The sequence below is a fragment of the Bacteroides xylanisolvens XB1A genome (assembly GCF_000210075.1).
Lineage (GTDB): Bacteria > Bacteroidota > Bacteroidia > Bacteroidales > Bacteroidaceae > Bacteroides > Bacteroides xylanisolvens.
In genome coordinates this window covers 5,468,708-5,516,074 of the sequence record NC_021017.1, presented here as the reverse complement: position 1 = coordinate 5,516,074, position 47,367 = coordinate 5,468,708, and the positions used below count along the sequence as shown (strand labels likewise).

The following is a 47,367-nucleotide window of genomic DNA, read 5'->3' as shown; positions in this document are numbered from 1 at the left end:
AAACAAATAAAACACGCGGATTCTTTGTATTAGGGCTTTGTTAACTTCTAAATTTTGCAAAAGGTCTCCCGCCCCTCTGCCGCTTCTAAGAAGCAGGGGTAAAAATGTAATTGCATATTGTTTCATTTTTCCGTATTGACTACTCCAAAAGAGCAGGAACAAAGGTTTCTCCGTTACCTACAAAGTAACGGGCGGTCTATTATTGAAACTTAGTGTTTAATAATATATTATTAATGTAATTTTTAAGTAGTTATGAAGAAAAATTTTGTTAGGGTAATGCTTTTCGGGGCATTGACGCTTGCTACTGTCACTTATGTAGGCTGTAAAGACTATGATGATGACATCGACAATCTGCAAACGCAGATTGATGCCAATGCGGCAGGTCTTGCTGAACTGCAAGCAAAAGTGAATGCAGGTAATTGGGTAACAGACATTAAAAGTATCACTGGTGGATTTGAAATTACTTTCAACAATGGAAATAAATATTCTATTGTGAATGGTAAAGATGGATCTGTCGTTGAAATTGGAGAAAATGGAAACTGGTTTATAGACGGTGTTGATACTGGGAAACCGGCACGAGGTGAAAAGGGTGAGACCGGTGCTACTGGTCCTGTCGGTCCTGTTGGCCCCGAAGGTCCTGTTGGTCCTGTTGGCCCCGAAGGTTCTGTTGGTCCTGTTGGTCCCGAAGGTCCTGTCGGTCCTGTTGGCCCCGAAGGTCCTATCGGTCCTGTTGGTCCCGAAGGTCCTGCTGGTCCTGCCGGAAAATCTCCTTTTATTGGTGATGGAACAGGTGAATTTGAAAAAGATTATTGGTATTTCTATGATGACGCTACAGATAAATGGGTGAAAGGTGATTATTCGTCAGCCACTGTTTATGCCGTACAGAATGAGGGATTACCTAGCTTTACTCTACATGTAAAAGATAAAACTACTGGAACAGAATTAACAACTATTCTGCCTACTGCAGCTTTGATTAGTAGCCTTGAAGGAGTGACTATTGAGAATGGTAAAATCACTGCAGGCGGAACAAAGGAACTTAAATTAAGTTATGCTCAATGCAAAGCTGATTTCACTTTTGGTATGGAGGATGAGAAAAAAGAATTTAAGAAAAATGACCTGTTAATAACTAATTCCGGCGTGTTGAATGCGTTGATTAATCCAGTAGGTCCTGACTTTACTGATAGCAAATATCAAATCTATTTGATGAATTCTCAAAATGAAGCTAATTTTGTTATCTCTAAGATTGAACAAAATAAAACTGCAAAACCATTGACACGTGCTACCGAAGCCAAAGTGAATCGTGGTGTTTACGACCTTACTGTTACACTAAAAGATGGCTTGAATTTGGAAACTGCCCTTCCTGCAGATGAAGCATACGCATTCTGTACAAAAGACGCATGGAACAATGAAATAATCTCTGCTTATGATGTTAAAATCAAACCGGAAGCAGTTACAAGTGCTACTAAACTGGTAGATGCAGCAGTGTCCGCAAAAGTTGGTGAGGTACAGGTTTTGGATGACTTGGCAGCTGCAGCTACCACCACTCCTATGGATTTGAGTACAGTCTATGCATATTATTATAAGTTGGCAGCCGATGCTCCTGAAGGTGTAACATTGGGGACGAACGAAGCCGGCAAACAAACCATCACTTCTACCAAAGGGCAAGAAGCAAAGGTTGAAGTCTGCTATATAACTACAAATGGTATTCCTTTTGATGGAGAAACTCATGAGGGCATTGATTATTCTAGCGTCGGTGGCTCCTCTGCTCCGGCTAAACTGACTGTCACCTTCAAGCAAATAGAAACAAAATCTTTGGCAGCACAGACGGTAGTTTGGAATAAATCAGAGAAATCCGACATTGCTGTGTCAGCAGCTAATATTAAGGCAATCAAAGACGCTATTACTACTGCTAAACTTGCTAGCTCAACTGCCACGGCTAACGATGGAGATAAAGTGAAGTTTAGTGGTATTGCTTCTGGTGATACTAAATATGATAACCTGAAACTGACAGTAACCGCTGCATACAAGGGTACTATGGAAGCCGTATTGACAGTTGACGTTGACGCAACGAAGCAAATTGTATTCAAATTACCGGTAACTGTTGATTATAAGACGCCTGTATTTACAAAAACTTCAGGTATGTGGACTGAAGATGGCAAGGTGTCTCTTCTGATTAATGAAACTAAGAATGCTGATAAGATTCAGAGCATCAGTCTCGAAAGAGAAATGGGCTCAATCTTTACTACATGGAACGCTATTACTGGCGGAGTTACTTCAGGTATATACAACAGCATTACGTATGATGTTGACAAGAATGGTGACGATCATGTAGGAAGTGTAGCTAACGATAAGTTCACAGTAGACATGGCTCACGCTAAAGACAATATGGCATTCTCTGTAGATGTAAATTGTCAGCCTAACGATGCTACTGAACCTGCTTCAATTGCTAACCAAAAGATTCAATTCATCTCATTATCAGAATTGCTTAAATCGGAATTTGGTGCAACGGACGCTAAAAAAGGTATCACAACAGCGTATACAGCTGAAACCATAGATTCAGAGATTGATGTATTAGGTGACATTGTATGGAAAGACAGAAAAGGCAAGGCAATGTGGCCGACTGCAGATAATAACACTTATGACACTGGTACTTTGACTACCGCTGACGCTGTTCTTGCTCTTTATGGATATTCTATTAAGGTAGAACTAAGTGACAAAACTAACTTCAAGTTTGATTCTACTGGACAGAAATTGATATTAACAGATGCTGGTAAGGCCTTGAAGGGTCTTGTGAAAGATTTGGTAGTGACAGTTACTATTACTCCTTCAATCAGCTGGAGCGCAACATCTCCTGCACCTGTGGTGAAGACAGTAACATTCCCTACTGCTCTCTTTGCGGATTAATTTGAAATCCTTTAATGTTCTATTAGATAGCTCCTCTATATTTGCCTCTGGCAGAGGTGGGAGCTATCTCTAGAATGATATAACATAATAGGAGAGCCCGTGCTTGTTGAAGTGCGTTCTCTCCATAAATATGAAACCCTTCTTCACCGAAGTGTGAAGATTATATGTTGAGAAGTGACAAAGCGAAGAGACACAGCTTGTGAAAGTCCATCCTTCCATCTTTGTTCTTCTATTAGAAAAGGGATGCCTCCCCACATTTCCTACTGGCATCCCTTTTATCTTTACTCTTGGGACGTCTTTTTTTGTTGTACTAGAATCAATTGCTAGTCGCCCATTTCCCTATAGGTAAAGGAGACGTCCTCAAGATACAGAAAGCCCGAGCTTGCGAAAGTCCGGGCTTTTCGTAATTTTGTGCAGTCATTATCCCCTTATTTTATCGTCCCTAAGTTTCCGGGGAAATGTGCAGAATGAATGATTGAAAAGAATCTTTTAACCTGCCATGACAAAGATTTCTATTAAAAATATATATCTTTGCAAGAAAGGCATTGATTAATAAAAGAAGAGAATATGAGCCATAAAATTTATCCGATCGGTATTCAGAATTTCGAAAAAATTCGTAATGACGGTTATTTCTATATTGATAAGACAGCACTGATGTATCAAATGGTAAAGACCGGAAGTTATTACTTCTTGAGTCGTCCGCGCCGTTTCGGAAAGAGTCTGCTCGTCTCCACCTTAGAGGCCTATTTTCAAGGAAAGAAAGAACTGTTTGAAGGGCTGGCTGTGGAAAAACTGGAAAAGGACTGGATCAAATATCCTATACTGCATCTGGACCTTAATATCGAGAAATATGATACATCCGAAAGTCTGGATAATATACTTGATAAATCGCTGACAGCATGGGAAAAACTATATGGTGCCGAGCCGTCCGAACGTTCGTTTTCCTTGCGTTTTGCCGGTATCATAGAGCGCGCTTGTAAGTTGGCGGGGCAACGTGTGGTTATTCTTGTCGATGAATATGACAAACCCATGTTGCAAGCCATCGGTAATGAAGAATTGCAAAAGCAATTTCGGAATACATTAAAGCCTTTTTATGGAGCGCTTAAAACAATGGACGGTTGCATCAAGTTTGCATTCCTTACCGGTGTGACAAAGTTTGGCAAAGTCAGTGTGTTTAGTGACTTGAACAACTTGGATGATATATCCATGTGGAATGAGTATGTCGAAATCTGTGGCATTAGCGAGCGTGAAATCCACAACAATTTGGAAACAGAGCTTCATGAATTTGCTGCTGCGCGCGGAATAACGTATGATAAACTTTGTGAAGAGTTGAGAGAGTGCTATGACGGTTACCATTTTACGCACAATTCTATTGGTATGTACAATCCGTTCAGTTTGCTTAATGCTTTCAAACGTAAGGATTTCGGCAGCTATTGGTTTGAAACGGGCACACCGACCTATCTGGTGAAATTGCTGCAAAAACATCATTATGACTTGGAGCGGATGACGCATGAAGAAACCGACGCCCAAGTATTGAATAGCATAGACTCTGAATCTACTAATCCCATTCCGGTGATTTATCAGAGTGGCTACCTCACCATTAAAGGGTATGATGAAGAATTTGGAATGTATCGGTTAGGTTTCCCGAATCGTGAAGTAGAAGAAGGATTTGTCCGTTTCCTGCTTCCTTATTATGCGAATGTAAATAAGGTAGAATCTCCGTTTGAAATTCAGAAATTTGTTCGTGAAGTACGTTCCGGCGATTACAGTTCTTTCTTCCGTCGCTTGCAAAGCTTCTTTGCAGATACCACCTACGAAGTGATTCGCGATCAGGAATTGCATTACGAGAACGTGCTTTTCATCGTTTTTAAACTGGTCGGCTTCTATGCCAAAGTGGAATATCATACAAGCGAAGGACGCATCGACCTTGTCTTGCAGACAGACAAATTCATCTATATCATGGAATTTAAACTGAACGGTACGGCAGAAGAAGCATTGCAGCAGATAAATGACAAGCATTACGCTCTTCCTTTCGAGATGGATGAACGGAAACTCTTTAAAATAGGAGTAAATTTCAGTGCGGAAACCCGTAATATTGAAAAATGGATAGTTGAAGAAAAATAGATAAAACAAAAAGGCGGCTCGTTTTGACCGGGCCGCCTTTTCTGTTTATTTGATTTCGATTTCTTCCTTCATATCGATTTCCTCTCCATGTGTATCATAGAACACATATTGCAGAAATGCGAGTTTTTGACTTGGAATAATCTTGATACCGAATCCGTATTTCATTTGCCACTTCCGTTTCAGGGAAACGAGTCCCTGATTGATATAAGCGGCAACATACGGATGGACGTGTAACGAGAATTTCTTAACCTTCAGTTTATTGACCAGGTAATCAATTTTACTCTCCAAAGTGTCCGTAAAAAGAATGGACGACTTGATAGTGCCTTTGCCGAAGCAAGTGGGGCAGGTTTCGGTCGTGTTGACGTCCATTGCCGGACGCACACGTTGGCGTGTAATCTGCATTAGCCCGAATTTGCTAAGCGGCAGAATATTATGCCGTGCCCTGTCTTTCTGCATATTGGCACACATTCGTTCATAAAGCTTCTGACGGTTTTCGGCTTCATTCATATCGATGAAGTCCACGACAATGATACCACCCATATCTCTTAATCGCAATTGGCGGGCCAGCTCGTCGGCGGCTCCCAGGTTTACTTCGAGTGCGTTACCTTCCTGCCCGTTGGCATTCTTGGTGCGGTTACCGCTGTTCACGTCTACTACGTGAAGCGCCTCAGTGTGCTCAATAATCAGATAGGCACCACTCTTGTAAGAGATTGTTTTACCAAACGATGATTTAATCTGCTTGGTGATACCGAAATTGTCGTAAATGGGAAGTTGACCTTTGTACAGTTTCACGATATTAGCCCGGTCGGGCGCAATCAGTGATACATAGTCTTTAATTTCATTGTACACAGCCTCGTCGTTGACGTGAATATTCTCAAAAGAAGGGTTGAAGAGGTCGCGCAACAAACCTACGGCGCGGCTGGTTTCTTCATAAATCAACGTCGGATACTTGGTGGCTTTTTGTACTTTTACCATCGCATCTTCCCAATGCTTAACCAGGACTTTAAGCTCTCCGTCGAGTTCGGCTACGCGTTTGCCTTCGGCTACCGTGCGGACGATGACACCGAAGTTTTTCGGCTTGATGCTCATCAGCAATTGTTTCAGGCGGGCGCGTTCTTCGCTCGATTTAATTTTTTGTGAAACAGAAACCTTGTCATTAAAAGGGATCAGTACGAGATAGCGTCCGGCAAACGAAATTTCGGACGTCAGTCGCGGTCCCTTAGTGGAGATCGGTTCCTTAACGATTTGCACCACTACTTCTTGTCCTACCTTGAGGGTGTTGGATACTGTTCCATCCTTGTCAAGATCGGGAAGCAGGGTTGCTTTGCTGATGGAGGTCAGCTTCTTTTTGTCGCTTAAAGTCTGCTTTACAAACTTTTCGAGTGAGTTAAATTGAGGACCCAAGTCCAGATAATGAAGGAAAGCGTCTTTCTCGTAACCAACGTCTACAAAGCATGCATTCAGTCCGGGCATCAATTTCTTGATACGTCCCAAATACATATTGCCCACAGAGAAAGAAATATTTCTTCCTTCGCTTTGAAGTTCCACCAGGCTCTTATCTTCGAGAAGGGCGATGGAGACCTCTTTGGGCTGTACGTCAACTACTAGTTCACTTGTCACTGTTTTGTTTCCTTATTATTGATTGAATCTCATTTATATGAACAACTTTTTTGACAAATTGTTCATTTTGGGTTAGCTACTTAAACAAAGAACAAACTTGAAAGACATTAGCTTCGCAAGTTTGTTCTTTATTTCTGTGTGATCCAGACTTAAAAATTATTTTTTGCTTTTATGTCTGTTCTTTCTTAGTCTTTTTTTACGCTTGTGCGTAGACATTTTATGTCTTTTTTTCTTTTTTCCGCTTGGCATAGCTTCACATTTTATGGGTTAATACTCTTGTTTATTATTTCTTTACTGAAATTGTAAATGTCTTAGCCGGTTTGAAAGCCGGAATGTTGTGCTCCGGAATAATGATCGTAGTATTTTTAGAAATGTTACGAGCAGTCTTTTGTGCTCTTTTCTTTACTACGAAACTACCAAACCCACGCAAGTATACGTTCTCATCGTTAGACAATGAATCCTTTACTGCATCCATAAATGCCTCAACTGTTGTAAGAACTGTCTGCTTATCAATTCCAGTTTTCTTTGTAATCTCGTTTACAATATCTGCTTTAGTCATTTTTCCTTAAAAAAAATATTATTACTATGTTATTGCTAATTTTTTGGACTGCAAATATATAGCTTTTTAAGCTCCTAAAAAAATATATTCTGCACATTTTTCTAAAAAAATAGTGGCATAGGGTTTTCTTAGAACCAAAAGAGTTACTTTTGTGTGCCTTTTGGATAGGATAGGCAAGATAAATGTTAGATAATACACTAGGAACGAGGATATGAACGAGTTTACTAAAACGATTGTAGAGTGGTATAAAGAGAATAAACGTGAACTGCCCTGGAGGGAGTCTGCCGATCCGTATCTGATCTGGATTTCGGAGATCATTCTTCAACAGACGCGGGTGGCGCAGGGGTATGATTATTTTCTTCGTTTTATCAAACGTTTTCCCGATGTGCGGACTTTAGCCGCTGCGGAGGAGGATGAAGTGATGAAATACTGGCAAGGACTGGGGTATTACTCACGTGCCCGCAATCTTCATGCCGCCGCCAAAAGCATGAATGGGGTTTTCCCGGAAACGTATCCGGAAGTGCTGGCTCTGAAAGGAGTGGGGGAGTATACAGCGGCAGCGATCTGTTCGTTTGCTTACGGTATGCCTTATGCGGTAGTGGACGGTAATGTGTACCGGGTGCTTTCCCGTTATTTCGGCATCGATACTCCGATTGATTCGACAGAAGGAAAAAAGCTCTTTGCAGCATTGGCGGATGAGATGCTGGATAAGAAGCATCCGGCTGTTTACAATCAGGGAATAATGGATTTCGGGGCGATTCAGTGCACTCCGCAGTCGCCTGATTGTTTGTTCTGTCCGTTGGTGGGCAGTTGCTCGGCACTTTCGAAAGGCTTGGTGGCAAAACTTCCGGTGAAGCAACACAAAACAAAGACAACGAACCGTTACTTTAATTATATTTATGTACGTGCGGGCGCGTATACCTTTATAAATAAACGGACGGGCAATGATATTTGGAAAAATCTGTTCGAACTGCCCTTGATAGAAACTCCGACGGCTCTTTCGGAAGAAGATTTTTTGACTTTACCGGAATTTCGTGCACTCTTTGCGCCGGGGGAAGTACCGGTGGTACGTTCGGTTTGCAGGGAGGTGAAGCATGTATTGTCTCACCGGGTTATCTATGCTAATCTATATGAAGTGACCTTGTCTGAAAATTTGACTTCTTTCAGTGATTTCCTGAAAATAAGGGTGGACGAACTGGAGCAATACGCTGTTTCTAAATTAGTACAAGACTTGCTACAAGCATTAGAATAAGCATTAGAATAAGTATTAAGTAATAAGTATTGAGTATTACCCATGCAGTTTATGGCGCAGCCTAATACTTAATACTTAAAACTTAATACTTGATTTTATACTTAAAATCTTGCATCCTATTGTTATTCTGTTTAATTTTGGCAGCAGATTTAATTTTAAGAATCATAAACTTGATACAGATATGTCAGTAAATAGAGTGATATTGATAGGAAACGTAGGACAAGATCCTCGGGTAAAATACTTCGATACAGGTTCGGCAGTAGCAACTTTCCCGTTGGCTACAACGGATCGTGGATATACGTTGGCTAATGGAACCCAGATTCCCGAAAGAACAGAGTGGCATAATATCGTTGCATCCAACCGTTTGGCGGAGATTGTGGATAAGTATGTGCACAAAGGTGACAAACTGTATCTGGAAGGAAAGATAAGAACACGTTCTTATAGCGACCAGTCGGGTGCTATGCGCTATATCACCGAAATTTATGTGGATAATATGGAAATGCTGTCTCCGAAAGGAGCCAATCCGGGTGCGGGAGCTTCTGCTACTGGACAACCGGCTACGGGGCAACAGCAACAACCGGTTGCCGGCCAGTCGCAACAAGCGCAGCAGTCGCAGGCACAACCCGCACAAGATAATCCGACAGATGATTTGCCGTTCTAGATAATGTGATAGTGTGCCAATAGGTTTTCGCGAGCTTCTTGGCACATTATCTTTTGTTTAATTAAAATATAGACTCTTTGGACTCAGATGGTTATTTAAGCCAATTGGCTGACATTTTCAACGGTATTACCGTAAACACTCCTTCTATCTCTGCTATTATTGCCATAGTATTGGCAGGTGTACTCCTGCTTGCTTCCGGCTTTGCTTCGGCTTCCGAAATAGCTTTTTTCTCACTTACTCCTTCCGACCGGAATGATATTGATGAACAGAATCATCCTTCCGACGAAAAAATAAGTGCCCTGTTGGGGGATTCAGAACGCCTCCTGGCAACGATATTGATTACGAACAACTTTGTGAATGTAACCATTATCATGCTCTGCAACTTCTTCTTTATGAATGTATTTGTTTTTCATTCTCCATTGGCAGAGTTCTTGATACTGACCGTCATCCTGACTTTCCTATTGTTGTTGTTCGGTGAAATCATGCCGAAAATCTATTCAGCACAGAAGACTTTGGCTTTTTGCCGTTTTTCGGCACCGGGGATTTACTTCCTGGAAAAACTGTTCCGTCCGATAGCTACTGTGCTTGTACGTTCAACCACTTTTCTGAATAAACATTTTGTAAAGAAGAGCCACAATATTTCTGTCGATGAATTGTCGCACGCATTGGAGCTGACAGATAAAGCGGAACTCTCTGAAGAGAATAATATCTTGGAGGGTATTATCCGTTTCGGCGGTGAAACTGTGAAGGAGGTGATGACATCACGTCTGGATATGGTCGATCTGGATATCCGTACCTCTTTCAAGGAGGTGATGCAATGTATCATTGAAAATGCTTATTCGCGTATTCCTATCTATTCCGGTTCGCGGGATAATATCAAGGGGGTATTGTATATTAAAGACTTGCTGCCTCATGTCAACAAGGGGGATAATTTCCGTTGGCAGTCATTGATCCGTCCGGCTTATTTTGTGCCGGAAACAAAGATGATTGATGATCTGTTACGTGACTTTCAGGCGAATAAAATTCATATTGCCATTGTTGTGGATGAGTTTGGAGGAACTTCCGGACTGGTGACGATGGAGGATATTATCGAAGAGATTGTAGGTGAGATTCATGATGAATATGATGATGAAGAACGTACATACGTTGTCTTGAATGACCATACTTGGATATTTGAAGCGAAGACGCAGTTGACGGATTTCTATAAGATTGCGAAAGTAGACGAAGACGAGTTTGAAAAGGTGGTGGGAGATGCGGATACATTGGCGGGTATGCTGCTCGAAATTAAAGGTGAATTCCCGGCATTGCATGAGAAAGTGACTTATCACCATTATGAGTTTGAAGTGCTCGAAATGGATAGTCGTCGTATCCTGAAAGTGAAGTTTACAATTCTGCCGAAGGATATGGAAGGCTCGGTAGAGAAGGAATAATCTTGGAATCATAATTTTGAAAGCATAATCAAGCAAACGTAAGATGGCGTTATTTCTGCAACATAAGACGGATGATATACAGTGGGCTGTCTGGAAGATGGAAGAGTCTTTGGATGCTCTGTTGGCTCTTTTGCCGGATGCGCGAAGAGTGTTCTGTGAACAGGAATTGAATCGTTTTGTCTCCGAACGGCGTAAGATGGAATGGTTGTCCGTTCGTGTTTTGTTGTATGCCATGTTGCAGGAGGATAAGGAAATCGGTTATTCTCCCGAGGGAAAACCTTATCTGACGGATCATTCTTTTTTCATCAGTATTTCTCATACGAAAGGTTATGTAGCTGTGATGCTTGCTTCTTTCACTCCGGCAGGTATTGATATTGAGCAATATGCTCAACGCGTTCACAAGGTATCTGATCGGTATATCCGTTCTGACGAACAAACGGAACCTTATCAGGACGATATGACTTGGGGACTGTTATTGCATTGGTCGGCAAAGGAAGCTGTTTTTAAGCGGATGGAAAACGCGGACGCTGATCTTCGTAAACTCCGTTTGACGCATTTTATTCCTCAAGAGCAAGGAACGTTTCAGGTTCAGGAGTTGGCGACGGAGCAGCAGGAACTTTACTCTGTCGGTTATCGTATTTGTCCGGACTTTGTATTGACGTGGACATTGAGTTGAATAGGAGAAGAGATGGAGTGCTTCTACCTGTTTTTCTTTTCTTTGTAATGTGTGATGTCTTGACATAATAAAATAAACCCCGAAAGTTTTTGTATGACTTTCGGGGTTCACTTTATATTCGGACGCCCTCATGATTTTATGAACTCACGGCTTTTCAGACGGGTTCTTTTATGGTTGGTTTACTTCTCTTTTTTGTTAAGTCGGTAGCTCAATGCTCCTGACGGACATTTGCTGATTTGTGCAATTAATTCTTCCGTAGTCGCATTTTCTATTTGCACCCAGGGTCTTTCTTTAGGATGATAGACATTGGGTAGCATCTTTACACATATTCCGGCATGCTGGCATAATTCCGGTTTCCATACAATGGTCAGTTCACCATTGGTGTATTCTATTTTCTTTTCCATATCTGTATTTATTTAATATGAATACCACGCATTACAATTCGCTTCCATTCCGGATGTTTGTGAATATATCCGGCTACAAACGGGCAAAGCGGTACCAGGCGTAAACCTTGTCGTTCAATGTCTGTCAGTGCTTTTTCTGCAAGTTGTGATCCTACTCCCTTGCCGCCTAATGAGGCGGGTACTTCTGTATGTACAAGGTATATTTCTCCATTGTTTGATTTGATATAGTCTATTTCGGCTATTTTGCCATCGATCTGAAATTCATATCGATGTTTTTCTTCGTTGTCTATTAATTTATAATCTTCTGCCATAATTTTACGTATTAAGTTCGATTATAATATAAACACTTGGGAAACACTTTTGTTTTATGCAAACAATTATTCTTGTTAATGGAGAAAGTATTGCCCGTTCATACTGGCACTGGTCTTTTCAATCCCTTTCTATTACTTCTTCAACTGATATTTGTTATTTTTTCTAAGTTTATAATCTTTCCAATTGAACTGTGAAATGTCTCATTAAAGGCGCTTCCCAGGCGATACGCACTCCGTGAGTGATGCTTTCTCTACGTTCATATACATTTTTGAGAGCAGCGGCTATTACATTCATATGATTGTCTGTATATACTCTGCGGGGAATGGCGAGGCGGAGTAAATCAAGACCGTTAAAACGATTTTCATGAGTTATCGGATCACGGTCGGCGAGGATATAACCGATCTCGCATCCACGGATACCGGCTTCCAAATAAAGTTCTATGGTCAGCGTCTGTGCCGGGAATTCTTCTTTGGGAACGTGCGTCAGTACTTTAGGTGCATCAATGAAGATGGCGTGGCCTCCGGCCGGTCGTTGGTAAGGAATTCCGTATTCATCCAGTTTCTTTGCCAGGTATTCCACTTGCTTGATACGTGTTTCGAGATTGTCGAATTCGGTGTTTTCATCCAAGCCGATGGCAAGAGCGTTCATATCCCGTCCGTTCATTCCCCCGTAGGTGAGATAGCCTTCGTATTGTACGCAGAAACCTTTTGCGCCTTCATACCAGTCTGAACGTCGTGTGGCGATAAATCCACCCATATTGACGATTCCGTCTTTCTTGGCACTCATTGTCATGCCATCGGCTAGAGAGAACATTTCCCGTGTGATTTCTTTGATGGTTTTGTCTTGATAACCTTCTTCGCGCATCTTGATGAAATAGGCGTTTTCGGCAAAGCGTGCAGAGTCGAAAAGTACGGGTTTGCCGTATTTGTCAGCAATGGCACGTACTTCATGCAGGTTTTGCATGGATACGGGTTGTCCTCCGGCTGTATTGTTGGTGATGGTTACGATGATAAAAGGAATTCGTTCTGCATATTCTGTCAGGGCTTTCTGCAATTTATCAGGGTCTACATTTCCTTTGAACGGGATTTCCAGTTGGGTATGTTTTGCTGCATCGATAGTGCAGTCTAATGCGGTGGCATGGCGTCCTTCGATGTGTCCTTTGGTGGTGTCAAAATGTGAGTTGCCGGGTACAATGTCTCCTTCATGCACGAGATAAGAGAAAAGCACATTTTCTGCGGCACGTCCTTGATGGGTAGGTATGATATATTCAAATCCTGTCAGTTTCGTAATCATCTCTTTCAACTTAAAGAAAGAGGTTGCTCCGGCGTAACTTTCATCGCCTAGCATCATTCCCGCCCATTGACGGTCGCTCATCGCTCCGGTTCCGGAATCGGTGATGAGATCGATATAAACTTGTTCTGATTTGAGTTGAAAGACATTATAATGTGCTTCTTTAATCCATTGCTCGCGTTCTTCACGTGTGCTTTTCCGGATGGGTTCTACCATCTTTATTTTCCATGATTCAGCAAAAGGTAATTCCATTGTCGTAGATTTAATAGTTTTGAACAACGAATGTAGCTAAAATTTGTGTGATTAACAAATATATAGTGTCTTTTTGTTAGTGAGGGTTATTGGATTTACTTCTCTATGGGCTGGTAATATATCAAAATGTAGTGAGTAGATAGAAAGAGAGCCGGATTTCTTAAAAGAATATCCGGCCCTTTAAAATTATGCGGTCGATTGATGTTTAATCTCAACCAATCAAACAAGTTGGTTATTTAGTCTTCAATAGTGATACCGTCAAGACAGAAATAGGTTGGGGTCATTGCACCCCATTGGTCTTCTTTGGTGGTCTTGATATTGAATTTCAATCCCTCTGTTTCGCCTAATGAAGTTAGGTCTACCCATTTCCATGTAGTTACAAATTGGGTTCCTTCACCTAAAGTGCACTCTACACTTTGAGTTTTATCCATATTATAGATGATGATTTTGAAAGAATCTGTATTTCCAAATTTATCTTTTCCTTCGAATATAGAACTACCTTCCTTCATACTATTGTAAGCATAGACACAGTTTGTTAAATATAGTCCTTTTACTCTATAGGATTCCAATTTGTTTGAATTGTCGTGGTCTCTGAAACGGATTGCAGCTTCTTTATCAGAATTCTTTCCAATTTTATATCCGGCAGCTCCCACGATAACGTATGTATTATTGATTACTCCTTTTTTAGTGATAGCGCGATAATCATAAGTTGCGAAGTCTGGGCAATCTTTTTCTGTACAATTTGTAAATGCAAAACTATCTGAATAGAAACCGTATGTTGAAGATACACAGTCAAATTCAAAGATACCACTAGCGTCAGTTAATAGATTATATTTGTAGTTAGTTGTCCCCCAGTCGCTACTAACAGACCATGAATCATCCGGATTTTCTTGATCGCCCATATCAAGTGTATGAGTTTCGTAATTGGGCAGGCTAAGCACGTATGTTTTTGTATCGTCATCATCGCTACAGCCACAAAATACAAATACTGATAACAGTAATAATAAAGATAATTTCTTCATGTTCTTTTCTGATTTTAGTTATTAATTAATTATTGATTATTTCTTGAAATGTAAGTTCTCAATGGTGGTAACTTCGGTTGATATTTCACCCATTTGTCCTGCATCCTGATTGACTGCGGTCATAATCTTCACGAAGTCGATTTGATCCAAGTCTACCGGACTGCCATTACTATCCACAGCCCAATCTATCTTGAAATTACTTCCTTCCTTGCTGTTAGGATGGTTGTCTGCATATCCCCACGGATAGCAATATCCTACCCATAATCCGTTTTCCGGGACGGCATTATCTTTTAGACGTGTTCCCTGGAATGTGATTTCATCACTTTCTATCCAAAGTGGATAATATGATTCTTGGTTATGGAAACTGTTGCGGAAGATATATCCTTCGTTGCCTTGATTGTCTTTCCAAAAAACTTTTAGGTTGGCTGGATTCGGGCGGTGATAGGTTATCTCATATCCGCGTGTTTCTGTGTCTTTCCCGTATTCGCTTCCTTTCAATTCATACCACTCATCGTCAGGCTTTCCATTGCCATTTACATCTTTAGATACAAATACGATTCCCGGTTCTGCACTTCCGCCCAATGCTCCTGTTCCGGTTTTGGAGTTGTAGTAGGCATTGCCTTTTATCTTGAAGTCATACTCTCCTGTTACATTCGGAATGGGGTGTGGGAATCCTAAAACAATGTAACCACCGAATCCTCCCAATGTAAGGAGTGATTTCTGCTGGATTCTGCGGGTTGCTTCTTCTAGTATATCATCATAAGTAAAGCCCTCCTTATATGCTGAAGTGGTAGTGTTGATAAACTGTCCGGGCGCAGGGCGATATTCCCATACTTTATTGGCGAAAGCCAGAGGATTTTCCTTATCATCATCGTTGTCATCAATATCGCTTTGTGAGGCTTTGTCACTGAATGCAATAGTATTCGGGTTAAGTCCGATGTTGTTCAGACGGAACATGAGTTGTCCTTGTTGGTTGAAACAAAGTAAGTCTCCATAGGTGGTGTAATCACGGGCTTCGGTGATATATACATTGTTGCTGTAAGGATTGATGTTGATGCCGTATGGTGTCTTTATCACTGTTCCGTCAGTTATGAAATTCTCACGGATTGTATCTTCTGTTTTCAGATTGAACATCTTGATAGAAGAGGTCTGCGTGTTATAATTGTAATTATATAGATAGGCAATCTCTCCATCAATGGCAAAGTTTTGTACTTTCTCGTTAGATTGAGTAACTTTGTTTGTCCGGCAGTCTATCTTGACGAAGTTATAATCGCCGGCTTCTACATCTTCGCCACGGGTGGCAACATAAACGGTTTCGTCCGGACCTGCTACTATTTTACCGGGATTCGGACCTACTGTTAGTTTGCTACTTTCTTTAAATGTGGCAATATCGACAACAGATACCGTGTTGTCTACCCCCAGTCCTGATGAATAGTCCAATCCGCCGGAATTGGAAATATATAACTTTTCGTTTTGTACACAAATACCGTCGGGATTGCGTCCCACTGATGTGATAGCTTCTATGGATAGGGAGGTTGTGTCTATACGTGCAACGGTTCCATCGTATGAACATACGTATGCCTTTTCTTTGTGAAAAGCGATGTAGCGTGGTTGACGGGAACTTCCGTTTTCTGCCAGCATTTGAATCTGTTTCAATGAGCTTCCCGTACGAAAGTCTATCACTTCTACCGTACTGGAGATATTGACTATCACATATATCTTGCTTCCGTAGATGGCCATGTCATTGGCAGTGTCTCCTAATCCCCGGCGGTTGACTGCTTTGAAATAGTCACGAACCATTTGCTGGTTGCCGAAAGAAAAACGTGCCAGCGAGCTATTGTTCTGATTGAACAGTCCTTCGCATAATACATATAATTCGGCGGTACCCGTTTCTGTCGGATCGCCTATAATGCCTGATGTGAAGGGTTTGTCCTCCATATCATCACATGCTACGAATAAGATTATGGATGACAGCCAGCACGAGAATATATATATTAGTTTCCTTTTCACGTCAATATCTTACTTTATAATAGTTAATATCTTATTTTTATTGTCGCCCTTACGGATCGTCCGGGCATTGGGAAATATTTCACAATCTCGTAATTCTTATCCATCAGGTTCAATACTTCCACGCTGAAAGAGGTAGTGATTTTTCTGATCTGAAAGTCACGGTTTGCAGAAATGCTGTGGTCGCTATAACTATCCAATCGGTTTTCGGCAATGTTTTGTCCTAATGCATAGCGTTTTCCGGAAAAAAGGAATGAATAAGACAGATTGATCCACGGTGTTTCGACGCCTGCCTGTCCCGAAGCGGAGACGCGGGGAGTGTAGGCTATTTGATGTTTGTATGTCGATTCATACGTGTTCGGATCGGGCGGGGTGACATCTAATGCTCGTTGGTATGTGTAGTTACCCGAGAGGTTGATGCGTATTTTATCCCAAGGTTGGAGGGACAGGCTTCCTGTGGCATCAATGCCTTTGATGTCAACTTCACCCAGATTCTTCATGCTCCATACGGCAAGGTTTTTGGTAGGGTAGGCGATAATTTTATCTGTCACTTTGTTATAATAGGCGTCAACGGTTACTGACAGATAGGGTAGGAACGGGCATACATTTTTATTGTATGTCAGTCCGATGTTGTATTGTTTGGCCTTTTCCGGCTTTAGTTGGGTGTTGCCTACTTCTTCGTAATATAAGTCGTTGAAACTTGCCAGACGGAAAATGTCTTTATAGAAGAAGCGGATGCGGAATTCTTCATGCTGGAAAGGTTTGAAAGCGGCACTTACATAAGGGGTTAGCTTACGGTGATTGCCGGCACTACCGCCTTTTTTCACATCTTCATTGATAACGGTTGCCAATGCGGATGCGGAGATTGTTAACCAGTCATTTACGTATTTTCCGGCGAATGCTGTCAGCCATGAGTAACGTGTGGGGTGTACAAAGTTGGCTAGATCGGCGTTCATGGTGTTGATGCTTCCGTCTGTGGAAAGTGAGAAAGAGAGGTTGCTCAACAGTCTGTATAATACAGAGGCGGAAAGGTAATATTCCTGCTGGTAATAGCTGTTTTCCGTTTTCTTTAAAGAGTTCTTGGTATCGGGGTCCAGATAACGTTGATAGCTCCAATTCCACTTGGCAGAGGTTTGGAACACCCATTGCCGGCTGAATTCTTTCTTGTATTGACTTTGTATGAATGTGTTTTTATCCCACAAGTGTTGTGTGGAATGGTCGTTATAGAAGGTTGTAGCTTTGGGTAGTCCCCGGGAGGACTGAAAGTAGTAGGCTTTCAACCGCCATTGTTCTTTATCGGAGAAGTTGCCGTAAAGTCCGGCTTCGGCACGGAATGTCTGTACGTCTGTATTCTTTCGTTTTTCACGTGAGGACAGGTCTTCTGCCGCATTTCCATAATGTAGTGTGTACGGATAATGTCCGTCGGAGGACATCCATTCGCCATTGGCTGACATGCTCCATGTCTTATTGAATTGTTGTTCCAGTAGCAGGGAGGGATTGATTAATCCCCAGGAGCCGGTTTTGAAAGCTCCAGCTATATTGGTCTTTTTGCCTTTGGTGAATAGCGGCGTGAGTGTCTGTATATTCAATATGCCTGCTGACGCGAAGAAGCGGGCAGGTTGGAAGATGTTATCGCTTTGTCCGTTGTTTAGAGAAAGGCGGTCTACGTTGTCGAGAGAGAAACGCCCGATATCTATTTGTCCGGTTTGGCAGTCGGTCAGGGTGATTCCGTCATAACCGACAGCGGTATGTTGGGCTCCCAGGCTTCGTATGGATACTGTTTTCAGTCCGCCGATACCTCCGTAATCTTTTACGGTCACTCCGGCAAAGTGTTTCACCGCGTCGGAGACTTGCAGGGCGTGCAGGTTTTTCAGGGCGTCTTTGGAGAAGACTTGCAGGGGAGCGGTTGAGCGTACTTCGCGGGTCTGATAGATATCTGATACTGTTATTTCGGGAATAGAATATGTATGTGTCGTATCTACCTTTTGCTGTTGTGCAAAAAGTGGTATGGATAAGAATTGGCAGCTGAATGCTGCAAAGATCACTTTATTAAATGTTCTTTTCTTCATTTATTCCTTTTTCAGTCTGTTACTGTTTAAAAGTGTCCGGGCGAAATCCCTTCGACCGGACACGCATAAATAAACTTGGCAGAGTTTATCCGTTTTAACACACTTTCTCTGAATCAGAGTGATGAATGAAATGATAGACGACTTGTCCGGTTCATTAGACTCAACGCTTTTTCCTCGAAAGCAGTGAAACTTATTTGCATGGTAGGTCTTCTGACTTATTCCTGTTACAAACGCCTTCCCGGATTGGTCTCCAGTGGCAATGAGTGAATTGCTTGTAACTTATATGGAACTTACAGCAGCGGGACTGTTCAGGACTTGCACCTGATTCCCTTTTAATTGCTTCCCCCGCATGGGAGTCGCAAACCAATGCGCGACAAAGATAGGGAGTTTATTTGTTTTTTCCAAAGGGATGTTCTTTTTCTTTCGTCTTGATACGAAAGAGAAAGAACCAAAAAGAAAGGATCAAGGCTGCGTTTTTTCAGCTACTCCGGTGCTTCCTTCGGCTAAAGGGCAGAAACTCGCTACGCTCAAACAGTCTGCCCTTTTTGACGCCGAAGAAAACACCTGCGCTTGACGCTGAAAAAACGAGGTCGGGAGACCATGCGGGGTGGGCGGTGTGGCGTGGCACGTGTGTGGGCGGCGTGGGGGCTTATTGTTCGCCTTTCATTAGCAGGTATTCTTCGATGGTTTGCGCGGGAGCATCTTTCAGAAGTACTGTCTTATCCTTGTTTAGGAGGTAGAGGGTAGGGATGGCTTTCAGGTCATACAGTTGTTGTTCCTTGATAGCGAAGGTTTTATCATATCCGTTAACCCATTCTTTGGGGAATTCATTTAGGTGTTTTCGCCATTCGTCCAACTCTTCGTCGGGATAAATGGAGAGGACTGTTAGTCTCTTTTGTTCCAGAAGTTGATTGATGATAGGGGCGTTTTTTAATGCTTCGATTGTCTCCGTGCAGGCATGGCATCCCGGGTTATTGATAAATAGTAAGGTATAGTCCGATTTTTGTTGATAAAGAGAACCCTGTGCGCCGGAAGCTAATGTATAGTTAAAATTCAGTGCTTTGGTTCCGATACGGTTTTTCTGAGCCAGTTCGCGACGGGCTTTGGGACGTACCTTTTCTATTTCTTCCAGTACGGGAGAAGCCAACATGGCATCCAGTACAGGGATATAAAACTCTTCGTTACGCATCGGGGAGTTAGGGTCGTACAGATATTTGTCTGCCAAATCAGTGATGTAAGTGAATACTTTCTTATTCACATTTGTCCGTTCGATTGTTTTCTGTATAGCTTGCTGTGCAGTTTCCAAAGGGACATGATTCAGTATATCACAATAGTCCGCCCAAGCTTGTTCGGTCACTTCGGGATGATGGACATAATTGGTATCGGCAAAGTTTACGTTATCCCAATAGTGCTTTACTAGGAAATCTGCCCGTAGCTCGGGTGCTGTCAGCATTGGCGGGATGGCAGGTAGCGTAAAGGAGGTAATGGTATCTTTGGGAGCTTCTTGGGAGTTTTGGCTGGATGCATTCCCGCTTTTACAGGCGCAAAGCAGTAGAATACAGAAGACTGGGATAAGATTTATATTTGTTCTCATAACTTGCTGAATTGTTTTCAATTTACTATTGGTGAGCAAAGATAAAAAAACTATGTGTGAAAATGCACTGTTTTAATGAAAATGCTATATTTGTGTCGGCAAACAAACATACAATGCATATCTATGATTAAATCCACCTACATATTCTTCGTTTTTTTTATGCTGACGGCTGTGTGGAGTTGCAACCGACCTTCTGACATGCAGCGGGAACATCCTGCCGTTTCTCCCACATTCTATACCGACAGTCTTCGTACATTGGGGCGTGGTATCCGCTTGATTAAGGAGGAGAAGGAAAGTCTGGCTTTCCCGCCGCTTGATTCCGTGTTCCGGCTTCCGGTGGACGATGTGCTCACTACCGAAGAATTGCGCCGTTTATCTTCCGAATCTCTCCGCCGGTTAATGATATACTTCAATCTGATGATGAACTTTGAGTCCGGCTATCAGTATTTTGATTCGTTGGAGCGGGCGAAACACCCCGTTGTCTCCCGTTATTGCCGCAGGGAACTGTGGGTGGTAAAGGCGCAGATGCTTATGGCGCTCGACCGCCATGCGGAGGCGGTGGACTATCTCAACCGGGCGATGGCACTGAAAGATGAGAACAACGACCCGTTGAGCGAGATATTTTGTACAGCTACGGCAGGCATCACCTATATGGGTGTCGACACTATCAGCACTCGTGCCGAGTCCGCTTTCCGTAGAGCCTGCCGAGTGGCAGAACGCTCGGGCCTAAGCAACTATTGGCTTTATCCACAAGCTATCGGGCGGCTTGCCGATATATACCTTCAGCAGGGGAAGTATGAAGAAAGTATCTCCCTCTGTCGTGAAGCTATCCGTCTATGTGAGAAGTCGGGCAGCTATCACGGCAAGCTAGTGGCGGCGGAGATTCTGACGGAAGCCTACCGCCTGCTCGGGCTCTATGATGAAGCGTTTCGCTATTGTGCCGTAGGAACGGGCGAGCCGGCACGTGCCGAAGTTGACAATAACTTGATAGGTCGTTTCTTCATTGCGAAGGCGGAGATACACAACAATCTGAATCGCCCCGACTCCGCACTCCTGGTTCTTGCGCAGGCCGACAGTTGCTTTGACCGGACGAAGAACGACTACTATCATTTGATGGTGCAGATAGACCGGATGTATTACCTTGCCGCCTTTCCCGACTCTGTGAATGTGGCTTTGAGAGGCTTTGCCGCACTTGAAGGTAAAGTTCCCCGTCATCGCCTGCCATATTATGACTATTATTACGGTGCCACCCTTGTCCGCGCCGGTAAATGGTTGGAGGCAATCCCCCTGCTTCGGAAATCTATTGGCGAGTTGAAAGATATATCCGAGCTTCACCCTGCTTCGGAAGCGGCGGAATTGTTAATGGAAGGCTATCGCCACACGGGGCGGGCAGCGGATATGCTCACCGTCTTTCCCGAATACCGGATGATGAGAGATTCGGTGACCCGCAAAGACAAGATACGCCAGTTGGCATCGGCAAATATCCGTTTCGAAACACAGAAGAAAGAACAGGAGAATCGTCTGCTGACTGCCGAAGTCCGTCTTCAGGATACCCTGTTGCATGTATATTCCATAGCCGGAGTGTGTGCATTGCTACTCGTCTTTTTTATAGCCGGCTGGATGGTGATGCGCCACCGCAATCTGCGGCTCCGGTGGCAGCTCGAGGCGCAGGAACATGAGCGGGCTGACGAACGGTTGCGTGATCAGGAAAGCAGGCTTCACGAACTGATAGCCGCCCGTCAGGACTTGTACGAACGCAACCGCTCCCTTATCTGCCAGCTTTCTGATATCCAGGCGCGCCACCGCAACACGTGCGAACTTGACAGCGTGATGGAAAGCCTGCAATCCCACTTGCTCACCCGTAAGGAAGAAGAGGATTTCCGTAACGCCTTTTTGTCCGTCTATCCGTCGGCGCTGCTGCATCTTCGTGAAGCCTGTCCGGCGGTGACACGTAGCGAGGAACTGTTTTGTATGTTGGTTCTGCTCAAACAATCCAACGAAGAACTGGCGCGGACGCTCGGCATCAGCGTGGCAAGTGTGTCCAAAACCCGATACCGCATCCGTGTGAAGCTTGGTCTGCCCGAAGGTTCGGACACTGATGCGGAAATCCGTCACATTATGGCAGGGGAAGATTTATAGAATCGGTTCTTCCAGTCATTCAGCAATATTAACCCGGAACTTTCATCATTAAACAAAAAATGTCTATCTTTGTTGTCAATATACACAACCAATACATTAATAATGGGAAGATTTATTAATCCCTTTACCGACTATGGCTTTAAGTTTTTATTCGGCAGAGAGGTAGAAAAGGAGTTATTAATCGACTTCTTGAACGATTTGCTCTCTGGAGAGCACGTGATTACCGACATCCAGTTCCTTAACAACGAACAGCAGCCGGAAGTAAAAACAGAACGGGGGATTATCTACGATATCTACTGTATGACTGACACAGGTGAACGGATAATCGTAGAAATGCAGAATCGTGAGCAACCTTACTTTAAAGATCGTGCTCTCTTCTACCTCTCTCGTGCGATTACGCAACAAGCTAAAAGCGGTCCTTGGGACTTCCGGTTGGATGCTGTATACGGAGTGTTTTTTATGAACTTTGTGATTGACAAGGACATGCCTGCGAAGATAAGGACTGATGTAATCCTTTCCGACCGGGATACAGGACAGCTTTTCAATAACAAGTTTCGGCAGATTTTTATCGAACTGCCTAACTTTGACAAAGAAGAGGATGAGTGTAGTAACGATTTTGAACGGTGGATTTATGTATTAAAGCATATGGATACACTTGATAGAATGCCTTTCAAGGCACGTAAAGCCGTTTTTGAACGACTTGAGAAGATGGCCTCCAAAGCGAATATGACTCCGGAGGAAAGAGCTCAATATGAGAAGGAATGGAAAGTTTATAACGATTATTTCAATACGTTGGACTTTGCCGAACAGAAAGGTATGTTGAGAGGAAAAGAATCGTCCGCCCGTATGATGAAATCCAAAGGTTTGGCTATCGATTTAATTTCAGAATGTACGGGACTCACTGCTGAAGAAATTGAGGCATTGTGAAAAGATAGATAACAAACAGTAAGGGCGGCTCGTTAAAAAACGGGTCGCCCTTACTGTTTGTATGCGCCAAGCCTTTTCCTGACAGCCTCTTCTCTATTTTGTCCATGAATCTGTCCATTCCCATTTTGTCCTTCGTCGGGCTGAAATAATTATTTTGCCTCGGCGAATAAAAGTTTAGCCTATATTGTTTGCTGTTTTTCGGCTTTTCTTTATCTTTGTCACTGCCCTTGTGAGAGAGGGCGTGATTTTTAGATAACGGAAAGCGTTTGAAGAATATCATCTTCGTCAATCAAACTTCGCACCTTTGACTTGTCACCGTGAAGATGAATGCAACAAATGCTCACGTTCCATTGTTTATATGGATGCCTGTTTGCGCCCCCGCTTCCCCCTCCGTCCGGAGAGGGGAGGGGGACGATACACAAGCTTTATATACGCCAATGGCGTGAGTGTTCTGTTGCTTATCTACGGTATGGGCAGTGCGAAGGCCCCGATTGACGGATAAGCATACGGACACTTACGCCTTTCTTGTATATAAATTTTTGTAATCTTATGTTACAGGTATGAGAATGAAAAACAAACAAAACGTAGCGTGGAGTACATTCCGTTACTTCGTACTGGCATTTTTGCTATGTCTATCGGTTGTTCCCTTGCGCGGTCAGCCGGATGCTGCCGTCCTTTCCTCACCTTCGGCAGACAGCCTGATTATTTTCAGCTATCCTTCACGTATCCGGATGTTCAAGACGGAATATGCGGACAACCGACTGTCGTTGCGGAAGTTGAAGAAACGGCTGCGCACCTTTCGTAAACGTCAGGACACCCTCTACGTGCAGAGCTATTCCGGCAGTTGGGACGATGAAAAGTCGAATCTGCGCGCCGCCTACTGGCGTGCCAACAATCTGAAAGGCTATCTTATCGACCACTACGGACTGCGCGAGCGGCATTTCCGGACACTCAACCACCCGTTGGCTCATCCCTTGTGGGGAGAAGTCGTCGTGGTAGGTTGCCGAGGTTTCCAAGATTGCCAAAGCGAGATTCCGCAAAACCGGCAAGAGCCTGCAAGTGCGGCGAGGCGACAGGAACAACAGGAAGCCCTTCCGGTTGCCTTGCAGGGAGACAAAGAGCCTGTTGACTCTTCCGCCGTGGCTGCCACGGCTGTTGTGCCGGATGCAGCTACTGCACCTGTTGCACCCGATGCAGCTACTGCTCTTTCTACTTCGGTTGCTTCTTCTGCTTCAGTTACTCCTTCTTCTTCCACCGCTTCCACCTCTACAGCTACCTCGCCTTCACTTCCCGCCAACGGTCGTTACCTTGGCGTGAAAACCAACCTTGCCGCTTGGGCGGGCACGATTATGAACGTGGCGGCGGAAGTGCAGGTCGGCAAGCATCTTTCCGTAGAGTTGCCGATATTGTGGTGTCCGTGGCACATCAGCGGTAAACATGCCGTGAAGACCTTCACCCTGCAACCCGAAGCCCGTTACTGGCTCTCGAAGCCCGGCTCGGGACATTTCTTCGGTCTTCATGCCCACGTAGGCTGGTTCAATGTGAAGTGGAATCGCGACCGTTATCAAGACGCCGACCGTCCGTTGCTGGGCGCGGGCGTCAGCTATGGTTATCTGTTGCCGCTCGGCGGACATTGGGCGGGAGAATTTACCCTCGGTGCAGGCTATGCCAACATGAAGTACGACACCTATTATAATATAGACAACGGCGCACGGATAGACACACGGACGAAGAACTACTGGGGCATCACCCGCATGGGGCTTTCTATCGTCTATCGCTTCAACCTTAAAAAGTAACGGCTTATGAAACAGAAATATGCTATAGGATTTATCACCTTCATGTTGGCAACCGTCCTTGCCGCTTGTGTACACGACTATCCCGCGATGACACCGGACGGTGAGGAAGGCATCGACCCCACGCTTGTAGAGGTCAGTACCGAAGTGACCCTCGACCTCGAACTCCTACCACTGGAAATCATCACCAACAAGGCACACCGCGGGAATCACAAAAGCCCGTGCCGGAGAACAAACGGATTACCGCCGCCGCTTCATCATCGAAGCATGGCGCGACGGCAAACCGGCAGCCCGGCAAGTGACCGTCATGGACAATGCCGACGAAGCCGGCAACGGGAAAATCACGCTCCCTGTCCATTTGAAGCTGTACGCCGTAGAATACACCCTCGCCGTATGGACGGACTACGTTGTGGCAGGCACGACCACCGACCTCTATTATAATACGGAGAACTTGCAGCAAGTAACTTGCACCACGCCCTACACCGGAAGCACTGGCTACCGCGATTGCCTCTACGGCAGCACCACCCTTGACCTGCGCCCCTACCGGGACGAATGGAACGTCCGCGTACAAGCCAAAGTCGACATGGTGCGCCCGTTGGCAAAATACCGTATTATCGCCACCGACGTGCAGGAGTTTCTGGCAAAAACACAGCGGCAACGCGATGCCGAAGGCGGCAACAACACCTACACCGTCACCTTTTCCTACGGGTTCTATTTCCCGTTAGGATTCAACACCGCCACGGGCAAGCCGATGAACTCCGTGCAGGGCGTGACGTTCTCCACCCCTCTCACCATCCCCGACGACGGCACGGAGAAATGTCCGCTAGGTTCGGACTTTATCTTCGTGAACGGCACGGAATCCTTTGTGCCCCTGAATATTGAATTGGCGGACGCCAACGGAAAGGTAGTGTCGCGTACCCGGGGACTGGAAGTGCCCTACCGGCGGGGACACCTCACCACCCTGCGAGGCAACTTCCTCACCAACGAAATGCAGGGAGGCATCAACATCGACACCGGATATGACGACGAGATAGACATCGACCTCGATTCTTTCTGAAATGACAGGTCAATATAATAAAACAAATTTAATCACAGTAAACGATGAACAGAAGTATGAAAAAGAACCTTTTCTTCGGGTTAATGGCTCTGGCAGGGCTATTCACCTCGTGCAGTCAGGACGACACCGACGCTTCCCCGACTGCGGACAGCAACCAAGTAAGCATGAGCATCGGAATGCCTGCCGATTTTGTAAAAACACGGGCTTCCGCCCCCGCTACGTTTCCCGCCGGCCATACGCTGCGCTGCATCCTCGAAGTGTGGACGAAAGATGGCTCTACACGAAGAGTACGCCAGGAGCAGTTGGTAACGGCTGGTGCCGCTAACATTACATTTAGTTTTGAATTGGCAGACCAAGGTGACTACAAAGCCGTGCTTTGGGCGGATTACATCGTTTCGGGTGCAACGGTGTCAGGCGACCACTATCCCGATAAGTATTACAAGACTGATAATGCCGATGGCTTGAAGAAAGTGACTATCATCACCGCTGCTTATACATACGCCGACCAACTACGTGAGGCATTTGCGGCAGTAGTACCGTTCACCAAAGGCGCTACGGCTAAGAACGACCTTACCGCCACGCTTGTCCGTCCGCTTACGAAAGTGACGATTGCGGAAAAGAACACCGAGATGATAGGCAAATGTAAAGACATGACGGCAACATACACCGTTCCGTCAGAATTCAATGCTTTTAGCGAGGAGGTAAGCCCGACAGCTACCTACGATGCCACCTACATCACAACCTCAATGGACGGCACGGATATTACTATCAATGGAAACAACTGCAAAATCCTCTTCTCCGATTATGTCTTTACCACTGCCGACGCCACGTTGGGCGGAATAAAACTTACGTTTACCGGGACAGGTAGCATAACGATGAACGATAGAGACATTCCTGCCAACATCCCCCTGAAACGCAACAACTGGGTACGGGCTGCCGGAAACCTGATTACAGTCGGAAACGATCCGGCGGTAACTTTGTCTGTAGATATGACCACTGACTGGGTAAGTCAGGATGCAACGGATATTTCGGATATCGTTAAGGTGGGTGACTTCTATTATGCAGACGGCACATGGTCTACCGCCCTCGATGCGAACAAGACCTGCATCGGCATCGTTTTCCAGACCGACCCCTCGCGCATCGGCGACAAAGAAAAACAGGTGTTGGCAGCAAAAGGCGTTGCCACGCCGCATGGTCTGGTCATGTCATTGAAGACCGTAACCAAAAGCCTTATGAGTTGGGGGGAAGATCACGATTTCTCCGAGCTGACGAAATGCACGGATAAAGTTGCCTGCAACGCAGACATCAACGGACTACTTAATTACACCACGGTAATCGACTATGCGGCCGCAAACAACAAAGAACTCGAAAATTTTTATCCCGCTTTCAAGGCCGTGAAGGATTATGTTGTACAGGCTCCCGAAAAGACGACGGGGTGGTACTTGCCCTCCATAGGTCAATGGTATGACTTTACCGCCAATCTGGGCGGTCTCCCAAGCTGGGATGACGCCATAAACGAAGGCAACGACCTAACCCCCAACCTGTATAGATGGAGTAATCAGACAGAACTCGTAAGTAAGATAAATGCCTATTTCGAACCGTTGGGCACTGGGAACTATGACGCAATCCCGAATGGGAGCTATCAGAAATTCTTCTCTTCCTCGACGTACTCCGATTCGGGTATATGGACGTGGTTTGTGGGTAAGCAGGCGAACGTTGTGCAATGCTGGCATAATGTCAGGTACAACTCCGATTCCGCCGTGCGCCCCATCCTCGCTTTTTAAGAATGACACACGGGGACGGGGTATCCAGGTCACTCCATCCCGTCCCCCTACATCATATACGTCCCAAGCCGCTGGGGGATGCAGTCGGCGGCAATATCATGAACCTTGTCCTTTTTCCCTTGTCGCCGACTTGAGAAGCGAACATCACTTCTCTTTATAGGATACCTTCCTCGATAGGAGCAATTGCCGGAAGCGACGCAACTGATCAAGGTAACAACCATAAAAAACATCACACTTATGAAAAAGATACTCGTCATCATCAACAAAAACTGGGAAACGGAACCCGTGCTCAACGCCCTGACCAACCCCAAACTGCGTCCCGCCGCCTTACCATTCCCTGAAGTGATAAACACTCCGTGCGACGGAGACAACCGCATGAGCCAACCCCGTGCTGTCTTCTCCCTTCCCCGAGAAGGAGAAGAACCGTTGCAAGTCGTAGTCCGCTGCATCGAAGACCTTATGGCAACGGGAGTCAACACTTCGAGTTCCCTCGAAAAATACAAAGTGCTCCCGCAAGCCATTGCTGCCGATGCCGCCGACCTCATCATCAGCGTCAGCACCGCCAACTATCCCGACCCGGCAGTGACCCATAACGGAACCGTTGTCCTCGGCGGCAACTTCTTTATCCACGACGGAAACCCCGACAGCCATGCCGATCCGGAACACAACCTTATCGACGACCGCGTAGGCACCTTCATCGCTTCCAACGTAGCCCCTGCCGTGTTCAGTCTGGCCGAAACCGTCAACGCCCGCCTGCACTGTTACCCCGGCGGCGCATGCAAACTTGTCCCGCCGCCCAACTTCCCCGCACCGCAACTCGTGTGTGAAGGAGCGTCCACCTTCACGGCAGTAGGCTCCGTCAACGTCACCGACTACGGTTCATACGACACGATAGACGCCCAAGCCCTTAAAGAATTTGCCGCTGCAGCCCCCGAAGGGTATACGGCAAACTCCATCGAAACCACCCACGGCGTGGTAAAAATCAGCACCTCAGGCGAACCTATCCTCTTTCTTTCCCCCATCACCGACCGTCTCAACCATTTCAACGAGGACGTGACCGACACGCAGAACTACGTGTCAGCCTTCAACGGCGGCCTTGCACTGGGCGAACTGCTTTGCGCGCTGGCGGAATACGGAGGGGAACGGCAAATATGATAATTGAGATAATTCGCAACATTTATTAATCACGCTTCCTTCTTGCAGCACCCCATCAGGAAATGCTTGCAGACACGGACAGACAAAGGTCGTCACTGAGGTAGGCTAAGTCCGACACCGAGGTAGGCAAAGGTCGTCACCGAGATAAGCAAAGTCCGTCACCGAGTATTAGTCCTATCGGGATGCGGCAGGGAAGAGGTAAAAAACATCAACTTATGGGATTCTTCAAGAAAGTAAAACAGAAAATCAATGGAATGTGGTATCCGCAATCCATCACCGTTGGCAAACCTGTCACGACGGACGAAGTGGCAAAACGTCTTGCCATTGAATCCACCGTAAGCCCTGCCGACACCTTTGCCGTGCTCAAGTCCCTTGGCAGCGTATTAGGTAGCTACATGGCAGACGGCCGCACCGTCAAACTCGACGGCGTGGGCACATTCTACTACACAGCCGTTGCTTCGGGCAATGGAGTGGACTCCCCCGACAAAGTGACTGCCAAGCAAATCACCGGCGTCCGTGTCCGCTTCATCCCTGAAACGAGCCGTTCATCCAACAACCAGGTTACCACCCGTTCCCTCGTCGATTCCAATATCTTCTGGGAAGAATGGGGCGGAAAATCCACTACTCCCAGCGAAGGTGGCGGTGGCGGTGAAGGGGGAGGAGAGGCTCCCGATCCGGCAGCATAAAGCCGGATGCTTTTCCGGTGCTATAAAAAGGACGGGTTCCTGCACCGCAAAAGGACTTTTCTGTATTGCCAAAGGCTCCTTCCGGCATTGCCGCACGACCCTTTAAGATGAAAGATTCGTTTTCACTCGCCGCTGCTGTAGCCTGCTGCCGGATGAGAGAAACGAATCTTTCTTTGTGTGCCGGGGGAAATAATCGGTTCTTGACAGAACAATCTGCACCGGAATTGTTATCTTTGCCCGTAGCATTGATTATAATAAATGGAAAATTTATGAAACGAAACAAATAAGAGAGATTATACGTCGCGTGGCTCCTACGGCAAAAACTATTTTATATGGTTCGCAAGCAAGGAACGAAGCGCGTAGCGACAGTGATATTGACCTGCTTATCCTGCTCGACGGCGAGAAAATGACATTGAAGGACGAAGAATCTATCACACTGCCACTTTACGAACTGGAACTGAAAACCGGAGTCTCTATCAGCCCGATAGTCACGCTCAAAAAACTTTGGGAGAACCGCCCATTCCCCCCCCTTTTTATATTAACGTCACCAATGAAGGTGTCGTGTTATGAGAGAAATCTTGGATGAAGGAAGCCGAAGTAATGATTCGGGAAATGTTTTAAAATGTAGCTACCCCTCTATTTCTCCTTTGCCAGCGTAAATACAAACTCAAGTCCGCCTCCCTGATTGTTCTTGGCGGAGATGTTGCCGCCGTGGATAATAACGGCGTTCTTTACAATAGCCAGTCCCAATCCTGTTCCGCCTAGTTTGCGTGAGCGACCTTTATCTACCCGGTAGAAGCGTTCGAAGAGACGGTTCAGATGTTCGGGTGATACACCTATACCAGTGTCGGCGAAGCTGAAATAGTAGAAATTCTCATCTTCACGGAAACAGTTGATATTTATCTGAATATTGCTTCCGGCGTATGCGATGGCATTGTCCATCAGGTTGCGGAAGATGGAATATAGCAATGAATAATTACCTTTGACTTGTATGCTCTTTTTCAGAGAGTTGATTACTGTGATATGCTTTTCGTCGAGTTCCAGAGATACTTCATTGATAATATTTCCGACAAGTACACTAATATCCACTCGTTCCATATCAATCATGCTAGCGGCTTCATCCATGCGGGTGAGTACGGAAATGTCGCGTAGCAGCCGGCTCAAACGATTGCTTTGTGCATAACAACGTTCGAGGAATACGTTTATCTTTTCACGTGGAATATTTTCGTTGCTGACAATGGTTTCCAGATATCCTTGAATACTGCTGACAGGAGTCTTCAACTCATGGGCAATATTTTGAGTCAGTTGGCGTTTGAGTCTTACTTGTTCTTCTTCCTGGGTGACGTCGTTGATGGAAATCTCAAAGCTGGCATCCTGGAAGATGATACATTCTACGATAAATGTCCGCCCGTTCTTGTTGATGGTAACTGACATTCGCTTTTCACCTTTTCCTCTCGAGCGTTCCTGCTGATTCTTATTGATAAAATGAATAATCTCTTTTAGTTCGCTGATAGCAAAGACTTCTTCTGTTGTTTCCAGGTTGGAATCCGAAATCAGGTTACTGTATTGGGTGAAAAGATTGTTGACAAGAATCTCTTTCTTGTCTTTTGTGAATACTCCTAATCCTTCGTGCGAGATTTGGAGATGAGTGATTAGCTTTTCACGTTCGATGTAGAGAGCTTCTTTGGTTTCGTGCAATCGTTTGTAGATTTGGATGATGTGTTGTGAGATTTCTCCTAGTTCATTATGTGGAAAAGCGGATTGCATAGCCATTTCGATAGGCTCGTTTCGGTCGGCGCGCATGGCAAATTCACGGAGCTGGCTGATGGAAGTGCCCAGTTTGTTGGTGAATTTATAGAAGATAATCATTAATAATAAGGTCACGATGATGGTAAACCATAGATAGTGCGGGTCTGCTTGCAGGTTGTTGATGAGGCTGACGTTATAAGGCAAAGCCGAACGGACAATATAATCTTTATAACGAGTGGCCGAATAAAAATAGGGAACTCCGGTTGTTTCCGAAGTACGACGTACGTCATATCCGTTACCATGCTTTATTGCTTTCTGTACTTCCGGACGATTCAGATGGTTTTCTATTTGGTTATTATGATTTGGATAACTGTCGTAAACAACATTTCCTTCTGCATCAATAAGGGTCACACGCAAGTCTTCCAGAATATGTTTGTTGATATAACCGCTGATTATTTCGCTATCAAGAGGTTGCTCTTCCAATTGTTCGTAGAGTCTGCTGTTGTAATCTTGCAGTTTTGTATTCAGCAGTTCTATTTTATATTCCCGTTCACGTTGATACTGGTACGCAATAAAACAAATGGCAAATACCAGAAAGAGTGAAATAACTGAAAGGAACAGCTTCCGGCTGAAAGAAAGAAAATGTTTTTGAGTTACAGGCAGGTTCATAATAATTGCTTAATTCGGTATTATTACTTATTCAGCTTCAAAACAGTATCCATATCCGAGACGGGTGACAATACGTTTGCCGTATATACCTATCTTTTTACGTAAACGGGTGATGTTTACGTCGATGGTACGGTCGAGCACATACACTTCGTCACTCCAGATACGGGCCAGAATGTCTTCGCGTGAGAATACGCGTCCCTTATTCTGTACCAGTAGAAGCAATATTTCAAATTCTTTTTTAGTCAATGGCACTTCTTCGTCGTCGATACTTACTTTCTTCTTTGTGATGTCAATAACGAGCGACTGATAAGTAAGACGTTCGGGGGCTCTTTCCGTTTCCGTTGTTACCGTACGTCTTAATACTGCTTTCACACGGGCAATGACTTCACGCAGGGAGAAAGGTTTCGAAATATAATCGTCTGCTCCCAGATTGAATCCGGTCACAGTATCGTTTTCAGTATCTTTTGCCGTGATAAAAATGATAGGCACTTTTGCTGTTTTTTTGTCTTTCTTCAAGATGTTGGCCATTTTGAAACCGGAGATTTCTCCCATCATCACATCGAGGAGAATTAAGTGATAACTGCTGATATCCATCTTCATTGCTTCTTCGGCAGAGTTTGCTGTATCAACCTCATAACCTTCGTTTTCAAGATTGAATTTCAGAATCTCACAGAGGTCTTCTTCATCGTCGACAACTAAAATACGGTAATCGTTCATAAGATATATGTATTAATGTGATATGACAAAGTTACGTTTTTATTTTATCCTTTGCAAAGATGAGGAGACTTTGTTACGGGCAGATGAAACAGACGTTACAATCGTGTTACATTCCGGGAATTCCGAGAATTGATGAGGAATATGGAAGTTTTTGTTGATTGTAAGAGGAAAAACCGCTCACTATTTGTTATCTTTGTTAGCGAGATACAATAGAAACGTTTGATTATAGAAACTACAAATAATGATAAAAATTGACTTAAAACGGCATCGGAAGGAAATAATAGGATCTGTTGTGGTACTGTTAATTCTCCTTGGCGGTATGTCTGTGTTTAAATATACTTCATTCAATTCCGGTTTTGAGATTGTAGACGATCTGGGAGGAAATATATTTCCTTCGGCGATTCTGTCTGTTGCCACCACTGATGCACAAGTGATTGTTCCGTCGGATTCGACGTCTTTGGGAAATCCGAAGTCGTGTATTGCCGTTCGGTTGAAATCGAAGACAGCTTATAGTCGTGTGCGGATTGAAGTAGCCGAAACGCCTTTTTTCTCCCGCTCGGTGTCGGAATTTGTATTAAACAAGCCCAGAACGGAATATACGATTTATCCTGATATCATCTGGAATTATGAGGCACTGAAAAATGAGGTGCAGGCAGAACCGGTAAGCGTAGCCATCACAGTGGAGATGAATGGAAAAGATTTGGGACAACGGGTACGTACTTTTTCAGTGCGTAGCATCAATGAGTGTCTGTTGGGGTATGTGGCTAACGGAACTAAATTCCATGATACCAGTATTTTCTTTGCGGCTTATGTCAATGAAGAGAATCCGATGATCGATCAGTTGCTTCGCGAGGCATTGAATACTCGGATTGTTAATCGCTTTCTCGGTTATCAAAGTAAGGCTAAAGGGGCGGTAGACAAGCAGGTATATGCCCTTTGGAATATATTGCAGAAACGTAAATTCCGTTATAGTTCTGTTTCCAATACCAGCCTTTCGAGCAATGTTGTTTTCTCGCAGCGTGTCCGTACGTTTGATGATGCACTGGAATCTTCACAGATTAATTGTGTGGATGGGAGTGTGTTGTTTGCGTCGTTGCTTCGCGCCATTAATATTGATCCTATCTTGGTACGTACACCGGGGCACATGTTTGTAGGATACTATACGGATAATTCGCACACGAATAAAAACTTTCTGGAGACAACGATGATTGGTGATGTCGATCTGGATGATTTTTTCCCGGATGAACAACTGGATTCTACAATGGTAGGCAAATCGCAGAATGAGATGTCGTTACTGACTTTCGAGAAATCGAAGCAGTATGCTAATAAGAAGTATAAGGAAAGCGAAGAAGGAATCCATTCCGGAAAGTTGAATTATATGTTTTTGGAGATTTCTAAAGAAGTGCGGAGGAAAATACAGCCGATAGGTAAATGATATTCGTTTTTAATTCGTATTTTTGCCCAAGTAATCATTTTAATATAAAAGGATGCAAGGCAAGAAATTTATCTCTCCCGGAGCATGGTTTTCTATGAACTATCCATCAGACTGGAATGAGTTTGAAGATGGCGAAGGCTCTTTTCTTTTCTATAATCCCGAAGTATGGACGGGAAATTTTCGTATATCCGCATTTAAAGGAAAAGCCGGTTATGGTAAAGATGTCATCCGGCAGGAACTGAAAGAGAACGATTCGGCTTCGTTGGTGAAAGTCGGAACGTGGGAATGTGCGTATAGCAAAGAAATGTTTCAGGAAGAGGGGACTTATTATACTTCCCATTTGTGGATTACAGGAGTTGACGATATTGCTTTCGAATGTTCTTTTACTGTACCTAAAGGCGGAGTTGTGAAGGAGGCGGAAGATGTAATTGCTACTTTGGAGGTACGCAAAGAAGGGCAGAAGTATCCTGCTGAACTGATCCCGGCCCGTCTTTCTGAAATCTATTTGATTAATGAAGCGTACGAATGGGTGGTATCTACCGTGAAGCAGGAATTGAAAAAAGATTTTCAGGGAATAGAAGAAGACCTGGAGAAACTTCAGCAAGTGATTAATAGCGGTAAGATTGGCTCGAAAAAGAAAGAGGAATGGTTGGCAATCGGCATCACAGTCTGTATAATTCTGACGAATGAAGTGGAAGGTATGGAATGGAAAACGTTGATTGACGGTAACCGGGAAGCTCCTGTATTACAATATAAAGACCGTATCATCGACCCGTTGAAACTGGCATGGAGTAAAGTAAAGGCTGGAGAACCTTGCGACATTATTGAAGAGTATAAATCCGTGATTATTAATCACTAATCACTAACCAACTAATTACTAAATTACGTGGCTGTACCTTATTTACAGATAGATAACCTGACCAAGTCCTTCGGTGACTTGGTTCTTTTTGTAAAATATATCTTTTGGCATTGCTGAAGGCCAGCGTGTAGGATTGATAGCGAAGAACGGCAGCGGAAAAACTACTTTATTGAATATAATCGCCGGAAAAGAAGGTTATGATAGCGGTAACATTGTTTTCCGGCGTGACCTTCGGGTGGATTATCTGGAACAAGATCCACAGTATCCCGAAGAGTTGACCGTGCTTGAAGCCTGTTTCCATCACGGTAACAGTACCGTGGAACTGATAAAAGAGTATGAACGTTGCATGGAGACTGAAGGTCATCCGGGATTGGAAAATCTTCTGGCGCGTATGGATCAGGAGAAAGCCTGGGAATATGAACAGAAAGCCAAACAAATTCTTTCGCAACTCAAAATCCGCAACTTCGACCAAAAAGTGAAGCAACTGTCCGGTGGACAGTTGAAGCGCGTTGCTTTAGCCAATGCGTTGATTACCGAGCCGGATCTGCTTATCCTTGATGAGCCAACCAATCACCTGGACTTGGATATGACCGAATGGCTGGAAGATTACCTGCGTCGTACCAATCTTAGTTTGCTGATGGTGACGCACGACCGTTATTTCCTTGATCGTGTTTGTTCGGAGATTATCGAAATAGACAATCAACAAATCTACCAATATAAAGGTAACTACAGTTATTATCTCGAGAAACGTCAGGAACGTATCGAAGCTAAAAGTGTAGAAATAGAACGTGCCAACAACCTTTACCGTACGGAACTCGATTGGATGCGCCGGATGCCGCAGGCACGCGGGCATAAAGCCCGTTACCGAGAAGATGCTTTTTATGAATTGGAAAAGGTGGCAAAGCAACGTTTCAACAATGATAATGTGAAGCTGGAGGTGAAAGCATCCTATATCGGTAGTAAGATATTCGAGGCCGATCACTTGTTTAAGAGCTTCGGTGACTTGAAGATACTGGATGATTTTTCTTATATCTTTGCCCGCTATGAAAAGATGGGCATTGTGGGAAATAACGGAACAGGTAAATCTACTTTCATCAAGATATTAATGGGACAGGTTGCGCCCGACAGTGGAACGGTGGATGTTGGTGAAACTGTTCGTTTCGGCTATTACTCGCAGGATGGCCTTCAGTTCGATGAACAAATGAAGGTGATTGATGTAGTGCAGGATATTGCCGAAGTGATTGAACTGGGGAATGGAAAGAAACTGACTGCTTCGCAATTCTTACAGCATTTTCTGTTTACTCCCGAAACGCAACATAGCTATGTGTATAAGTTGAGCGGGGGCGAGCGTCGTCGTCTTTACCTGTGTACCATCCTGATGCGTAACCCTAACTTCCTGGTGCTTGACGAACCTACCAACGACCTCGATATTATCACTCTGAACGTGCTTGAAGAATATCTTCAAAATTTCAAAGGTTGTGTGATTGTTGTTTCTCACGACCGCTACTTTATGGATAAGGTAGTAGACCATTTGATGGTATTCAATGGGCAGGGAGATATTCGCGACTTTCCCGGAAACTACAGTGACTATCGTGACTGGAAAGACGCGAAAGCTCAAAAGGAGAAAGAAGCTGAAAAGCCGCAGGAAGAAAAGACTGCCCGTGTTCGTTTGAACGACAAACGGAAGATGAGTTTCAAGGAAAAACGAGAGTTCGGGCAATTGGAAAAGGAGATAGCAGAATTAGAAACAGAAAAAGTGCAGATTGAAGAACTCTTATGTAGCGGTACCCTTTCTGTTGACGAATTGACAGAGAAATCGAAACGTTTGCCTGAAGTCAATGACCTGATTGATGAGAAAACAATGCGATGGCTGGAACTTAGTGAAATAGAAGGCTGATTTGTGTCATTGTATCACTAGAATAGTCTGATAATGACAATAACTTTGATAATATATCCCGGACAACATATAACCTTGTATGACAAACCTAACCAATTATCATAGCCACTGTCTGTATTGTGACGGACGCGCCAATATGGAAGATTTTATTCGTTTTGCTATCAGTGAAGGATTTACTTCCTATGGCATTTCTTCCCATGCTCCACTGCCGTTTTCTACTGCATGGACGATGGAGTGGGATAGAATGGATGATTACCTTTCCGAATTTTCCCGTCTGAAGAAGAAATATGCAGATAAAATAGAGCTTGCCATTGGTCTTGAAATAGATTACCTGAACGAAGAAAGCAACCCTTCTTTACCTTGTTTTCAAAAACTATCACTTGACTACCGGATAGGTTCCGTACATATGTTGTACTCTCCGGAAGGAAAAATCGTAGATATTGATACTCCGGCAGATCTTTTCCGTCAATTGGTAGACAAGCACTTCGATGGTGACTTGGATTCTGTTGTCCACCTTTACTATAAGAACCTGCTTCGTATGGTAGAATTGGGAGGTTTTGATATTGTCGGTCATGCTGACAAGATGCATTATAATGCTTCCTGTTATCGTCCGGGATTATTGGATGAACCGTGGTATGATGCATTGGTTCGCAAATATTTCACCGCCATTGCCGAATATGGTTATATCGTTGAAATAAATACTAAATCTTATCACGATTTAGGAACGTTCTATCCCAATAAACGATATTTTTCATTCCTGAAAGAACTAGGTATCAGAGTACAGGTGAACAGTGATGCGCATTATCCGGAACGGATTAATAATGGACGTGCCGAGGCATTGGCTGCTTTGAAGAAGGCAGGTTTTACTTCAGTTGCAGAGTGGCATAATGGAAAATGGGAAGAAAGAGAAATAGAATAAAGAAATAGAATTTAGTCAATCTCCAAAGTGCCTCCTTAATAAACTGATAATTTATTTTGTTTATTAAGGAGGCGCTTTCTTTAAGGATGTTTTGAGATGTTATTCAGTTCTTTTGCAAGCATTTGCCTGGAAAAACTCGTTCAATGTATCTTCATAGTTACCATGAAGCATAATATGATGATTTCCCAATGGATTCTTCAGAAAATACTCGGCTGGAGTATTCATGCGGATGCGTACTTGCGTGCGGCACATATTAATATAATTGGTATTTTCAGTCAATGTTCCAGTAGATAAGTAATATTCGTCCAGACATTCACCGCCGCATTTTATAATCGTTACGTCTCCTGTCGGAAGTAACCCTTGTATGGCAATTCCTTTTTCTGTTTCAAAATGATTGCGGATAATGTATCTCTCCGTTTGTTTGAGTCCTATGGTGCAGTGTGCTAATATCAGCTCGTTCGTACGGGAATTAATCATGGAAGGATTTGCCATAAATCCGTCCTTTCCCGTAAGCGCTTTCACTGCTAATAGCGTAAATACAGATTGAAGATCGCCTTCGCAACCTGCTATTATCCCGTCATCATTCAATAAAGATAATGCCACGCATCCGGTAGTGTCGATTTGTTCAATCAATTTAAAGCAGCTCAATGTCAGTGCTTCCAGATTTTCTTCCTGACACACCTTTTTTATCGCCCGGTACAGCCGCATGGATTTGATTAAATCTTCGGGAGTTCCTTCGCGGCAGGCAAGAGCTTGCGATGCTACAGCCGCACATGATGCTCCGACTTGCTCATCCGTTATTTGTTGAAATTGTTCGTAAATCCGTTCCAATGGAATATCTACATATTCAATTCCCCAACGACGTTTTGCCAACAGGTAGTCTACGTTACTGGCAACTAACCAGGAAGAAGGAGTTCCGATGACTCCGATACGTTTGCCGAATAAGGAACGTTGTGCACGGAAATTATTATAAAGTGTATGAATACGCAGGATGATAGCAGGTAATTCGCCATGTAGTATTTCGCTCTTCATTCCACGTCCCCGTAACCATGTGGAGATTTCCAATGCGGCAGCAAGAGAGTTCTGCATGCCGTCTGCCAGTAAAATGGCAGGGCGGGGGAGGTTTTCGAATTGCTGTATGACCAGTCTTTCCACCCCACCGGTAGCGATAAAAATGATTTTGAAATCATCACTACTAAGCTTGTCCATATCTTGATAATCGACGAGCTTTACGGTATAATATTTTTCAATTTCGCTTAAAATAGCTTCGTGTGAGCTACGTAGCGAGACTTGTTTGTGAAGGATTGATGCAAATGAGATAAGGTGTATGGTCATTATGATATTGTTTTAAGTTTTCCGTATGACAAATGTATAGCTTTCTTTTCAAATTACCATAACGATTTTAACCTTGCTAAGGTTTTTAAAGTTTTTATGTCTCTGTATTCAAATTATTGCGTACATTTGCAGCTCCAAGTAGAAAAAGTAAATAGTAATTAAGTAATTTGTAGTTAAAATTATGCCAACCATATCCATTCGCGGAAACGAGATGCCTGCATCTCCTATCAGAAAGCTGGCTCCTTTGGCAGACGCTGCCAAGCAACGTGGAGTCCATGTGTTTCACCTGAACATCGGACAGCCTGATCTGCCCACTCCTCAGGCCGCGATTGACGCGATACGCAATATTGACCGGAAGGTATTGGAGTATAGTCCAAGTGCCGGTTATCGTAGCTACCGCGAGAAACTAGTAGGATATTATGCGAAATTCAATATCAACCTTACAGCAGACGATATAATCATTACATCAGGAGGCTCGGAAGCCGTACTTTTTTCTTTCCTTTCCTGCCTGAATCCGGGAGATGAAATAATCGTTCCGGAACCGGCTTATGCTAACTATATGGCATTTGCAATCTCTGCCGGAGCAAAGATTCGCACCATTGCTACGACCATTGAAGAGGGCTTTTCCCTTCCGAAAGTAGAGAAATTTGAAGAACTGATTAATGAGCGTACCAAAGCGATTCTTATTTGTAACCCCAACAATCCTACCGGTTATTTGTATACCCGTCGTGAAATGAATCAGATTCGTGACCTTGTAAAGAAGTACGATTTGTTCCTTTTCTCCGATGAAGTATATCGTGAGTTTATATATACCGGTTCTCCTTATATCTCTGCCTGCCATTTGGAAGGTATTGAGAATAATGTGGTATTAATTGACTCCGTATCCAAACGTTATTCAGAATGTGGTATTCGTATTGGTGCGTTGATAACCAAAAACAAGGAGATACGCGATGCTGTCATGAAGTTCTGCCAGGCTCGTTTGAGTCCTCCATTGATCGGACAGATTGCTGCAGAGGCCTCTTTGGATGCTCCGGAAGAGTATTCTCGTGAAACGTATGATGAATATGTAGAACGTCGTAAATGCTTGATTGACGGTTTGAACCGTATTCCCGGTGTTTATTCACCCATCCCGATGGGCGCTTTCTATACAGTAGCGAAACTCCCGGTAGATGATTCCGACAAGTTCTGTGCATGGTGCCTCTCTGATTTTGAATATGAAGGTCAGACGGTATTCATGGCTCCGGCTTCCGGTTTCTATACCACTCCGGGTTCCGGCATTAATGAAGTTCGTATTGCTTACGTATTGAAGAAAGAAGATTTAACCCGTGCGCTTTTTGTCTTGCAGAAGGCCTTGGAAGCATATCCGGGAAGAACAGAATGAAATTTAAGTATTAAGTATTAGGTATTAAGTATTAACCGTAGCTTCTTGTGTGTTTGCTCGTGTGTATAATTGTCTAATACTTTATGTCTAATACTTAATACTTTATACTTAATACTTAACCCAATGTCTCTATCACTTTTCATAGCTCGGCGTATCTATCGTGAAAGCGATGGCAGAAAGCAGGTGTCACGTCCTGCGGTCCTCATTGCCATGGCGGGTATTGCTATTGGTTTGGCTGTGATGATTATTGCGGTGGCGGTAGTTATCGGGTTTAAAAGTGAGGTGAGAAATAAAGTCATAGGATTCGGGTCACATATTCAGATAACTAATCTGGATGCCGTCAGTTCTTACGAAACTCATCCGATTGTGGTAGGAGACAGTATGATGACTGCTCTTGCTGATTATCCGGAGATAAGCCATGTGCAGCGTTTCTCTACCAAACCGGGTATGATTAAGACCGATGACGCTTTTCAGGGAATGGTGTTAAAAGGGGTAGGTCCGGAGTTCGACCCCCATTTTATAAAAGAGTATTTGGTAGAAGGGGAGATTCCTGTTTTCAGTGATTCAGTATCTACCAATCAAGTGCTTATCTCGAAAGCGTTGGCAACTAAAATGAAGTTGAAACTGGGAGATAAGATATATACCTATTATATACAGGATGATATTCGTGCTCGTCGCCTGACGATTGCCGGAATTTATCAGACGAACTTCTCCGAATACGACAACCTCTTTTTACTGACGGATCTTAATCTGGTGAATCGCTTGAACGGTTGGCAACCGGAACAGGTGACCGGTGTGGAATTACAGGTGAAAGATTATGATAAACTGGAAGATATAACCTATGAGATCGCAACTGATATTGATAACAGGCAAGATGAACTGGGAGGTGTGTATTATGTGCGTAACATCGAACAACTGAATCCTCAAATCTTTGCCTGGCTTGATTTATTGGATTTGAACGTATGGGTGATTCTGATTTTGATGATAGGAGTTGCCGGCTTCACCATGATTTCCGGTTTACTGATTATTATCATCGAACGCACCAATATGATTGGGATTTTAAAAGCATTAGGAGCCAATAATTTCACGATTCGCAGAACCTTTCTTTGGTTTGCAGTCTTTCTGATTGGCAAAGGCATGCTTTGGGGCAATGCTATTGGTTTGGCATTCTGTATTCTTCAATCTCAATTCGGACTCTTCAAACTTGATCCGGAGACTTATTACGTAGATACAGTTCCGGTTTCTTTTAATATTTTACTTTTCGTATTGATTAATCTAGGCACTTTGTTTGCCTCTGTATTGATGCTGATTGGCCCCTCTTTTTTAATCACTAAGATCAATCCGGCAAGCTCCATGAGATACGAATAATCCTCTTTTTTTCTACCCGTTTTCTACTGCATAAATAATTTAGTCTGTTGCGTGATGTGGAGTGAATAATATGTCTATATTTGCGCCCAATTTACTTAATATCCTCTTGTAGGTTTAATTTTTAACCATTATGAATAATGTGTTAATCCTGTTGGATAATCTGGATGACTGGAAACCGTATTACGAGACAAGTAGTGTCCTGACTGTTTCCGACTATCTGAAAAACAAGCCGGTAGAAAAAGACCGGAAGTTAGTTATTAATCTTAGCGATGATTACAGTTATAACTCTGAAGGGTATTACTGTTCATTGTTAGCCCAAACGAGAGGACAGAAAGTCATTCCGGATGTTGATATAATCAACAAGTTGGAGACCGGGACGGGTGTTCGGATGGATCGTAGTCTGCAAGCCCTCTGTTACCAGTGGATACAGAAGAACAATGTCAAAGACGACATTTGGTATCTGAACATTTACTTTGGCAAATGTAGAGAGAAAGGTCTGGAGCGGATTGCACGATTTATTTTTGAGAATTACCCTTGCCCATTATTGAGGGTGGCTTTGAATACTCATCCCAGAAATCAGATCGAAAGTATTCAATTTCTTCCTCTGAATCGGCTCAATGATGAAGAGCAGGATTTCTTTGCCAACACATTGGATAACTTTAATAAGAAAATATGGCGTGCGCCTAAGTCGGCGAAAGCTTCCCGTTATAGTTTAGCTGTATTGGTTGATCCACAGGAAAAATTTCCGCCCAGCAACAAAGGTGCCTTGCATAAATTGGCAGAAGTTGCCAAGAAGATGAATATTCATGTGGAAATGATTACGGAAGATGACGCCATCCGTTTGCTCGAATTTGATGCCTTGTTCATTCGTACTACAACATCATTGAATCATTATACATTCCATTTGTCGCAATTGGCTGCACAAAACGGAATGGCCGTTATTGACGATCCGCTTTCCATCATCCGGTGTACGAACAAAGTATACCTGAAAGAACTTTTTGAAAAGGAAAAAATTTCTGCTCCTAAGTCAACGCTGATTTTTCAGTCAAACGATCATTCGTTTGAGCAGATCAGCGAACAGGTGGGGGCTCCTTTTATTCTGAAGATACCGGATGGGTCTTATTCCATTGGCATGAAAAAGGTTTCGAATGAGGAAGAACTGCAAGCAAGTCTGAAGATGCTTTTTGAGAAGTCGGCTATCTTACTGGCGCAGGCATTTACTCCTACGGAGTTTGACTGGCGTGTCGGCCTGTTGAATGGGGTACCGCTGTATGCCTGCAAATATTATATGGCAAAAGGACATTGGCAAATTTACTGCCACTATGATTCGGGCAGAAGTCGTTGCGGACTGGTAGATACGATTCCTATTTATCAGGTACCTCGGGTAGTGTTGGATACAGCCGTTAAAGCTGCGAATCTGATCGGAAAGGGATTGTATGGAGTCGACCTGAAAATGGTAGATGATAAAGCCTATGTTATTGAGATCAATGATAATCCGAGTATCGACCATGGGCTGGAAGATGCCATTATCGGTGATGAAATGTATTACCGGTTACTGAATCATTTTGAACAGGCCTTGGAGGCGAAACATTATTGATGATGGAGACGGGTTTATTTGTTCGTAAAGCACAGCAAAGTGATATTCCTGCTATTTTGGAAATAGAATGGGAATGTTTTCGGGAAGATAGCTTTTCGAAAGAACAGTTTGCTTATCTGATAAGCCGCTCGAAAGGAACTTTCTATGTAATGATGGAAGGGGATAGGGTAATCGCTTATGTCTCCTTATTATTCCATGGTGGAACTCATTATTTAAGGATCTATTCGATAGCTGTCCATCCGGATTTCAGAGGGAAAGGATTGGGACAAGCATTGATGGACCAAACGATTCGGACAGCTAACGAATGTAAGGCTGCTAAAATTACTTTGGAAGTGAAGGTGACGAACGCTGCCGCTATTGCGCTATATATGAAAAATGGCTTTATTCCGGCAGGAATAAAGCCATGCTATTATCATGATGGTTCGAATGCTATTTATATGCAACGGTTGATTCCATGAATTCATCTTCTCATGAAATCTCCTTTTCCTCGAAAGAATCGGCAAATCTTGAAATTCAGCGACTGTATAGGTTGGAGAAGGTCGAATAGCGGTAATGAGAAATAGTATTTCCGGTTTCCTCCCATTTCTTTGGCTGTTTGGTTAATAACGACAATTTGCATGATGAAGCGTAGTAACCAGATTAACAGTGCGATGCCTGCGACTAACCAATGAGAATTGAGGACGCCGGATGCGATGCCTGCTATACAGGAAACATAGAATAACAGACGGGAGAAAGTCTCAAATCCCAAAAGGTATCGTTGTATTCCCTGATAATATCTTGCGGTCGCCATATAGCTTATTTTTTCCTCTTTCCATTCTTTGTATCGGTACACAGGATTTATCCGTGTGGTGGCGTTGATGTCTGTTTCGACGCGGGTATTTGAAGGAGTTGCCAACTGGTTGATGAATAGGTCATCCTCTCCACGTTGCAGGTTCAGGTATTTGGAGAATCCTTTCTGTTGGAAAAACAACTCTTTCCGGTAAGCTAAGTTACGTCCGATACCCATATATGGTTTTCCGGCTAAAGCGAATCCCAGATAACGCAAGGATTGGAAGAGGGTATCAAATGCGGTACGTTTGTGCAACCATCCTTTTGTACGGTCATAGCCGCTATATCCCAATACGATTTGAGTCTGCGGAGTAAAGTTGCGTGCCATTAACTTTAACCACTGGTTACTTGCCGGCATACAGTTTGTTTCTGTAAATACCAGCCAATCATGTTTACTGGCTTTAATGCCTAATGTCAGGGCCAGTTTTTTATGACTGATATAACGTGCGCTTTCAGGGGTAAAACTATGGTAAAGATGAGGATATTTTTCTTCCATCATTCCCAGTATATCCTCGGTTTCATCTGTGGAAGCATCGTTGATGACAATCACCTCGAATTGCGGATAATCCTGTTCCAGAATGGCTGGCAGGATTTTACGCAGGTTTTCAGCCTCATTGCGTGCGCAGAGAATTACGGAAAGTGGAGGCAGTTCTCGTGAAAAATGTACCTCTTCTTTGCGTACAGCCTTATTATGGGCATGTATCCGATTGTACAGACCAAAATAATAGATGAGCTGAATGATAAAAAGAATACCTGCCGCTGATAAAAGAATCAGTTCGACAGTATTGAATGTAAATGTTTCCATCAAATTTTAGTGTCGTTTTTACAACGGCAAAAGTACACAATTTTTCGGTAGTTCCGTCATCTCGACGGGAGGTTATTTCGTAAGTCCAGATATTCTTTTTTAAACATATCTACAAAAAGGAAGAATAACGCAAGCAACAACGGACCGAAGATCACTCCCATAAACCCAAATAACGGCAGACCGATGACTACCCCGAAAATAGTGATAAGTGGATGAGTATCTGCCATTTTCTTTTGAAGAATAAACCGAATCAGGTTATCTGACTGTGATACGACGATGGCTCCGTATGCGGCAATCCCGATGGCGTTGAACCAGTCTCCGCTTATAGCCAGATAAGCGGCTACGGGAAACCATACCAATGCAGTGCCCACCATCGGAATAATGGTTGCAAAGCAGGTCAGGAATCCTAATAATAAGATGTTGGGTGCTCCGAAAAGAAGATAACCTATCGTGGCTACTCCTCCCTGAATGATAGCCAGCAAGGGAATACCGATGGCATTGGAACGAACAATCATATTGATTTCGTGGATTACTTCTTGAGTATTGGTCTCGTTAAATGGCAGAATATCGTTGACGTATGCTTCCATTTTTTTTCCTCCGATCAACATGAAATAAAGTACAAAGATCATGACGAACAGGTTGATGGCGAGACTGCTGATACTCTCCATTATGATTTGTCCGATACGGGGAAGTATGGAGACAATGAATGTCAATGTATCTTTTCCTAATACATCATATCCTGTTTTCTCTTTGATAAATTCGGCTACTTGTTGGATCGGTGCGATATACGTTTGTGGGTCCAGATTGATATCTTGTAGTTTATTTACTACCATCCAGACGGTCAGTCCCAAAGGAATAAGGAAGACAAAAATAGTTTCTGCGGTAATCAGTAAAGCACTTAGGCTACGTTTTAGCTTTCGTTTTTCTACCAGATATCTCATCTGTCCGCGTACAAGAATATAAATAGTGAGTGCTCCCAATAATCCTCCCAGGAATGGAGTGATTTGTCGGAAGATGATGATCCCCATAAATAGGATGATGACGATGAGGGAATATTTCCAGTATTGTTCTTTGGTGCTCATATCATGTGAAATTCGTTTATATAATGAACAATTAAGGTATAGGAAAGGTTTGTTTTATGGTGAGATAACGAAATGAAAACAGTTTGGTTTCATTGAGCGGATATTCGTTAATATCCAATTGATTTATGTTAAATGTTAACGGATTGGTTGTTTCTATTAAACCATGTTATAAGATACACTGCTTTGACCTGAAAATTTGGAGATAACCGAAAAGCTCGTATCTTTGTAGTGTGTTTTTCATAGTATTAGATTTAAGGTTAACAAAGATTGGCTGTCTGGGATAGATAGCCTTTTTTTATGTTATATATTCTGCTCTGTTTGACTATCCTCTTGGTTTTTCACAAAAAGCATTTGATTCCCACGTCCCACTTTACAGATTATGCCTTCTTTGGCAAACCGCTTTAAATCCTCTAATGCTTTATTTTTCAGTCGTCCGGTCAGTTCGGTATATGTGGTGCGTGTGATGAATCCATATCGGTTGACGTGTTCAAGTAGTCTTCTTTTCAGTTCTTCGTCATCCAGTTGGCTTGAAGCTTGGAAAAATAGTTTTTGAGCCCGTTCCAGTTTACCCGTTGCTTTCTTCTTGAATGTTTTGGAAGCAAGGAAATTCACTCCGTTGAATTGAATGGAAGGTGAACGCAGGTCTTTTTTATCTTTCACCAGTCGGGATTTTATCTTTCCGGAAAAATAACCGAACTCACCTACTTCTACCCGGTAGCCTTGTCCTATGTATTCTCCCACGAGGTCTACAAGTTCCATCAGTGTACCTTCTACCACTCCCGGCTTGTATCCGGTGCGGGCAACGAGTTGTTTCAATAGTTGTTTGGTGTTGATAGTGCCGTTAAATACAATGCTGGGGTACAACACATCCTTTTCTCCCTCTTTTGTAGTGAGAGCCGGTTTCTTCTTAAAGTCGTAATATGCCATTATTCTGATAATTAAATATATTCTCTGTATTCTTTATTGTTTTTTACTGTAGCTTTTATGAAACTGCTTAGTATAATTTTGC

At 43.6% G+C, this 47,367-nt stretch carries 35 protein-coding genes, 2 pseudogenes and 1 riboswitch; of the genes and pseudogenes, 22 read left to right on the top strand and 15 right to left on the bottom strand.

What is annotated here, in order from left to right; genetic code table 11:
* The first annotated feature begins 252 nt into the window (after positions 1-252).
* Both BXY_RS23705 and BXY_RS21675 read left to right on the top strand, forming a co-directional pair.
* Positions 253-2,904 (top strand): collagen-like domain-containing protein, encoded by a 2,652-nt coding sequence (locus tag BXY_RS23705; protein ID WP_008997352.1) that lies wholly within the window; start codon positions 253-255, stop codon positions 2,902-2,904.
* 567 nt (positions 2,905-3,471) lie between these two features.
* Entirely contained in the window at positions 3,472-5,028 is a 1,557-nt protein-coding gene (locus BXY_RS21675; RefSeq protein ID WP_004316203.1) for an ATP-binding protein, read from the top strand.
* Positions 5,029-5,073: 45 nt separating this feature from the next.
* Here BXY_RS21675 and BXY_RS21670 read toward each other — a convergent pair whose 3' ends face one another.
* A complete protein-coding gene (locus BXY_RS21670) occupies positions 5,074-6,648 on the bottom strand; it encodes an Rne/Rng family ribonuclease (RefSeq protein WP_004316204.1) in 1,575 nt (524 codons plus the stop codon).
* A gap of 283 nt (positions 6,649-6,931) precedes the next feature.
* Positions 6,932-7,207, bottom strand: a complete 276-nt coding sequence (locus tag BXY_RS21665; RefSeq protein ID WP_004300646.1) for an HU family DNA-binding protein — start codon at positions 7,205-7,207, stop codon at positions 6,932-6,934.
* A gap of 211 nt (positions 7,208-7,418) precedes the next feature.
* On the opposite strand from BXY_RS21665, the gene mutY reads away from it, so the two are divergent.
* From mutY to BXY_RS21645, 4 genes are all read left to right on the top strand, one after another.
* Positions 7,419-8,459 carry an A/G-specific adenine glycosylase gene (mutY, locus tag BXY_RS21660; protein ID WP_008644690.1) on the top strand — a complete coding sequence of 347 codons (1,041 nt, stop codon included), beginning with the start codon at positions 7,419-7,421 and terminating at the stop codon, positions 8,457-8,459.
* A 181-nt stretch (positions 8,460-8,640) separates the two neighbouring features.
* Positions 8,641-9,120, top strand: a complete 480-nt coding sequence (locus BXY_RS21655; protein ID WP_008025720.1) for a single-stranded DNA-binding protein — start codon at positions 8,641-8,643, stop codon at positions 9,118-9,120.
* Positions 9,121-9,197: 77 nt separating this feature from the next.
* Positions 9,198-10,550 (top strand): gliding motility-associated protein GldE, encoded by a 1,353-nt coding sequence (locus BXY_RS21650; protein WP_008644692.1) that lies wholly within the window; start codon positions 9,198-9,200, stop codon positions 10,548-10,550.
* A 43-nt stretch (positions 10,551-10,593) separates the two neighbouring features.
* Positions 10,594-11,226 carry a 4'-phosphopantetheinyl transferase superfamily protein gene (locus BXY_RS21645; protein ID WP_008644694.1) on the top strand — a complete coding sequence of 211 codons (633 nt, stop codon included), beginning with the start codon at positions 10,594-10,596 and terminating at the stop codon, positions 11,224-11,226.
* 179 nt (positions 11,227-11,405) lie between these two features.
* Here BXY_RS21645 and BXY_RS21640 read toward each other — a convergent pair whose 3' ends face one another.
* The 7 genes from BXY_RS21640 to BXY_RS21610 all read right to left on the bottom strand — a co-directional run bounded on the left by BXY_RS21640 (position 11,406) and on the right by BXY_RS21610 (position 20,176).
* Positions 11,406-11,630: a (4Fe-4S)-binding protein gene (locus tag BXY_RS21640; protein ID WP_008644695.1), complete on the bottom strand. Its 225-nt coding sequence runs from the start codon at positions 11,628-11,630 to the stop codon at positions 11,406-11,408.
* 8 nt (positions 11,631-11,638) lie between these two features.
* The gene (locus tag BXY_RS21635) at positions 11,639-11,941 is read right to left on the bottom strand and encodes a GNAT family N-acetyltransferase (RefSeq protein WP_004316210.1); all 303 of its coding nucleotides are present in this window, start codon (positions 11,939-11,941) and stop codon (positions 11,639-11,641) included.
* Positions 11,942-12,110: 169 nt separating this feature from the next.
* Positions 12,111-13,484: a tryptophanase gene (locus BXY_RS21630; RefSeq protein ID WP_008644698.1), complete on the bottom strand. Its 1,374-nt coding sequence runs from the start codon at positions 13,482-13,484 to the stop codon at positions 12,111-12,113.
* 236 nt (positions 13,485-13,720) lie between these two features.
* On the bottom strand, positions 13,721-14,506 hold the full coding sequence (locus BXY_RS21625) for a DUF4465 domain-containing protein (protein WP_004316212.1): 786 nt from the start codon (positions 14,504-14,506) through the stop codon (positions 13,721-13,723).
* A gap of 36 nt (positions 14,507-14,542) precedes the next feature.
* The gene (locus BXY_RS21620; RefSeq protein ID WP_008644700.1) at positions 14,543-16,516 is read right to left on the bottom strand and encodes a YncE family protein; all 1,974 of its coding nucleotides are present in this window, start codon (positions 16,514-16,516) and stop codon (positions 14,543-14,545) included.
* 23 nt (positions 16,517-16,539) lie between these two features.
* Positions 16,540-18,582 (bottom strand): TonB-dependent receptor plug domain-containing protein, encoded by a 2,043-nt coding sequence (locus BXY_RS21615; RefSeq protein WP_008644701.1) that lies wholly within the window; start codon positions 18,580-18,582, stop codon positions 16,540-16,542.
* Between the two features lie 183 nt (positions 18,583-18,765).
* Positions 18,766-18,966: riboswitch (cobalamin riboswitch) on the bottom strand.
* 265 nt (positions 18,967-19,231) lie between these two features.
* The gene (locus BXY_RS21610; protein ID WP_134993082.1) at positions 19,232-20,176 is read right to left on the bottom strand and encodes a DUF5106 domain-containing protein; all 945 of its coding nucleotides are present in this window, start codon (positions 20,174-20,176) and stop codon (positions 19,232-19,234) included.
* Positions 20,177-20,251: 75 nt separating this feature from the next.
* On the opposite strand from BXY_RS21610, the gene BXY_RS21605 reads away from it, so the two are divergent.
* From BXY_RS21605 to BXY_RS21570, 8 genes and pseudogenes are all read left to right on the top strand, one after another.
* The gene (locus BXY_RS21605; RefSeq protein ID WP_208946890.1) at positions 20,252-22,315 is read left to right on the top strand and encodes a tetratricopeptide repeat protein; all 2,064 of its coding nucleotides are present in this window, start codon (positions 20,252-20,254) and stop codon (positions 22,313-22,315) included.
* A gap of 102 nt (positions 22,316-22,417) precedes the next feature.
* A complete protein-coding gene (locus BXY_RS21600) occupies positions 22,418-23,242 on the top strand; it encodes an Rpn family recombination-promoting nuclease/putative transposase (RefSeq protein ID WP_004314849.1) in 825 nt (274 codons plus the stop codon).
* Between the two features lie 566 nt (positions 23,243-23,808).
* Positions 23,809-25,038, top strand: a complete 1,230-nt coding sequence (locus BXY_RS21595) for a DUF3575 domain-containing protein (protein ID WP_008016239.1) — start codon at positions 23,809-23,811, stop codon at positions 25,036-25,038.
* Between the two features lie 205 nt (positions 25,039-25,243).
* A complete protein-coding gene (locus BXY_RS21590; protein ID WP_316927971.1) occupies positions 25,244-26,092 on the top strand; it encodes a DUF6562 domain-containing protein in 849 nt (282 codons plus the stop codon).
* Positions 26,093-26,148: 56 nt separating this feature from the next.
* Entirely contained in the window at positions 26,149-27,876 is a 1,728-nt protein-coding gene (locus BXY_RS21585) for a DUF6562 domain-containing protein (protein ID WP_229037672.1), read from the top strand.
* 237 nt (positions 27,877-28,113) lie between these two features.
* Positions 28,114-29,031 carry a hypothetical protein gene (locus BXY_RS21580; RefSeq protein WP_008644718.1) on the top strand — a complete coding sequence of 306 codons (918 nt, stop codon included), beginning with the start codon at positions 28,114-28,116 and terminating at the stop codon, positions 29,029-29,031.
* Positions 29,032-29,246: 215 nt separating this feature from the next.
* Entirely contained in the window at positions 29,247-29,717 is a 471-nt protein-coding gene (locus tag BXY_RS21575) for an HU family DNA-binding protein (RefSeq protein ID WP_008025706.1), read from the top strand.
* Positions 29,718-29,982: 265 nt separating this feature from the next.
* Positions 29,983-30,287: pseudogene (locus BXY_RS21570) on the top strand (nucleotidyltransferase family protein).
* Positions 30,288-30,353: 66 nt separating this feature from the next.
* On the opposite strand, the gene BXY_RS21565 reads toward BXY_RS21570, so the two are convergent.
* Together BXY_RS21565 and BXY_RS21560 are read right to left on the bottom strand one after the other, a co-directional pair.
* On the bottom strand, positions 30,354-32,135 hold the full coding sequence (locus BXY_RS21565; RefSeq protein ID WP_008644720.1) for a sensor histidine kinase: 1,782 nt from the start codon (positions 32,133-32,135) through the stop codon (positions 30,354-30,356).
* A 27-nt stretch (positions 32,136-32,162) separates the two neighbouring features.
* A complete protein-coding gene (locus BXY_RS21560) occupies positions 32,163-32,852 on the bottom strand; it encodes a response regulator transcription factor (protein WP_004314840.1) in 690 nt (229 codons plus the stop codon).
* A gap of 241 nt (positions 32,853-33,093) precedes the next feature.
* Between BXY_RS21560 and BXY_RS21555 the strand changes: the two genes are divergently transcribed.
* The 4 genes and pseudogenes from BXY_RS21555 (at position 33,094) to BXY_RS21540 (ending at position 37,962) form a co-directional block, all read left to right on the top strand.
* Positions 33,094-34,287 (top strand): hypothetical protein, encoded by a 1,194-nt coding sequence (locus tag BXY_RS21555; RefSeq protein ID WP_008644721.1) that lies wholly within the window; start codon positions 33,094-33,096, stop codon positions 34,285-34,287.
* A 52-nt stretch (positions 34,288-34,339) separates the two neighbouring features.
* Complete coding sequence (locus BXY_RS21550; RefSeq protein WP_004314838.1) at positions 34,340-35,146, top strand: DUF3805 domain-containing protein; 807 nt, start codon at positions 34,340-34,342, stop codon at positions 35,144-35,146.
* Between the two features lie 27 nt (positions 35,147-35,173).
* Positions 35,174-37,043 (top strand): annotated as a pseudogene (locus BXY_RS21545) (ABC-F family ATP-binding cassette domain-containing protein).
* Positions 37,044-37,122: 79 nt separating this feature from the next.
* Positions 37,123-37,962 carry a histidinol-phosphatase gene (locus BXY_RS21540; RefSeq protein WP_008644724.1) on the top strand — a complete coding sequence of 280 codons (840 nt, stop codon included), beginning with the start codon at positions 37,123-37,125 and terminating at the stop codon, positions 37,960-37,962.
* Between the two features lie 99 nt (positions 37,963-38,061).
* Here BXY_RS21540 and BXY_RS21535 read toward each other — a convergent pair whose 3' ends face one another.
* Positions 38,062-39,297 (bottom strand): fucose isomerase, encoded by a 1,236-nt coding sequence (locus BXY_RS21535; RefSeq protein WP_008025695.1) that lies wholly within the window; start codon positions 39,295-39,297, stop codon positions 38,062-38,064.
* Between the two features lie 181 nt (positions 39,298-39,478).
* Here BXY_RS21535 and BXY_RS21530 point away from each other — a divergent pair, with 181 nt between their 5' ends.
* The 4 genes from BXY_RS21530 to rimI all read left to right on the top strand — a co-directional run bounded on the left by BXY_RS21530 (position 39,479) and on the right by rimI (position 44,101).
* Positions 39,479-40,678: a pyridoxal phosphate-dependent aminotransferase gene (locus tag BXY_RS21530; protein ID WP_007757808.1), complete on the top strand. Its 1,200-nt coding sequence runs from the start codon at positions 39,479-39,481 to the stop codon at positions 40,676-40,678.
* A gap of 123 nt (positions 40,679-40,801) precedes the next feature.
* On the top strand, positions 40,802-42,046 hold the full coding sequence (locus BXY_RS21525; RefSeq protein ID WP_015532955.1) for an ABC transporter permease: 1,245 nt from the start codon (positions 40,802-40,804) through the stop codon (positions 42,044-42,046).
* A 130-nt stretch (positions 42,047-42,176) separates the two neighbouring features.
* Complete coding sequence (locus BXY_RS21520; protein ID WP_004314832.1) at positions 42,177-43,643, top strand: RimK family protein; 1,467 nt, start codon at positions 42,177-42,179, stop codon at positions 43,641-43,643.
* A complete protein-coding gene (gene rimI, locus BXY_RS21515; RefSeq protein WP_008644726.1) occupies positions 43,643-44,101 on the top strand; it encodes a ribosomal protein S18-alanine N-acetyltransferase in 459 nt (152 codons plus the stop codon). Before BXY_RS21520 ends, rimI begins: the two co-directional genes overlap by 1 nt.
* Positions 44,102-44,103: 2 nt before the next feature.
* Here the strand turns inward: rimI and BXY_RS21510 are convergent, their stop codons facing one another.
* From BXY_RS21510 to BXY_RS21500, 3 genes are all read right to left on the bottom strand, one after another.
* The gene (locus BXY_RS21510; RefSeq protein ID WP_004314830.1) at positions 44,104-45,276 is read right to left on the bottom strand and encodes a glycosyltransferase; all 1,173 of its coding nucleotides are present in this window, start codon (positions 45,274-45,276) and stop codon (positions 44,104-44,106) included.
* 56 nt (positions 45,277-45,332) lie between these two features.
* Positions 45,333-46,358, bottom strand: a complete 1,026-nt coding sequence (locus tag BXY_RS21505; protein ID WP_004314829.1) for an AI-2E family transporter — start codon at positions 46,356-46,358, stop codon at positions 45,333-45,335.
* A 300-nt stretch (positions 46,359-46,658) separates the two neighbouring features.
* On the bottom strand, positions 46,659-47,285 hold the full coding sequence (locus BXY_RS21500) for an HU family DNA-binding protein (protein WP_004314827.1): 627 nt from the start codon (positions 47,283-47,285) through the stop codon (positions 46,659-46,661).
* Positions 47,286-47,367 lie beyond the last annotated feature (82 nt).

Coding starts and splice junctions, on each gene's coding strand:
- BXY_RS23705 (WP_008997352.1), top strand. CDS start 253: ATGAAGAAAAATTTTGTTAGGGTAATGCTTTTCGGGGCATTGACGCTT.
- BXY_RS21675 (WP_004316203.1), top strand. CDS start 3,472: ATGAGCCATAAAATTTATCCGATCGGTATTCAGAATTTCGAAAAAATT.
- BXY_RS21665 (WP_004300646.1), bottom strand. CDS start 7,207: ATGACTAAAGCAGATATTGTAAACGAGATTACAAAGAAAACTGGAATT.
- mutY (WP_008644690.1), top strand. CDS start 7,419: ATGAACGAGTTTACTAAAACGATTGTAGAGTGGTATAAAGAGAATAAA.
- BXY_RS21655 (WP_008025720.1), top strand. CDS start 8,641: ATGTCAGTAAATAGAGTGATATTGATAGGAAACGTAGGACAAGATCCT.
- BXY_RS21645 (WP_008644694.1), top strand. CDS start 10,594: ATGGCGTTATTTCTGCAACATAAGACGGATGATATACAGTGGGCTGTC.
- BXY_RS21640 (WP_008644695.1), bottom strand. CDS start 11,630: ATGGAAAAGAAAATAGAATACACCAATGGTGAACTGACCATTGTATGG.
- BXY_RS21635 (WP_004316210.1), bottom strand. CDS start 11,941: ATGGCAGAAGATTATAAATTAATAGACAACGAAGAAAAACATCGATAT.
- BXY_RS21630 (WP_008644698.1), bottom strand. CDS start 13,484: ATGGAATTACCTTTTGCTGAATCATGGAAAATAAAGATGGTAGAACCC.
- BXY_RS21625 (WP_004316212.1), bottom strand. CDS start 14,506: ATGAAGAAATTATCTTTATTATTACTGTTATCAGTATTTGTATTTTGT.
- BXY_RS21615 (WP_008644701.1), bottom strand. CDS start 18,582: ATGAAGAAAAGAACATTTAATAAAGTGATCTTTGCAGCATTCAGCTGC.
- BXY_RS21610 (WP_134993082.1), bottom strand. CDS start 20,176: ATGAGAACAAATATAAATCTTATCCCAGTCTTCTGTATTCTACTGCTT.
- BXY_RS21605 (WP_208946890.1), top strand. CDS start 20,252: ATGAAAATGCTATATTTGTGTCGGCAAACAAACATACAATGCATATCT.
- BXY_RS21600 (WP_004314849.1), top strand. CDS start 22,418: ATGGGAAGATTTATTAATCCCTTTACCGACTATGGCTTTAAGTTTTTA.
- BXY_RS21595 (WP_008016239.1), top strand. CDS start 23,809: ATGAAAAACAAACAAAACGTAGCGTGGAGTACATTCCGTTACTTCGTA.
- BXY_RS21585 (WP_229037672.1), top strand. CDS start 26,149: ATGAAAAAGAACCTTTTCTTCGGGTTAATGGCTCTGGCAGGGCTATTC.
- BXY_RS21580 (WP_008644718.1), top strand. CDS start 28,114: ATGAAAAAGATACTCGTCATCATCAACAAAAACTGGGAAACGGAACCC.
- BXY_RS21575 (WP_008025706.1), top strand. CDS start 29,247: ATGGGATTCTTCAAGAAAGTAAAACAGAAAATCAATGGAATGTGGTAT.
- BXY_RS21565 (WP_008644720.1), bottom strand. CDS start 32,135: ATGAACCTGCCTGTAACTCAAAAACATTTTCTTTCTTTCAGCCGGAAG.
- BXY_RS21560 (WP_004314840.1), bottom strand. CDS start 32,852: ATGAACGATTACCGTATTTTAGTTGTCGACGATGAAGAAGACCTCTGT.
- BXY_RS21555 (WP_008644721.1), top strand. CDS start 33,094: ATGATAAAAATTGACTTAAAACGGCATCGGAAGGAAATAATAGGATCT.
- BXY_RS21550 (WP_004314838.1), top strand. CDS start 34,340: ATGCAAGGCAAGAAATTTATCTCTCCCGGAGCATGGTTTTCTATGAAC.
- BXY_RS21540 (WP_008644724.1), top strand. CDS start 37,123: ATGACAAACCTAACCAATTATCATAGCCACTGTCTGTATTGTGACGGA.
- BXY_RS21535 (WP_008025695.1), bottom strand. CDS start 39,297: ATGACCATACACCTTATCTCATTTGCATCAATCCTTCACAAACAAGTC.
- BXY_RS21530 (WP_007757808.1), top strand. CDS start 39,479: ATGCCAACCATATCCATTCGCGGAAACGAGATGCCTGCATCTCCTATC.
- BXY_RS21525 (WP_015532955.1), top strand. CDS start 40,802: ATGTCTCTATCACTTTTCATAGCTCGGCGTATCTATCGTGAAAGCGAT.
- BXY_RS21520 (WP_004314832.1), top strand. CDS start 42,177: ATGAATAATGTGTTAATCCTGTTGGATAATCTGGATGACTGGAAACCG.
- rimI (WP_008644726.1), top strand. CDS start 43,643: ATGATGGAGACGGGTTTATTTGTTCGTAAAGCACAGCAAAGTGATATT.
- BXY_RS21510 (WP_004314830.1), bottom strand. CDS start 45,276: ATGGAAACATTTACATTCAATACTGTCGAACTGATTCTTTTATCAGCG.
- BXY_RS21505 (WP_004314829.1), bottom strand. CDS start 46,358: ATGAGCACCAAAGAACAATACTGGAAATATTCCCTCATCGTCATCATC.
- BXY_RS21500 (WP_004314827.1), bottom strand. CDS start 47,285: ATGGCATATTACGACTTTAAGAAGAAACCGGCTCTCACTACAAAAGAG.